The organism is Mesorhizobium sp. WSM4810 (assembly GCF_055811235.1).
Genome location: NZ_JBVVQV010000001.1, coordinates 371135 through 426147 on the forward strand (window position 1 = coordinate 371135; position 55013 = coordinate 426147).

Genomic DNA, 55013 nt, shown 5'->3' on the forward strand with positions numbered 1-55013 from the left:
CACTGCCTGCGGAGGAGAGATTGCTCGATGTGCTCCTCAGGGAAGCGAAACTCCTGTTTCCACAGTCCACCTGGACAGCGGCCGGAATAGGCCGCAACCAGACGATCGTAATGCAATGGGCGTTGGCGCGCGCAGCAGACGCAGTGCGCACCGGACTTGAGGATAACATCAGGATCACCAGGGAACGCCTGGCGCGCAGCAACGCCGAGCTTGTCGAACGCGCGGCGGCCTCAGTCGAGAAGTTTGGCCGGCGCGTGGCCACCGTCAACGAGGCGCGCCAAACGCTTGGTCTGGCGTCAGGATCGTAATTCCTGGGCCGCAACTTCCCCGCCTGGCCGCGTCTTCCCGATTTCACGGCTTTTCGGTTTGCTTGGCAATCCGTTCCAGAAGCGCTTCGCTGCCACCCGCCGCCCAGGTAGCGACATCGGCGGCGCGGCAACGCAAGTCGAGCGATGCCTTCTACACACAGCGAGAGCCGAGCACGGCAAAAAGTCCGCTGTCACCGAAATGCCCTTCACCGAAATACCCTTGCGCCGACACCACGGGATGGCGGCTGACGCTTCGCTCGTCTGCCCTGCCTGGCTCAACGCGGTCGCCGCAGCATCGGGACGAGCGTCGGCGATGAACCGATCTGGATCGCGCCGAGCGGTTCGAAGCCGTGGCGCTGGTAGAACGGAATGTTGCGCGGGTTCGAGGATTCCAGATAGGCGGGCGCGTGATCGCGATCGCACTGCGCGAGCGCGTACGCCATCAAGGCGTCGCCGTGACCTTCGCCCTGATGCGCCGGGTCGACGCCGATCGCGGGCAAGTACCAATGCGGTTCAGTCGGGTGGTACTTGGCCATTTGCTCGAATATAGCGGCGACTTCAGGGGCAAGGGAGGGCGCAACCGTGCTCTCGACAAGCGCACCAAGCCCTTCCTCGTCGGGATGCACACCGGGCGACAGCCACAGCGCCGTCCCGACATAGCCATCGGTGCAAAAGCCGCTTCCGTTTGAGAATGCCCTGGCCCCGAACGCGCGGACCAGTCGCGGCATGGCCGCAAGGTACTGGTGTGCATGCGGCCAGGTCCATCGCGCCATGGGATCGGCTGCAAACGCCAGCACGATTGTTCCGATCGCCGGATCTTCATCGGCGGCGGCCATAATCCTCACTGTCGGCGATTTCATGCTGCCCTCCAAACGAAACCGCCACATCCAGCTGCCATGTTTCGCCTCCGGCATTGAGTTTAACGCCTGACGCAACAAGTTGTTTCGAGAAACGGAAAGGAAAATCCCCGAGGAAGGGGACAGAAGCGATGACGAAACACAAGACCGGAACACGGGAGGAATGGCTCGGAGCGAGGCTCGCACTGCTCGAGGCGGAGAAACGGCTCATGCGGCAGAGCGACGAACTGGCGCGACAGCGACAGGAGCTGCCCTGGGTTCGGATCGACAAGGAGTATCTGTTAGAGACCGAGGAGGGCAGCGCCTCGCTGGCCGACCTCTTCCAGGGGCGCTCGCAGCTGTTTGTCTATCATTTCATGTTCGGCTACGGATACCGGCTCACCGAGGAGCGCCAAGGATGCACCGGATGCTCCTTGATCGCCGATCACTTCGACTGCGTCATCCCCCACTTGAACGGCCGCGACATTCCCCTGGTTTGCGAATCGATCGCCCCGTTGCCGGAGATCCAGGACTACAAGCAGCAAATGGGCTGGCGCTTCCCGTGGGTTTCCTCGCTCGGGAGCGATTTCAAATACGACTTCGGCCCCGCCTTCACCGAAGAGCAGCAGAGAGACGGCGCCGACTACAACTATCAGCATGTCGACAGGGCCGAGCCGCAGAAGGAGGGAATGAGCGTCTTCGCGCTCCAGGACGGTGCCGTCTACCACACCTACTCGACCTACGCCCGTGGCACCGAGGCGTTTATGGGGGTCTACCGTTTCCTCGACCTGGCTCCGTGGGAAAGGAACGAGAACGGCCTCGAGTTCCCCCAGGCGTGGTGGCGCCGCCATGAGGAGTACGGCAATCGCTGAGTGTCATGGGCCCAACCGCGAATTACGGTGACAATGCACTATTTTCCTTTCTGCCTGTGCGCGTCTGTCCCTGCCGCCGGCCGGTTAGCCTGGCGGCATCTTCTCGAACGTCGTCAGCCCGGTTTCCATCTTGTCCCAGGGGAGGGCCCGGATACCGTAGGTCACCACGGTCGGATTGAACCGGCCTGGATCGTCAAGGCTTGCGGCATGGACCGTGATCGGGTCCGGCATGGCGGTGTACGTCAGGTAAACCGGGGTTCCGCAGACCGGGCAGAAGGAATGGATTTTGACATTTCCGTTGTCCGCCGCGACACGCCAGTCCGTCGTCGTGCCGGTGATCGCCACGTCCGCTCGCGACGCAAACGTCAGATAGGATCCATGACCGGTGCCGCTTCTTTTCTGGCAATCGCGGCATTGGCAGTGGTTTTCGAAGATCGGGGCTGCCTTTGCCTCGTAGCGGACCGCGCCGCACGCGCATCCGCCGGTGTACAGAGTGCTCATCTGCTCGGTCCTTTGTTCTGGATCAGGCCGCCAGTTCCGACGCGCGCGGCCTGGCGAAGACATCGATCGCCTGACCCGTTTCGAGGAAGGATTTCAGGCTGGAGAGGACGATCGGCCAACCCTTTTTGATGCCGTTCGCCATGCCGCTGCCGGCTTCGAGGTCGTCATGGCTGACGGTCAGCCGGACCATGGCCTCGTATTCCTCGAGCTCGAAGGTCACCCGGCTGTAGCTCGTCGGATCGGACGCCTGCGAAGCGTTTGCCCAGGTGATGACGAGACGGGTCGGCGGCGACACCTCGACGACCTTGCCGACGAGCTCGACGGTCCGTTCGTCATCAGCGCGGATGTGCTGCCAGCTCGAGCCGGGCTTCCAGTCGGAGACGTTCTCGTGGCCCCAGTAGCGCCGTGCGAGGTCCGGTTTGGTTATGGCCTCGAACACCTTTCCCGGTGTCGAGACAATATAGGTCGTGTAAGTGAAGCTGATCGTTTCCCTGGTCATTGCTACGCTCCTTTTGTTTCGCGAGCATAGGTAGATGGGGAAACCGGGTTCGTGTGAGTGACAATCTTGTCGCGAATTGCATCTGATATGAAATGAGATGAAAAAGGTTGACGCATGACGCGCTGGCAGCTTGCTCATGGACGGTATCTCGATCTTGGCGCGCAATCGTTGCTGATGGGGATTTTGAACGTCACGCCGGACAGTTTCTCCGACGGCGGAGACTTCGACCGGCCGGAGCGGGCGCTGCAGCAGGCGCGGCGCATGATCGGCGAGGGCGCGGCGATCATCGATGTCGGCGGCGAATCCACTCGGCCCGGCGCCGGCGCCGTCTCGGCGCGCGAGGAACAAGCGCGCATCCTGCCGGTCATCGAGGCGCTGTCGTCCGACGGCGGCAGCCTGGTTTCGGTCGACACCTACAGGGCCGAGACGGCGCGGCTGGCGGTCGCCGCGGGCGCGCATATCGTCAACGACGTGCATGGCCTGCAGCGCGAACCAGACATCGCGCAGGTTGCGGCGGAAACCGGCGCCGGCCTGGTCATCATGCACACCGGGCGCGGCCGCGAAAAACTGGCGGATGTGATCGCCGACCAGTTCCTGTTCCTGAACAGATCGCTGGAGATCGCGCGCGACGCCGGCATCCCGGACGAGCGGATTGTGCTCGACCCCGGCTTCGCTTTCGCCAAGGACGGCGAGGAAAACCTCGAGCTCATGGCTCGCTTCGGTGAATTGCGCGCGCTCGGTTTTCCATTGCTCGTCGGCACGTCACGCAAGCGCCTTGCCCGTCACCTGGTCGGCGGAAGTGACGAGGGGCGAGACGTCGGCACAGCGGCAACAAGCGTCATCCTGCGGCTGAAGGGCGCTGCGATCTTTCGCGTGCACAACATTGCGGTCAATCGCGACGCACTGGCATTCGCCGACGCGGTGCGCGAGCGCGAGACCGGGGAAGAGATCAGGCGGGCTCGGTGACGACGCCGATCCGCCGATAGACGAATTGTTCGTCGTTCGAAGGAATTGCCGCAGCACGCTGGGCTTCGTCGATCAGCATGGCCATGCGCGCATGGATCGGCGATTTCGCGCAAGCCGGGTCCGTCGCGGCGGCGTCGCCGGCAATCGCCATCGCCTGGCAGCGACAACCGCCCCAGTCGATCTCACGCCGTTCGCAGCTGCGACAGGGCTGCTGCATCCAGTCGGTGCCGCGAAACGCGTTGAATGCCGGCGAATCGGTCCAGATTTCGGCCAGGCTGCGCGGGCCGAAACGCTCAAAACTGAGCGACGGGATGGTCTGTGCGGCATGGCATGGCAGCACGGTGCCGTCCGGCGCCACCATGAAGGCGTCGCGCGCCCAGCCGCCCATGCACGGCTTGGGATAGATGGCGAAATAATCCGGCGTGACGAAATCGATGTTCATGATGCCGGTGAGCCGTTCGCGCGCCGCCGCGACGATCTCCGCCTGACGGCCGACCGCAGCGCGCTCGGGCATCAGTTGATCGCGATTGGTCAGCGCCCAGCCGGCATACTGCACGTTGGCGATCTCGAGCCGCTCCGCGCCCAGAGAAAGCGCCAGGTCGATGAATTCCGGCACTTCCTCGATGTTGTGGCGATGGATCGGCGCGTTGATGGTAAGCGGCAGGCCGGCAGCGCGCGCGCGGCGTGCCGTCTCCAGCTTCTTTTCGTGGCCGCCTTTGTGATTGCCGATGCGGTCGGTGGTCGCCGGCCGTGCGCCTTGAAAGCTCAGCTGCAGATGGTCGAGCCCGGCTTCGGCAAACGCCTCGATGCGGCCTTCGGCAATGCCGACGCCGGCGGTGATCAGGTTGGTGTAGACGCCGCGCGCCGAAAGCCCGGCGATCAATTGCTCGAGGTCGCGGCGCAGCGTCGGTTCACCGCCCGACAGATGCACCTGGAGAACGCCGAGATCGGCGGCCTGCGAGAACAAGTCGAGCCAGGTCTGCGTATCGAGTTCGCGATTGGCCTTCAGCAATTCGAGCGGATTGGAGCAATACGGGCATTGCAGCGGGCAGCGATGCGTCAGTTCCGCCAGCATGCCGATCGGAGGGAGAAGGGGCTCGCTCATAGTTTTACCAGCAGCTTGTCCGACCATTCTTGCAGGAAGGCGACGACGTCGGCCGCCACGGCCTCCTGTTCGGCGTCATAATCCGCGGCAAGCTCGGCGATGATGTGGCCGACCGTGGACCGTCCATCGCAGCGGCGCAATATATCGAGGCTGATGTCGTTCGGCCAAAACACCTTTTCCGGCGAAAGCACGGCGAACGCCTGCCGCACGGGATCGTACTGTATGCGCACGTGCTTCGGCAGCGACGGCACCGATCGGGACGACACCAAAGCTCTTTCGCGCAGCGCCATCATTGGGCTGGCTCCGGACGGAAGGCGCCGGGCGGGATGTTTCCGGGCTCGCCATAGGCGTGTTGAAGCGCGTCGAGCATGGCCCACAGTATATCGCATTTGAACACCAGCGCATCGATCGCCTGCTGCTGGCGTTCCGCCGTGTCGGCATGGCCGAGCACGTAGGCGAGGGCGAAGTCGGCGTCGCGCGAGGCCTGTTCGGGCCGTCGGCTGAAATACGCCAGCGTATCCTCGGTGATGTAATCGTATTTGGCCAGCATCGCCGGGACCCGTTCGCCGATGATGAGCGGCGAGAACATCTCGGTCAGCGACGATGCGACCGCCTCGAACAGCGTCCGGTTCGTGCAAAAGGCGAGGTAGGCGCCGACCGCGAAACGTGTCGCCGGCAGCGCCAGCCTTTCGCTCTTCACGTCATCGGCATCGAGGCCGAGCGAGGTCGCCAGATGCAGCCAGCGCGCGATGCCGCCGCTCCAACCGTCCTCGCCATCATGGTCCTCGATGCGTTTGCGCCAGGCGGCGCGAAACGCCGGGTCCTGCGCATGTGCGAGGATCATGGCGTCCTTGCGCGGGATGACGGCCTGGTAGCAATAGCGGTTCAGCGCCCAGGCCTGCATCTCGGTCCTCGACAGCGCACCGCTGGTCATCCTGTGGTGGAAAGGATGGCGGTTGTGATAGCGCTCGGCGCCGACCTGCCGCAGCACGGCTTCGAGCTCGCTGGAGGACAGGCCGTTCCTGGCCGCGTCGTGGAAATCACTCAAAATTCCATCTCCATCCCATCGCGGGCGACTTCCCAGCCAGCCGCTTTGACCGCTGCGTGCTCGGCCGAATTCTCGTCCAGAACCGGATTCGTGTTGTTGATGTGGACGAAGACACGGCGGCCGATCCCCACATCGGCCAGGCCGGCGATCGACCCCTCGTCTCCCGACATGGCCAGATGCCCCATGCGCGCACCGGTCTTTTGGCCGACGCCGGCGGCAATCATCTCGTCGTCGGTGTAGACCGTGCCATCGAACAGGACGCAGGCGGCATCGGCCAGGCGCGTGCGCAGGGCTGCATCGATGCGCGTGCAGCCTGGGATGTAGAAGACGGAGCCGTGACTGCCGGCACCGCCGATACGGACGCCGATCGTGTCGCCGGCGTCGGAACTGAAATTGGCTTCCGGCCGGCTTCTTCCCTCGAGATAGAGGGCTATCTTGCCGGGCACGGGAAAACTCTCGACAGTCACGCCGGTGTCGTGGCCGTCTGCGTCGCATATCGCCAGTTCTTCGGCCGGCGGCAAGATGCGTCGCGGCACGAGCGCTGGATCGAGGACATTGAAGATCGAGTTCGCTTCCAGCGTCGCCAGCACCTGTGTCGTTGCGTAGATGGCGAAGGGCTGCCGCTCACGCAGGCTGAGCAGGCCGGCGACATGATCGACATCGGCATTGGTCAGCACCACCGCGCGGATGGGCGTCGAACGCAACGGCGCATCCTGCGCCGGCTGCAATTCAGGCGTTTGCGCAATCTGCTGGCGGATATCGGGCGAGGCGTTGAAGAGAACCCAGCCGGCCCCATCCACTGAGGCGGCGATGCTTGATTGGGTTCGCGAATGCACGCCAGCCATCCCGGTGCGAGCCGCGCGGCTCAGGCGATAGTTGCAATTCCACTGCGGGAAGCCGCCGCCTGCCGCCGAGCCGATGATCTTCAAGCGCATTGCAATGCCCGCTCTGCGGCTTGTTCAACCAACAGCAAATTTTCGACCGCGAATGGCTTCGCGCCCGCATTGAACGCATCAAAGCCTTTCACGAAGACCTCGCGCGAGATGCAGTGCGTGTCCCCGTTGCCGGGGACACGCACCTCTGCGGCCTACTTCTTGGGAGTAATTTCAGCAGGCAGATACCGCGAAATCTCGAAGCCCGCAGCAACTTGGCACATGGTCGGTTTTGTCCAGCTCTTCTTCATGGCATACCTCCTCTTCTACCAGCCCGAAGGGGCCGATCCTTTTCTCAGTCAACCATTGCTGGGCACCATTGCAATGGTTCGTCCATCAACTCTCAAAATGGACAAATGAAACGGCAGGTTCTGAAAAGTCGAAAAACAAGAAAATAACAATGCGCATGCTCAATTGCTAATCACATAAGGCTTCCTTTCCTCCAGCGGAAGGTTGGCACGTTCCCAGCCATCGGCGCCGGAGGGATACCAGATCACCGAACTGTAGCCCCATTCGATGGCCCGTTTCGCGGCGTTCCAAGACATCCAGCAATTCGTCATGCAATAGAACAGAATGGCACGCGACTTGTCGGGACCGGCTTCGGCCGCGAGGCCTTGGCGAAAATAGTTGGCGGTCTCCTCGGAGATAGCACCGTAACCGACATTGGCCAGCCAGGTGCTGCCTGGGATGTCCTTTCTGATCTTGGCTCTCCAAATCGTTCCCGCCGGCAAATTGGCCGGCTTCGGCGTGTTCGGCATGACGTCGAAGAACACGGCCTTCTTCTCCCGCCACAGCGCCTCCGCCTCCGCCGTCGTCACGACCTTCGCACCCTGCAGCGTCTGCGGCACCGGCGCCCGATAGTCGTCCATCCGGTAGCCGCCGGGCTCGGCGATATCGCCAGCCCACAACGGTTCGGTCAGACCGAGAAGGCTCGCGGCAACCAGCAAAATCGTCTCCTTTCCCTTCATGCGTTTCTCGTCATTGCGTGATCGGATTATCGTGTTCGTCGATCAGCGGCACATCGTAGTCCAGCAGGATCCTGGTGATCTCCGCCTGGTTTTCCCTGATCACCCGGTTGAGCGTCCGCTTCCATTCCTGGTCGGATGGACGCACGCCCATGGTGATGCGGTATGACATGCGCGAGCCGGTCTTTTCCTTCACCAGCGGAACGATCGTGAGATCGGCGCCGAGTTGCTTGGCATAGTAGCCTGCCATCGGTCCCCACATGACCGCCGCATCGATCTTGCCGGCGAGCATGTCCTTGATCATGACCTCCCCCATGGAGGGGGTGAGGCGGGTATCCACCGCCAGCGGATAGATTTTTGCCGTTCGCATGAGCTTGTTGGCGGCCATGTTGGCAGTCGGCGGTGTGCTTTCGACGACGCCGATCCGCTTGCCGGTGAGTTTCGGATCCTCGATGGTCTCGACGCCTTCCATGCCGTTGCCCTTCGGGTGCACCAGCACATAGGACGAGCGATAGTAGGCGTTGGTGTTCTGCACCAGTTCATCGCCCTGGGCATAGCCCATGATGATGTCGCATCGGTTGGCCGCCAGCGTGTTGCGCACGAAGCCGGCGACAAGAGGAAACCATGTATAGGCGACGGACTTTCGGCCGGTTTTCGCGGCGACCAGTTCGGCCAGCCGGTTTTCGAAGCCTTCGCCGCTCTCGTCGGTGAACGGCATGTTCGAAGGATCGGCGCAGACGCGCAGAATGTCTGGGTCGACCAGTTCGCCCGCGGCACCAAGGCCGGCGTCCTGCGCCTGGGCGTTGGCAGGCAGCAAGGCGAGTGCGCCGAGCATCGGCAGGACAAAACACAGCTTCAACGCGTCACGGCCAATCATATCATCCACCCATACAGGATGCTTCGGCATCCTTCGCTGCCTGTGGCTTGTCTGCTTTCTTCGGCGGCCTGCCGCGCGGCGCCGCACCGTCGGCGCGGGCACGCAGATAGACGTAGAGATCATCCATGTAGCAATAGACGTTCTTGTTGTCGCCAAAGGCAGGCATGACATTTTCCTTGCCGCCGCCGACATTCTTGCGGCCCTCGGCGACGATCGAGATGAAGGTGGCGTAATCCATTGTTTTCAGGCTGTTGAGCAGGGCCGGCGCATAGCTCGAACCGGTGCCGTCCGGTCCGTGACAGACATGGCAATCGGAGTGATACCGGCGGTAACCGCTGAACGTGTACCAGTCGACGGCTCCGTTTTCGATCTTGAAGGTCGGATTTCCCTCCGCGTCGAAATGCTTGCCGCCTTCTTCCGTCACCGCCTTGGCTTTTTCAGCGCTGTCCTGGGCATGCGCGAGGCTTGAACTTGCCAGAGGCAGCGCCAGGGCGAGAGCGGAAATTACAATGCGAACGGACATTCAGCTACTTCCTTGATTTCTTGATTTCGCCTGCACACGGTTTTGCTGTCGTGAAGCGGCATGGATCGATGTGGGTGCGCGGCGAAATTGAGAGCCCGGTCCTGGCTTCCCGGTGATCCGGGCTCTCGCTTTTCAAGCCTTGGTCTTCTCACAAGCCCGAGGCGTGCTCCCGTATATCAGTCCGGGAGGCCGAAGACGGTGAGCTGGCCACCCAGCGTCGTGTAGTCGGCAAGTGCTGCGTAGCCACCGACCGCGCCCAGACCAGCAGTCCCAACGACCGCAGCCTCATCGCCTTGCGCACGGCCCTGATCGACGGCGCCATGCCAGGCAGCGGCGTTGTCGGGCGAAAGCAGTCCGCCTGCCAGACCGATACCGGCCCATCCGCCGACGCCGGACAGAACGGCGATGTACTGCTTGCCGCCATGCTCGTAGGCCGTGATGTTGCCGATGATGCCGGACGGGGTCTTGAACTTGTAGAGTTCATTGCCGTCATGATCGACTGCCTTGATGTAGCCCTCGAGCGTGCCGTAGAAGACCACGTCGCCGTCGGTCGCCAGCGCGCCCGACCAGACCGAGAATTTCTCGGGCTTGGACCAGACGATCTCGCCCTTGGCAGCATCCCAGGCAATGAAGTTGCCCATGTGGTCGGCTCCAGGGGGAGGATACATCGACACGGTGGCGCCCACGTAAGGCTGACCGGCGGTGTAGCTCACCTTGTAGGGCTCATAGTCCATGCAGACATGGTTTGTCGGCACGTAGAACAGACCGGTCTTCGGCGAATAGGTCGCCGGCTGCTGGTCCTTGGTTCCAAGCGCGGCCGGGCAGATGCCCGTCGAGTTGGTGTCTTCGCCGTTCTGCTGGGTCGAATATTTGGCCACCACCTGCGGGCGGCCGTACTGGTCGCTGCTGGGGTCCATGTTGACTTCCGTCGCCCAGTTCACCGCCGGATCGTATTTCTTGGCGACGAGAAGCTCGCCATTGGCGCGATCCATGGTGTAGGCAAAGCCATTGCGGTCGAAATGCACCAGCACATCGCGCTTGGCGCCCTTGATGTCCATGCCGTCGACAAGGATCATCTCGTTGACGCCGTCATAATCCCACTCGTCATGCGGGGTCATCTGGTAAAGCCACTTGGCCATCCCGGTATCCGCATCGCGAGCCATGATCGTCATCGACCAGCGATTGTCGCCCGGCCTCTGGACCGGGTTCCAGGTCGATGGATTGCCGGTGCCGTAGTAGATCAGGTTAAGCTTGGGATCATAGGCGTACCATCCCCAAGTCGTGCCGCCACCGGTCTTCCACTGCTCGCCTTCCCAGGTGTTCGTGCCCGAGTCCGCGCCGACCGGTTTGCCGAGATGGGTGGTCTTTTCGGGATCGATCAGGGTTTCTGCATCGGGTCCCGTCGAATAGGCCCGCCAGGCAAGCTTGCCATCCGAAAGATTGTAGGCCGAGAGGTGGCCGCGAACACCATATTCGGCGCCGGAGATGCCGACGATAACCTTGTCCTTGACGACCACAGGCGCCGACGTGCCGGATTCGCCCTTTCCGCCGTCGATCTGATCGCCGTTCTTGACCGTCCAGACGACTTTGCCGGACTTGGCATCGAGCGCCACGACGGTGGTGTCGGCCTGGTTGAGGATGATCTTGCCGTCACCATAGGCAACGCCACGGTTGACCGTGTCGCAGCACATGATGCCAATAACATTCGGGTCTTGCTTGGGCTCGTATTTCCAGAGGATCTTTCCGTCATTCTTGAGATCGAGAGCATAGACGGTGTTGGGGAACGGCGCGTGGACATACATCACATCGCCGATGACCAGCGGCCCGCCTTCATGGCCGCGCAGCACGCCAGTGGAGAAGGTCCACTTGACCTGCAGGTTCTTCACATTGTCCTTGGTGATCTGGTTGAGCTTGGAAAAGCGGGTGTTGGCGTAGTCACCCGTCTGCATCACCCAGTCCTTGGGATTCTCGGCCATTTTCATCAGTTCTTCATTGGCCGACGTCATGTGGACCGCGCCGAACGACATGAGCGCCGCGGTCGTTAGTAGGTAGGCAGTTTTCGCTAATACACGCATCAAAGTCCTCCCAGGGTGCACAATGACGAATCGTCCGTTGAGCCCACCAGGGCTTGCCCAAGCGATTCATGTGGGGGAAGTATTTCCGGCAGCGTGTCACGACCTAAGCCGAATGAGCAGAGGGCACCGTTACTGCCCATCCCACCTGGCCTACGAAAGACTGTCGCCGCTCCCTAATTGACGGTGACGCCCTTGAAGCCGGAAACAGGATGAAGCTATGTCATCCCCAGAAGGAAGGCAAGAAAAATCACTTCCATCTATGTTGCACTGCAATATAGAGAAATAGATATGAAAAAATCCGGACTGAAAGCTATTGATCGACTGTGGATGAAGCGCGATTTATATAAGTGGTTCAGTTTTACGTATTTTTTGGGCGAAATGTATTGATTTTTATTTGGGAATATTCGCTGGATCGTATGATTTTAAGTATGCGTGCGTCGCTCCCTCTGGCGATAGTGGAGGAGACCTGAAATCAAGCTCAGCACCAGGATTCGGAGCCGATGTTCGTGCTGTCGGGGAGGCCTTTTGCCGGCCGGGACGGCCCTGTCCTTTGGTACTATATGGCCTGCATGAGAACTTGACGGGCGTGGCGACAGGAGGCCAACTGGTGCGGTGATCCGTCTCGATCCATTGGGCTCGATCTGTCACGTTCCGGGCCAATCGGAGGTTCCCCATGATCAGATATGTCGGCTTTTCGAGCTTGCCGCTGTTGCTCACGTCGGCCCTGGCCTTCGCCAATCCGGCCGGCGCCGCCTCAGATTATCCGACGGTGACGGTTGTCGACTATGTGCTCGGCTGCATGCAGACGAATGGCCAGACACGTCGGGCGCTGGAGAGCTGTTCCTGCTCGATCGACGTCATCGCCTCGATCCTTCCATTCGAGGATTATGAAAGGGCCGAGACCTTCAAGAGCATGTCGCTGACGACTGGGGAGCGTTCGGGACTGTTCCGCGAAAGCGCGCCGGCAAAAGCCGCAAGCACGGGACTGAAACGCGCGCAGGCGGAAGCCGACGTGCGCTGCTTTTAGACGCCGTGTAAGACCGCCGACGGCGGCTGCATGCGGATTCGAGGCTTCAAAGCCCCGTAGCCTCCAGCGGCCATTGATTGCGAAATACCTTGCCGTCCGTATCGATCGCTTCGACCTGGATTTGGCCAGTGCCGTGCGCGGTGAAATCGAACCGGAAATTGGGATCTTCCGAAATCGATATCCCCCTTCCATCGACAGGATCAGCCGGTCTGCCTGCGAGACCGACAGTTTCTGAACGAAATGCGCGGGGATGAAATACTGGGTCAAGGGGTTGCGCTGCAGGCCCGAATTGTTCGGGTGGCGGATCATCAGCTGCAATTCCTGCGCCTTTGTCATCGTCTCTTGCGGCGGGAATTGGCGCAGCTTCATCTGTCCCATCGTTGCCATCGCTTCGTCCTGGTTCTTGAGCGCCGGGGCGGAGCATCCGCCTGACGCCTTGACGAAGGTCTGGGCCATGTGAAGCTCGCCGCCCTGCGTCTCTGCTATGGCACGCAGATAGGAATAGTCGTCGACGCGCACGCGCGTCGACAGATGTGTCACACCGGCGTCCTTGCCGATCTCGAACGTCGCCGCGACCGGCGCTGGATTGACGTCGATGATCAAGGTGACGGATTTGATGCCGGCGGGCGCCTTGGTCGGGTCGATATAGATGTCGACAGGCACGATGGCGGCATCCTGCGCCCGCTTCGGCGCCTCGATCCTGACGACGCCGCTATCGACCAGAATTGCCCGATCGCCGAACACGTCGCCTTTCAGATCCTGCCAGATCCTGTCCGAAGAGGCGGTTGTCTGCTGGGCGTTGGCGGCGCCGGAGGCGCCAAAGAGCGCGCCGATGGCCAGGATGATCGCGGCGAAGACGGCTGCCAGCGGCAAGCCGAGCTGCCGGCTCCGGTAAGCGTGGTTCTGCATTTCGATGCCTCTACCAATGTCAGAGAGGTGGTGCCCAGGCCGATGTCGAGGATAGACCCTTGACGATGCGTTGGCAAATCGATCCACAGCGCTTGTCGCTGTGATCTATTCCCATTCGAGTTCGGCAAAGGCGGCTGTTGCATTGCGCTCGTTGTATTCGTCGAACAGATGCCAATTGCTCCGTTCGCTTGCGCCGGCGGTCTTGACGGCGTCGCGGAGCGGCGTCCCGTCGGCGATCGCCTTGCGAATATCGCGCGCCAGAATTTCGAAATAGCGCCGCTCTCCCGTCAGCGCCGCCGGCCAGTCGGCCGGCACCGGGCCGTGACCCGGCACGGCGCGCACCGCGCCGATCGCGGCGAGCGCGTCCATCTGGCGGAGCCAGCCGAGCAGCGATCCGTCGAGCGTCGGCAAGGAACCGATGAAAACCAGATCGCCGGCAAACAGCGTGCGGGTCGCGCTATCGAAGACGGTCAGGTCGTTGTCGGTGTGAGCCGCCTTCCATGCCTGCAATTCGAGCACGCGTCCGCCAAGGTCGAGCTGCAGGCGATCGTCGACCAGCATCGTCGGCGGTATGATCTCGATCCCTTTGATAAGCGCGCCGCCGATCTGTTCGCGAAAGCTCTGCAGGTAGAAGGCGCCGCGCGCCTCGAGGGCACGCGGCAGATTGTGGTGGCCGACGATGGTGGCGCCGATCTGCCGGAACGCCGCGTTGCCGAAGACATGGTCGGGGTGCATGTGGGTGTTGATCAGGTAGCGGACCGGCTTGGCGCTTATCTTGCCTATTTCGGCGATGAGGGCGTTCGCCTCGATCAGGCTGCCGCCGCTGTCGATGACGGCGACGGCGTCGGCGCCGACGACGACGCCGAGGTTGGAGATCGCGCCCTGGTTGGCGGCGCTCATCAATTCATCGACGCCCTGGAAAGCGAAGACGCCGTCGGCGACTTTCCTGAGCTTGAATTCAAGGCCATAGGCTGCGGCGACAGCGGCCCGCCCGAGGCAACAGGGCAGCATCGCGGCGCTGACCGCGGTGCAGGCGAAGCCGTTCACAAGCTTGCGTCGTATCCTGTCGATCGGCATGGCTTCCTCCCAATTCCGAACTGTAAGGCGATCAGGCCACGCCCGGAAATTTTTGCTGGAACGACCGTAAAAGGTCGCTCATCACCTGTGGATTGCGATAGTGCCGCGGCAGCCTTACGTCGAACATGCCGAGCACATGGGCCGGCCGCTGCGCGAGCACGATGATGCGGTCCGACAGCATCAGGGCCTCGCGCAGATTGTGGGTTACCATCAGGGCGGTCGTGGGCCGCGCCGACCACACGGTCAAAAGCAGGTGCCGAAGCCGCTCGGCGGTCCGTTCGTCGAGTGAGGCAAAGGGTTCGTCCAGGAACAGCACCGCCGGTTCGGTGGCGAAGGCCCTGGCAAGCGCTGCCCTGCGTGCAAGGCCGAGCGAAAGCTCGGCCGGATAGAGCGAGCGCATGCCGGCGAGGCCGAGCGTGTCGAACAGCCCGTCAAGGTTCTTCGTTCTCAGGCTTTTCGGCAGCGCCAGCCTGACATTCTGCTCCACCGTCCGCCACGGCAGCAAGACCGGCTCCTGGAATACGGCGGCGATCCGGTTGGAGCCGCCTTCAGGCAGTTGGAACGAGCCGGAAAAGTCCTTGTCCAACCCAAGCAGGATGCGCAGCGTCGTGGTCTTGCCGCAGCCGGACGGCCCCAGCAAGCAGGCGAATTCGCCTTGCCGGACCTCGAAAGAAAGGTCCTGGAGCGCCGTGATCGAGACGCCTTGCGCGGACCTGAAAGTCTTTTCGGCGATGTCGACCCTAAGCGGGACGACGGCGCCAACGGGTTGCATGTCGTTCAACGGGCTGCACCAGAAAGAGTTCGATGACAAGCATCACCGCCACGAAAGCCAGGGTGTAGGCAAGGATGGCGGCGACGTCGAAGAGCTGGAAATAAAGATAGATCTGGAAGCCGACGCCGTTGGAGCGGCCGAGCAGCTCGACCACCAGGACGATCTTCCAGATGAGAGCGATGCCGGATCGTGAGGCGGCGGCAAGATAGGGCTGCAGTTGCGGCAGCAGGACATGGCGGGCGCGGTCGAGGAGACCGAAGCGGTAGACGGCGGCCATTTCGGCGTAACTCGGATCAAGCGCCCTGGCGCCCTCGCGCATCGTCACCACGACATTCGGGATCTTGTTGACGGCAACCGCGCCAATCGCCGCCGCTTCGTTGAGGCCGAACCAGATGTAGGCAAGCACTATGACCACCAGCGCGGGAATGTTGAGGAACAGAACCACCCAGGGAGCGAAGAACCGGTCTGCGCGGCGGTGGCTGCCGAGGAGGACGCCGATGACCGAGCCAACAACCATCGCGACGACATATGCCGCGGCAACCCGGCCGAGCGTCGCGCCGAGATGGTAGAAAAGTTCGCCGTTCGCCGCCTCTGCGAGCAGCACCTGCCAGACCATTCCCGGCCCTGGAAAGGCACGGCTCGGCCAGGCATTTGCCGCAAGGCCCCACAGCAGGCCAAGCCCGAGCAGAGAGGCCGCCACCGTCAGCACCGGTGTCAGCGCCGCTGCCAGGCCGGCTTGGCTGGACATGCCGGCCGCAGCGCCAGGCGGGCGATCGCCGGTGTCAGGTGCGCTCATTGCGGGGGTACCTGCCAGAACGTGCCGGGCGCCATCTCGGGCGCGCGGCCGACCAGCTTTTCGCCGCCGATCTCGGCCAGCACACGATAGAGCTTGCCGGCGTCGGCCGCATCCTCGGCGACCGGGCGTCTGGGAATGCCTTCGCGATAGCGGTCACGCAGTCTTGCCAGTTCCTCGCCTTGCGCGCGGATATCAGGCGCAAGGCGCAGCCACTCATCGTCGGATCGGGCCAGCAAGTCCTTGGACTGCGCCGAAGCCTTGATGAAGCCCGCGATAGCGTCCGGATGTTCGTTCGCCCATTTGTCATGAAAGACATAGCCGAGCGCCGATACGGCGCCCGAGGCCCCGAGCGCTCTCGCCGCAGCGTCGGCGCCGATCAGCCGACGAAAGCCGTTGGCCTCGAGGCGGGCGCAAAAATGCCAGAAATTGAGCACCGCATCGAGCTCGCCCTGCATCGCCTTTTCCGAAATCAGCGGCGGCGCGCCAAAGACGATGTCGCTGGTTGCCGGCAGGTCGAGGCCGTGATCGCGTCTGGCCAGCGCCTGGATCAGCAGCCAGCTTTTATCGAGAGGTCCGCCGGCGACGCCGAGCTTTTTTTCCCTGAGATCGGAGATCGTGCGGATCGGCGCTCCCTCCTTCACCATGATCGCCCCGACGGCGGTCGAATAGGGGACCAATGTGAGGTCGACGCCTTCGGAGCGCTGGCGCGAGACCCACAGCCAGTCGGAGACGATCATGTCGATCGCGCCGGCCAGCAAGGCGACGTTGGTTGCATCCTCGCCGGCGAAATCGACGACCTCCAGATCGATACCGTTGGCTCCGTCGAATCTGTGGTGCTTCAGCGTGTCAAGAGGCCAGCTCACGGTGCCGAATTTCAGCACACCGATGCGAATCCTGTTCGTGGCGAATGAGGGCTTTGGGACAAGCGCCGCGGCCGTTCCAAGAGCCGCCAGCCGGAGCGTTCCTCGACGCGAAATCATGATGATGTCTCCTCCCGGGGCCATAACGGGCCGGGGCGCCGATCAGATCGCACGGTCTTTGTTCGGCAAAGCGCATTTCCAGCGCTTGACCTTGAGGGTCGGGTGATCCGGCGCCCATTTCGCGATTTCGGTGGGCGCCAGCATCATGCATTGGAACAGAGAACCGCGGCTCTCGAAATAGAGATGTTCGTCTCGGCAATTGCCCGGATTGGCAATCAGGCAAACCGTCAAGATGAGGTCGACCATATCCATTCAGCACCTCTTGCGCGCTTGAAGACGCCCGCTTTGGCGAAATCCGGCCCGATCCGCGAGCCTGGACAAAATCACCAGCTGCCGGAGTCCCGAGGTGCCCATGGAAAACCGGAATGGTTTGAGGCTACGCGTTCGCCAGATGGCCGTCAACAACGGCGAATGGATTGGGTCTACCGGAGCCGAGTTGAAACTACCTGCAAGACAATCGAGTCCGTTTGCGCTGCCCCTCATTGCCCTGCCGGGCATTTCTCCCCGTATAGTGACGGGGAGAAAGACGCCTTTGCAAATGATTTCGCCAATCTCCAGCGTCGCAGAAGGGCGCCGACGGTGCGGCCAGCCCCCTTCGCCCCGTCACTCTAGGAGAAGGTGCCGGCAGGCGGGTGAGGGGCAGCGCCGACGTCGACAGTCGCCAATACGACTTGGACGCGCCCTTGTCTGAATGATCTGCATGGTTGACATCGCTCATCTGCCGGGTAGCTTCCAGGGTGCAGGCGCTGCAACTCCACAAGGGAGACGTTTTCGCTCTGCATAAAACGATGCATGCCGATGATCAGACAAAGGCATGCGCTAATCGTCCAGGGCACCTTGACGATCAATGAGGAAATGCCATGCGTGCAGTCGCATTTTTCGCCGTCGTGTCCGTTGCGACGTTTATTACAAACCAATCGCAGGCACAGGATGCCGCGGCGGGTGAGAAGGTCTTCGCCAAGTGCAAGGCCTGCCACGTCGTCGACGAGGACAAGAACAAGATCGGCCCGTCATTGAGCGGCGTTATCGGCCGGACGGCCGGCACGCATCCGGGGTTCAAATATTCCAAACCGATGGCCGAGGCGGGCAAATCCGGCGTCAAATGGGACGAAGCCACGCTGACGAATTATCTTCGCGACCCGAAGGGCATGATCAAAGGTACGAAGATGGCGTTTCCCGGTCTCAAGAAGGACGAGGATCTCGCCAACGTCATCGCCTATCTGAAGCAATACTCCAAATAACCCGGTTTTTCCGCAGAAGTAACGCGACTTCGCCGGCCGTTCGCAAACTGCGTTCGGCCGGCGCCCGCACTGGTTGGCGCCGGTCAAGCGGCGTCTTGCAGCCTGCGCATGGCGGAAGGCAGGTCGAGCAGGCCGTCGCAAACCAGGTCGGCGCCAAGCGCTTCAACGGCAATTTGGGTGTAGCCGCCACGCAGCAGGATAGCCGGCATGCCGGCGGCGCGGGCGGCGGCCACGTCGGCGCCGCTGTCTCCGACCATCAGTGCGTCACGAGGCTCGACCTGAAGCTGGTCGAGCGCCAGTAGCAGAGCGTCGGGCGCCGGTTTCAGGCAAGTTACCGCGTCTCCGCCGACGATCGCGCCGAGATGCTCCGTCAGCCCGAAATGCAGCAGGATTTCGCGAGCCGCCAGCTGCGGCTTGTTGGTCACCACGCCCATCGCTATTCCGCTCAAGTGGAAGTGGGTGAGAACCTCCCTGACACCAGGCATCAGTGTCGTCAGGCCGGTCAGATGCCTGCGGTAGATCGGCGCCATGGCACGGTTGGCTTCATCGAGCGCGCAGCCGAGGAGCGGCGCGCCGGATGCCGCGAAGGCTCGCTCGATCAGTTTCCTGACGCCGCCGCCGATCATCGCCCTGACCTGTTCCAGGCGCAGCGGCGACAGATCGCGGCCGGCCAGCAGCTCGTTGACGGCGGCGGTTATATCGGGCGCCGAATCGACCAGCGTGCCGTCGAGATCGAACAGGATCGCTTTTGGCGATCGAAACCGCCTGCCTGCGCCGACGTTCATGCAGCATCCTTCCACTTGATCGAGCAGCCGATCGAAGCGATCTGGTCCAGCGGTCCGTCGCCGGTTCGGGCAATCTGCCTCATCGCCTCGAAAAGGTCGCGTCTCAGTCCGGGCGGCCCGGCGTCGCGCCGCGCCGCGTCCAGCCGGCCGCGATATTGCAGCGTCAATTCGCTGTTGAACCCGAAGAAATCCGGAGTGCAAACGGCTCCATAGGCACGCGCCACCGTCTGGCGCTCGTCGTGGAGGTAGGGGAAAGTGAAGCCGTTCGCCCTGGCGAAGAGCTTCATGTTGTCGAAGGAATCATCGGGATAGGCGTCGGCATCGTTGGAGCTGATCGCGACAAAGCCGATGCCTTCGGGCTTGAGGTCGCTGGCATCGCGGACGATGCGTGAAATCACCGCCTTCACATAAGGGCAGTGGTTGCAGATGAAGGCCACCACCAGCCCGTTCGGGCCGGCATGGCTGAAGATCGAATGCGATTTGCCGTCGACACCGGGCAAGACGGCATCGATGGCTTGCCAGCCGAAATCGCAGACAGGTGGGATTGCCCCCATGTCGTCCTCCGATGAAATGGTTTACGCGGCTTTCCGGATCGCGCCGTCGGCTGCCTGCCTGATGGCGCCGATATTGGCGCGATAGGCCGCCTCGCTGCCGCCCTTGAAGATGGCCGAGCCGGCGACCAGCACATTGGCGCCGGCCGCGGTGACCAGCGGGGCGGTCTCGGGGGTGATGCCGCCGTCGATCTCGATGTCGATCGGGCGATTGCCGATCAGCGCCTTGACCCGCCTGACCTTTTCGACGACCGCCGGAATGAAAGCCTGGCCGCCGAAACCCGGATTGACCGTCATCAGAAGCACCAGATCGAGCCGGTCGAGCACATATTCGATGACCCTTTCCGGCGTCGACGGGTTCAGCGACACGCCGGCCTTCTTGCCGAGATTCCTGATCGCCTGCAGCGAACGGTCGAGATGCGGCCCGGCCTCGGCGTGCACGGTGATGATGTCGCAGCCGGCATCGGCGAAGGCGGCGAGATAGGCGTCGGCCGGCGCGATCATCAGGTGACAGTCGAAGACCTTGTCGGTTCGGTCACGGATCGCCTTGATCACCGGCGGACCGAAGGTGATGTTGGGCACGAAATGACCGTCCATCACGTCGAGATGGATCCAGTCGGCGCCCGCCCGGACGACTGCTTCGACCTCGTCGCCGAGCCGCGAGAAATCCGCAGAAAGCACCGAGGGGGCGATGATTGTCTTGGTACCCATGGTCGGCTCCCATTCTGTCTTGCGTTCGATCGCTGCACGCCAACCGGCGTCTTGTCAGCGCGGCTTCGTCTCCGGTTCGCCTTCGAGCTTGCCTTCCGCGAACACGCGGCTGCCGCGAATATCGGATTCTTCAATGGTGATAAGGTCGGTCTTCGTCAATGCCCGGTCGCGCGACGTGAAAAGCCGGTTGGCCTGGCGAAGCCGCGCCCGGTCGAGCCCATTGCGGACCGAGCGAGCGTTGGAGAAATGCGGCAGCCGCATGCGGATCGGCAGATACTCTTCGAGCGCCTTGGCCGCCGCCTCGCTGAGACGGTAATTCTGTTCCGCCAGCATGATCTCGGCGATCGATTTGAGCTCGCCGACGCCGTAGTCGGGAAAATCGAGGTGGTGGGCGATGCGCGAGCGCATACCGGGATTGCTGTTGAAGAAGCGGTCCATCTTGTCCTTGTAACCGGCAAGAATCACAACCAGATCGTCACGGTTGTTTTCCATGCATTGCAGCAGGATCTCGATCGATTCCTGGCCGTAGTCACGTTCGTTCTCGGGCTTGTAGAGATAGTAGGCCTCGTCGATGAAAAGCACCCCGCCCATGGCGCGCTTGATCACTTCGCGGGTTTTGGGCGCGGTGTGGCCGACATACTGGCCGACGAGATCGTCTCGCGTCACTGCGACCATGTGGCCTTCGCGGACATAGCCGAGACGATGCAGGATTTCGGCCATCCTGAGCGCCACGGTGGTCTTTCCGGTGCCGGGGTTTCCGGTGAAGTTCATGTGCAGGGTCGGCGCGCCCGAGGTCAGGCCGAACTTGCGGCGAAGCCGGTCGACCAGGAGCAGCGCCGCGATCTCGCGGATGCGGGTCTTGATGGGCTTCAGGCCAACGAGTTCGCGGTCGAGCTTGCCCAGCACCTCATCGATGTTGGACGCCTCGAACTCGGCCTGCAGATCGACCGGCGCGTCCGGCGCGGCAGTGCCCTTTGCTATCGCGTCCAGCATGGTTTCGGCTAGCTCCGCTCGCCTTCGGGCCTGTCGGTCGCATAAGGCACGATCGAATAGCCCTGGCTGCGGCCGTCGCGCTCCTGGCGCAGCAGCCGGAACCCGGGTTCGTTGGGCGGCCGGTTGACGATGAACGACATGCGCGGCGCTTCCCAGCCCTTGCTCGAATCGAAGGCGGTGACCCGGACATACATGTTGGGCATGGCTTTCCGGCAATTGTTGACTTCAAGCAGGATGCCCGCCGGGTCCTTCAGGTCGAACATCGGGTTGCCGTACATTTCCCAATAGGTGTTTCGCGGATGCGGATCGTCCGTGTACTCGACGCTGACCGCCCAGTGGTTTTTCAGCGCGTATTTGATCTGCGCCGAAATCTGCTCATCGGTCAGGTCGGGCAGGAACGAAAACTGTCCCTGCGTGACCTTGTTTCCCGGATTGGTCATCATGGCGACGGTTCCTTTCGTCTAGAAGCTGGGCGTTGCGGTTGGCACGAAGTCGGCCGTGTCGGTCGATTCGTAGTTGAAGGTGACGTCCTTCCATGTCTCCAGGGCAGCTTTCAGCGGCGTGCACCATCTGGCCGCCTGTTCGAGGATTTTGGTGCCCTCGCGCAGATAGTCGCGGCCCTCGTTGCGGGCGAGGATCATCGCCTCCAACGCGACGCGATTGGCCGTCGCGCCGGCCTGGATGCCGTCCGGATGGCCGATCGTGCCGCCGCCGAACTGCAGGACGACGTCCTCGCCGAGATAATGGATCAGCTGGTGCATCTGGCCGGCATGGATGCCACCCGAGGCGACGGGCATCACCTTGTTGAGCGAGGCCCAGTCCTGGTCGAAGAACAGCCCGGTTTCGAGGTTCTGCGGCGTGCGCTCCTCGCGCAGCGTGTCATAGAAACCCTTGATCATCAGCGGGTCGCCTTCCAGCTTGCCGACAACGGTACCGGCATGGATGTGGTCGACGCCGGCCATCCGCATCCATTTGCAGATGACGCGAAAATTCATGCCGTGGTTCTTCTGGCGCGAATAGGTCGAGTTGCCGGCGCGGTGCAGGTGCAGGATCATGTCGTTGCGGCGTGCCCATTTGGCCATCGACTGGATCGCCGTGTAGCCGATGACCAGGTCGATCATGACGATGCAGGAGCCAAGCTGTTTTGCGAATTCGGCGCGCTCGTACATCTCCTCCATCGTGCCGGCGGTGACGTTGAGATAATGGCCCTTGACCTCGCCGGTGGCGGCCGACGCCTTGTTCACGGCCTCCATGCAGTAGAGGAAGCGGTCGCGCCAGTGCATGAACGGCTGTGAGTTGATGTTCTCGTCGTCCTTGACGAAGTCGAGGCCACCCTTCAGCGCCTCGTAGACGACGCGGCCATAGTTGCGGCCTGACAGGCCAAGCTTCGGCTTCGTCGTCGCGCCGAGCAGCGGCCGGCCGAACTTGTCGAGCCGCTCGCGTTCCACCACGATGCCGGTCGCCGGGCCCTGGAAGGTCTTCAGGTAAGCCACCGGGATGCGCATGTCCTCGAGCCGCAAGGCCTTGACTGCCTTGAAGCCGAACACGTTGCCGATGATCGATGCGGTCAGGTTGGCGATTGAGCCCGGCTCGAACAGGTCGAGGTCGTAGGCGATGTAGGCGAAGTACTGCTGCTCGGTCTTGGTGCCGGGACCGGTGTTCGGCACCGGCTCGGATCTGAACGCCTTGGCGCGGTAGAGCTCGCAGGCGGTCAGCCTGTCGGTCCACACCACGGTCCATGTCGCGGTGGAGGATTCACCGGCGATGGCGGCCGCCGCCTCCTCGTGGTCGACGCCTGGCTGCGGCGTGATCCGAAACATGGCGATCAGGTCGGTCTCCTTGGGCCGGTAGTCCGGCTCCCAGTAGCCCATCTTCTTGTAGGGGATGACGCCCGACTTGTAGCGTTCCTTGCCTTCCTTGAGCGTGCCAGCTGACGGCATGTCGATCTTGTTCATGACAGGTCTCCTGTTTGCCGCTCAGGCGGCTTTCGCGGTTGCGATTTGCGGGTCGAGTTTTCCCGCGGCATAACGTTTGGCCATCTCGTCCATGGCGATGACCCTGATCTTCGAGGCGTTGCCCGCGGTGCCGAAGCGCTCGAAACGATCGCGGCAAAGGTCGCGCAGGGCATCCATGGCGGGTTTCAGGAATTTGCGCGGATCGAATTCGCGCGGGTCCTCCGTCGCGACTCGGCGGAACTGCCCGGCCATGGCCATGCGGCAATCGGTGTCGATGTTGACCTTGCGCACGCCGTACCGGATGCCGCGCTCGATCTCCTCGACCGGAACGCCAAAGGTCTGGGGCATCTCGCCGCCATATCGGTTGATGACGTCCTGCAGTTCCTGCGGCACCGAGGAAGAGCCATGCATGACCAGATGCGTGTTGGGCAGCTTTTCGTGGATCGCCTCGATCACCTGCATGGCGAGGATGCCGCCGTCCGGCTTGCGGCTGAATTTGTAGGCGCCGTGCGAGGTGCCGCAGGCGATCGCCAGCGCGTCGACCTGGGTGGCGGTGACGAAGTCGACCGCCTGATCGGGATCGGTCAAAAGCTGGTCGTGCGAAAGCGCGCCTTCGGCGCCGTGGCCGTCCTCGGCCTCGCCCTGGCCGGTTTCCAGCGAGCCGAGCACGCCAAGCTCGCCTTCGACCGAAGCGCCGACCCAATGCGCCATGCGTGCGACACGTTCGGTGATGGCGACGTTGTAGTCGTAGCTCGCCGGCGTCTTGGCATCCGCCATCAACGAGCCGTCCATCATCACCGAGGTGAAGCCGTGGCGTATCGCCGAAAGGCAGGTGGCTTCGTTGTTGCCGTGGTCCTGATGGATGCAGAGCGGAATGGCCGGATGCATTTCGGTCAACGCCTCCATCATCTTGGCCAGCATGATGTCGTTGGCATAGGAGCGGGCGCCGCGCGAGGCCTGGATGATGACCGGCGCGTCGCAGGCCCTGGCCGCCTCCATGATGGCAAGGCCCTGTTCCATGTTGTTGATGTTGAATGCCGGAACGCCATAGCCGTGCTCGGCGGCATGGTCGAGAAGCTGGCGAAGGGTGATGCGGGCCATTTTGGGGTCCTTCCTAGATGAGCTTCAGCGCCGCTGCGGCGACGGCTTCGGGCGTGATGTCAAAATGCCGGTAGAGATCCGGGGCAGGGGCGCTGGCGCCGAAACCGGCCATGCCGACGAAAGCACCGGTGTCGCCGATCCAGCGGTCCCAGCCGAGCCGTGCTGCGGCTTCGACGGCGACGCGCGGCGCCGAGCCGAGGACCGCCTTGCGGGTGTCGGCATCCTGTTCCTCGAACAGCTCCCAGCACGGCATCGAGACGACGGCGGCGGCGATGCCGTGCTCGGTCTCCAGCCGTTCGGCGGCGGCAACGGCGATCTCGACCTCCGAGCCGGTGGCGATCAGCGTCACGGCGCGGTGCCCGGCCGGCTCGCGCAGGACATAGGCGCCCCGGCTGGACAGGTTCTCTTCGCTATCTGTGTGGCGCAGCATCGGCAGGTTCTGCCGCGAGAGCACCAGCACGCTCGGCCGGTTCTTGCTCTTCAGCGCCAACTCCCAGCACTCCGCCGTTTCGATGATGTCGGCCGGACGGAAGACGTTGAGGTTGGGCGTCGCCCGCAGCATCGCCAGGTGCTCGATCGGCTGATGGGTCGGGCCGTCCTCGCCGAGACCGATGGAATCATGGGTCATCACATAGATGACGCGCTGGCCCATCAGCGCCGACAGCCGCATCGCGCCGCGCGCATAGTCGGCGAAGCACAGGAAGGTGCCGCCATAAGGCACGAAGCCGCCATGCAGCGCGATGCCGTTCATGGCCGCAGCCATGCCGTGCTCGCGGATGCCGTAGTGGATGTAGCGGCCGGCATAGGCACCAGGCGCTATGCGATCCATGCCCTTGGTGATCGTCAGGTTCGAATGCGTCAGGTCTGCGGAGCCGCCGACGGTCAGCTCGGTTGCGGCGTTGATGGCGCCGAGCGCCATTTCGGAGGCTTTTCGCGTTGCGACCTTGGTCGCCTTTTCGACATGCTCCTTGCGGAAAGCGCCGAGCGCTTCGAAGACCGCGTCGGGCAGGGTGCCGGCGACCGCACTCTCGAAGGCCTGGCGCTGCGGCGAGGCGGCAAGCCGCTGCTCCCAGGCGTGCCGCGCCGCTTGCCCGCGCTCGGCAGTTTCGCGCCAGGCAAACAGGATGTCGTCCGGCACCTCGAACGGCACGCAGGCCCAGCCGATGTTCTCGCGCGTCGCGGCGATCTCGGCATCGCCCAGCGGCGCGCCATGCGTCTTTTCCGAGCCGCCCAGATTGGGCGCGCCCTTGCCGATCACCGTGCGACAGGCGATCAGCGACGGCCGATCCGACTGCTGCGCCGCTTCGATTGCCGCAGCGACGGCTTCCGTGTCGTGGCCGTCCACCGACTGCACATGCCATCCGGCGGCTTCGAACCGAGCCGGCTGGTCCATCGATGTCGACAGCGACGTCGGTCCGTCGATCGAGATCGCATTGTCGTCCCAGAAGACGATCAGCCGGGCGAGCTTCAGGTGACCGGCAAGGTCGATCGCCTCGTGGCTGATGCCTTCCTGCAGGCAGCCGTCGCCGGCGATCGCGTAGGTGAAATGATCGACGAGATCGGCGCCGTGGCGGGCAGCAAGCATGCGCTCGGCCAGCGCCATGCCGACCGCGGTCGAGATGCCTTGTCCAAGCGGACCGGTCGTCGTCTCGATGCCAAGCGCATGGCCATATTCGGGATGTCCGGCGGTGCGGCTGCCCAGCTGGCGAAACCGCTGCAATTGCTCGATCGGCATGTCTTCGTAGCCGAGCAGGTAGTGCAGCGCATATTGCAGCATCGAGCCGTGCCCGGCCGAAAGTACGAAGCGGTCGCGATCGGGCCAGTTGGGCGCCGACGGATCGATGTTGATGAAGCGGCCGAACAGCACCGTCGCAACGTCGGCCATGCCCATCGGCATGCCCGGATGACCGGAATTGGCCTTTTGGACGCTGTCCATCGCCAGTGCGCGAATGGCGTTCGCCATGTCGCGCTCCGAGACGGCGGCGACGGGCTTCAGGGCTGCTGCTTGGCTGTTCATGGCGTCCTCCTCACGACACACGGTTCTTGCGTTCGATCAATTGCAGGATGAGCGGCGTCAGGATCAGCTGCATGGCAAGATCGAGCTTGTTGCCTGGCACCACTATGGAATTCGGCCGCGACATGAACGAGTCGTGGATCATCGAAAGCAGGTAGGGGAAATCGATGCCGCGGGGATTGGCGAAGCGGATGACCAGCATCGATTCGTCGGGCGTCGGGATCCAGCGGGCGATGAACGGGTTGGACGTGTCGACGATCGGCACGCGCTGGAAGTTGATGGCGGTCTGCGAGAACTGCGGGACGATGTAGCGGACATAATCCGGCATGCGGCGCAGGATGACGTCCATCACCGCCTCGGTGGAATAGCCGCGGGTTGCCCGGTCGCGATGGATCTTCTGGATCCATTCGAGATTGATGACCGGCACCACGCCGATCCTGAGGTCGGCATGCCTGGCCAAGTCTATCTTGTCGGTGACGACGCAGCCATGCAGGCCCTCGTAGAACAGCAGGTCGCTCGGCGGGAATTCGCGCCATTCGGTGAATTGTCCCGGTGGCGTACCGTACTGCTTCTCCTCGTCCTCGTCGTGGATGTAGGTGCGGGTCTTTCCGGTTCCGCGGCGGCCGTATTCCTCAAACACCTCTTCGAGGATTGCGAGCTCGTTGGCCTCGGCATGGAAGTGGGTGAAGTTCGGATTGCCCGCCTTCTCCTCCTCGGCCACCTTGACCTTCATCGTGGCGCGGTCGTAGCGGTGAAAGGCATCGCCCTCGATGAAGGCGGCGTCGATGTTCTCGCGCCGGAAGATCAGCTCGAAGATGCGCTTGACCGAGGTGGTGCCGGCGCCCGACGACCCGGTGATGGTGATGATGGGGTGCTTTGCCGACATGATGCTCAGGCCCTGAACAGGCCGCGGCGGCTGAACAGCGGCGCACGCTCGCCGATCGCGCTGGGCTCGGTGTGGTAGCGGGTGATGCGCGCGACCTCGCGCGCCGATCCGAACACCACGGGCACGCGCTGGTGCAGGCCCTCGGGCTCGATTTCGAGGATGCGGGTGATGGTGTCGGTGGCGGCGCCGCCTGCCTGTTCGATGAGATAGGCGATCGGGTTGGCCTCATAGACGAGGCGCAGCCGTCCCTGGCGGTAACCCTTGCGCTTGTCGCCTGGATACAGGAACACGCCGCCGCGCATCAGTATGCGGTAGCAGTCGGCGACGAGGGATGCGATCCAGCGCATGTTGAAGTCCTTTCCGCGTGGGCCTTCAGTGCCTTCGAGGCAGTCGTCAATGTAGAGCCGTACCGCCTCGTCCCAATGCCGGTAGTTGGCGGCGTTGATGGCGAACTCCTGGGTACGCTGCGGGATGATCCGGCTCTCGTAAGCCTGGACGAAGGTGCCGAGCCTGGTCGAGAGAACGAAGACATGCGTGCCGCTGCCGAGCGACAGAACCAGCGCCAGCTGCGGCCCGTAGATGAAGAAACCGGCGCCCAGCTGGTTCACGCCTGGCTGCAAAAAAGAGGCGGCCGGATTTTCGTCCGGCGCGCCAGTTGCAGGGAGGAGCGAGAAGATCGTTCCGATCGACACGTTGGTGTCGATGTTGGAAGAGCCGTCGAGCGGGTCGATGGCGATGGCGAGAGGCGCCTGGCTGTCGAGCAGGACCGGCTGCTCCAGTTCCTCGGAGGCGTAGAGCGCGACCGGAGCGTGGCGCATGGCGTCGAGGAAGATGTCATCGGCGAAGATGTCGAGATCCTTCTGGATGTCGCCGTCGGCATTGGCGCTGCGGGTCCCGGCAAAGGCGGTGCCGAGCACCCCCTGATTGATGGTGTTGCGGACCTTGGTGGCGGCCTGCGTCAGCTGACGGACGGTCGCGACGACTGCCGAACGCAGTTCGTCGGGTGGGCCGAGATAGGAATTCAAAAATGCGTCGAGCGTTGCCGCTGGCATCGTAACCTCCCGATCCAGCCGCAAACTCCTCCGGCCGGATTGGGGAATGAGAACAAACTGCCATGGATAAGTAAAATTCAATAACTTTACTTTCGTGCTAAAAAAAATTTAGTATGGCGCATGAGAAACCTCACGCTCAAGCAATTCAAGACCGTCCAGGCCATCATCAGCCATGGAAAAATCGTTAGCGCGGCCAAGGCGTTAGGCTTGTCTCCTCCAGCGGTGACGATCCAGTTGCGGCAGGTCGAGGAGGAGTTCCAGCTGGCCTTGTTTGACCGGACGTCGGACGGCATGCGTCCGACTGCCGCAGGTCTGGCCTTCGTCGAGACGGCGCAGGCGATCGAGGAGCGGCTTCGCCTGCTCGAAGACAAGATGGATGCGATCAAGGGCGTGCGTATCGGCAGCTTGCGGCTCGGCGTCGTTTCCACCGCCAAATATTTCGCGCCGCGGCTGATGGCCGGCTTCATGAAGGAACATCCCGACATCGACATGCGGCTCGCCATCGGCAACCGCGCCGAAACCATCGGCAGTCTGAAGAACCACGACATCGACGTCGCGCTGATGGGACGCCCGGCGAGGGAAGTTCCGGTGCGTGCCTCGGTCTTCGGCGATCACCCGCTGGTCATCATCGCGCCGCCCGACCACCCGCTGGCGTCGGCGCGCGAGATATCCAAGGAGCGGATCGCCGAAGAGCATTTCCTGATCCGCGAGCCGGGCTCCGGCACGCGCATCTCGCTGGAAATATTCCTCAGCGACGTGCCCGGCCGCATCGACGATCTCGGCGTCGAGATGGGCTCGAACGAGACGATCAAGCAGGCGGTGATGGCCGGGCTCGGCATCGCCTTCATCTCTGCCCACACCATCGCCGCCGAAACCGAAGCCGGCCGGCTGGTCATCCTCGACGTGGTCGGCATGCCGATCCGCCGGCAATGGTTTTCGGTGATGCGCAGCGATCACGCGATCTCGCCGGCGATGGCGACGTTCCACGATTTCCTGATGCGCAAGGGCGCGATGTACCTGCCGCTGTTCGGCAAGCTCTATCCGCACGAACGACCGAACATTGGAGGTCGCGCCTGAATTGAGGGCGGAATGCGTCTCTGGCAGCCACCTGCCAGGGCGGCTAGTTCGATTTGCCGAGGGCTTTCAGGACAAAGCGAATCTGCGTGCGTAGGCCCGCTTCGGTGTCTTCGCCGTGTTGAACGCAGTGCTCGATCAGAATCGGGTGGAAGAACGGCGTGAACGCGGCGTTGACCGCACGCGCCGCTTCTGCCGGGTCCTCGACCTTGAGTTCGCCCGCCTCGGTCCCCTCGCGAATGATCGCCTCAAGGATTTCCAACATTCGCCCGACATGCGCCTTGATGACCGCCCGATTCTCGCGCAGGGCGGCGACGATCAAGTAGTGCATGCTTCTTTCCTTGATCAATTTCGTCTTGTTGTGCTGGTGAACGGCGGTCAGGAGCCGGTCGAGTTTCTCCAAGGCCGGCGCGTTGGTGCGTGCGATCGCAACGGCGATGTCCGCGACCTCGTTCACGACCTGCCTGCAGATGGATTCGTTGATTGCATCCCTGGAGGAAAAGAAACGGTAGACGTTCGCCCGGCTCATGCCGAGTTCGGAGGCGATGTCGGCTACCGACGTCTTATGGTAGCCGATGCGGCGAAAATGCGCCTCCGCCACCTCCAGGATGCGAGCGCGCCTCGTCGGGATCCGTTCGCGTTCCGACCGGATGATTCATGGATGTCTCCAGAACTGATGATGGATCTGCCGGGCTCGCCCTGGACGATCATTTTGCAAGCGGTAAGGTCGTGCGACTGGCCCTGCGTATGTTCAGGCAAAGCCAGCGGCGAAATCTTGATCCGCCTGCTCGACAACACGGCCCTATTCAGCAGCAATTGCCGTGTGCATTTCCAGTTCCTCCGCCGCGCCCTCACGGACCTCGTCAGCAGTCGGCTTGATGCCGAACCACGCGGCGTAGAGCGCGGGAAGGAAGAGCAGGATCAGCACCGTGCCAACCGCCGTGCCGCCGATCAGCGTATAGGCCATCGATCCCCAGAAGACGGAGTGCGTGAGCGGGATGAAGGCCAGCACAGCGGCGAGTGCCGTCAGGATCACGGGCCTCGTGCGTTGCACCGTCGCCTCGATCACGGCGTGGTAGTCGTCAAGGCCGGCAGCACGGTTCTCCTTGATCTGTTCGGTCAGGATCAGCGTGTTGCGCATCAGGATGCCGGCCAAGCCTATCATGCCCAGAATGGCGTTGAATCCGAAGGGCTGGTTGAAGGTGAGCAGCATCGGCACCACGCCGACAAGACCAAGCGGCGCCGTCAGCATCACCATGGACATCGTTGAGAAGGATCGTACCTGCAGCATGATAACAATCAGCATGGCGGCTATCATTGCCGGAAAGACTTTAGCCAGCGCGGTGTTGGCCTTTTCAGCCTCCTCGATCGATCCGCCCAGTTCGATGCGATAGCCGGCCGGAAGGGATGCAATCAGCGGCTGAAGGGCCTTCACGATCTCCTTGGAAACCTCTGGAGGCTGAGTCGCTTCGTTGATATCCGAGCGGATCGTGATGACAGGCGTGCGATCACGGCGCTTCATGATCGCCTCTTCCAGACGGATTTCCGAATGGCCGATCTGGTCGAGCGGAATCGGGCGACCGTCCCGGCTCATCAGTGAGAAATCCGCCAAACGTGTCGGATCCAGCCGCTCGCCGCCGGCGCTGCGTGCGACGATGGGGACGTTGCGGATGTCCTCGCGAACCTGCGTAACGGGGATGCCGGTGAGCAAGAACTGGAGTTGCTGGCCCACCTCTGCCGGCGACAGGCCGATGAGGTTCAGTCGATCCTGATCCGGGACGAAGCGGAGCACGGGTGTGCGATTGCCCCAATCGCGGTTGGCCTGACGCACGTCCGGGACGCCCCGCATGATGTCGAGGGCCTTCTCGGATATGCTGTAGAGTTGCGCGGGCTCAGGTCCGATAATCCGGAACTCGACCGGGAATGGCGTGTAGGGGCCGAACACGAGTTGCGTGACGCGGACATTGGCCTCGGGTGCAAGCCCCTCTGCCACCGCCTCGCGGAGGCGGTGCTTCAACACCTCACGCGCCTCGGCGTCCTGGGTCAGCACGACGATCTTGGCGAAGGCAGGATCAGGCAGTTCCGGCGCCATTGCGAAAAAGAAGCGGGGTGCGCCCTGACCGACATAGCTCGTGACGATCTTGGCCTCGGCTTGGTCGTCCAGCCAGCCTTCGAGCTTCTCGACCGTAGCGGTCGTCGTCTCGATGCTGGTGCCTTCAGGCAGGCGAACCTCCACCAGCACTTCGGGGCGGTCGGATGTCGGGAAGAACTGCTGTTTGAGAGAGCCCATGCCGACAACGGAAAGCACGAAGGCGATGCCAACGATACCGCTGATCATGAACTTGTGGCGCACGGCGAAGGTGATGAGCCGCCGCAAGCGCCGATAATTGGGTGTGTCATAGATCGCGTGGTGACCGCCTTCGACCGGTTTGATCGCGGGCAGCATCTTGACGCCGAGGTAAGGTGTGAAGACCACCGCGACGATCCAGGAGACGATGAGGGCGAACCCTACGACCCAAAAGATGTTGCCGGCGTATTCGCCGGCCGTCGAGCGCGCGAAGCCCACCGGCAGGAAGCCGGCGATCGTCACGAGCGTTCCGGACAGCATCGGCGCCGCAGTGTGGCTCCACGCATAGGCCGCCGCCTTGATGCGGTCCATGCCTTCTTCCATTTTCACCACCATCACCTCGATGGCAATGATGGCGTCGTCCACGAGAAGACCGAGCGCCAGGATGAGGGCGCCGAGCGTGATGCGGTCGAAGAACCGGCCGGTCTCCAGCATGATGAGGAACACGACGGCAAGCGTCAGAGGGACGGCAGCCGCCACCACGATGCCGACGCGCCAGCCGAGGCTCAACAGGCTCACCAAGAGCACCACACCGAGCGCCATCGCAAACTTCATCATGAATTCGTCGACCGCAGAGGTGATGTTGACGGCCTGGTCGGTCACCTTGTCGAGCGTCATCCCGAGTGGCAGTGTCTGTGCGATGGCTGCTGTCCTGTCCTCCAGCGCCTTGCCGAGCGCGAGACCATCCCAGCCCTCCTGCATGACAGCCGCGAGCATGATGGTGGGCTCACCCTGACGTCGAATGAGGTAGGTGGGGGGATCTTCATAGCCGCGCCGGACTTCGGCGATATCTGAGAGCTTCAGCGTCCGCCCCGCAGCGGCAATCGGCGTGTCGGCGATCGCCTGAACGCTGTCATAAGCGCCGTCCACCCGGATGAAGACCCGCGGCCCCTGGGTGTCGATCGAGCCTGCCGGCGTGAGGGTGTTCTGCCGCTGCAAGGCGGCGACGATGTCCTGTGCCGACACGCCGAGGGTGGCCAGCTTGGCGTAGGAAAATTCGACGAATATCTGTTCGGGACGTTCACCAAGGATGTTGATCTTCTTGACGCCGGGCACGTGCAGGAGGTCTTGGCGGATCGCCTCGGCCTGTCTCGCCAACTCACGCATCGGCATGCCCTTGGCCTTCAGCGCGTAAAGGGCGAAGCTTACATCCGAATATTCGTCGTTGACGAAGGGCCCGAAGACGCCGGACGGCAGGTTGCGGGCTTCATCCCCGAGCTTCTTGCGAGCCTGGTAGAACTCCTCCTGCACGACAGATGGCGGTGTGCTGTCCTTCAGCGTGACCGTCATATACGCGTAACCCGGCCGTGTGGTCGTCTCGACCCGGTCGTACCAGGTCATCTCCTGAAGCCGCTTCTCCAACGGTTCGGCGACGAGGTCCTGCATCTCGCGCGCCGTTGCGCCCGGCCATACCGTCGTGACCGTCAGGGTCTTGATGGTGAAGTTGGGGTCCTCCGCCCGCCCGAGCATGACGAAAGCGTAGGCGCCGGCGGCCACCAGCAGGAGGATGAAGAACAGTGTAACGGCGCGTTCGCGAACGGCGATCGCGGAGAGATTTAGGTTCATCATCAGTTGCCCCTGCTTTCGGACGCAGTCCTGACGCGAGCGCCCTCCTGCAGGAGATGGGCGCCGAGCGAAACAATCGGATTGCTGGAGTTCAGTCCGGAGACCACAGCGGTTTCGCTGGTCACACGAACAAGCTTGACAGGCTGAAACTGTACGGTCGAGGTGGCGTTGTCCAGGACCCAAACGCCTGTCTTCTTGCCGTTATCGAGCACGGCTCCCAGCGGCACCTGGACTTCCCGCTGGCGTGCCTGGCCCGCAAGCCGAATGGTCACCGTCGCGCCAAGCGGTGCTGCCGCGGCCTCACCGTCGAGCACCATAACGGGCCTCATAGGTACGGGTCTGGGCATCGGCGGAGTTCGATAATTGCCGGAGATGTGCCGTGTAACGACGCCCATCGCCGCCATACACGCTGGCCTCGGCCGCCGACCCAATCGCCGGCCGGATCGTTTCGGGAAGCGCGACCACCGCTTCGCGGGAGCCGGCCTTGGCGATCCGGGCCACTGTCTGGCCGGCGGAGATGACCTGCCCCGGCTCGCCAAGCGTTTCGACCACCGTTCCATCCGCGTCGGCCAGCAGGACCGCGTAGATCGCTTCGTTCTCGGCAACCCGTGCTTCGGCTTCGGCGGCGGCGAGTTGCGCCTCGGCCGTATCGACCGCGGCCTTCGCCTGCTCGTAGCGCTGTCGGGGGACCCATCCATCCCTAAGCAAACTGGCGTATCGCCGTTCATCCGGTTCCGTCTGAACGACTGTTGCGCGCGCTGCGGCAACGGCGTTGCGCTTCGCCGTGAGCGCGAGGCGAAGGTCGGTGTCGTCGATGCGCATCAGTGGCTGACCAGCTTTGACCTCCTGACCCACATCCACGAGCCGCTCCACGATTTTGCCGGGGACACGAAAGCCGAGATCGCTCTGCACCCTCGCCCCGACAATGCCGGTAAAGCCGCGTTCGGATCCGGTCACCGGCGCTGCCGTCACCACTCTGACGATCGGCGGTTCCTGCCTCGGGTCGCCTACGGCGGAGGCTCCCTGCGTAGGAATGGCAAGTGTGGCGAATGCCGCCGCTCCTGACATCGCGATCAGCACGCCCCCCAGCACAACAGCGGGTCTCTTTTTCACGTTCGTCGCCTCTCAAGAAAGATTGCGTTTGACCTTTACATCGGCCCGACGGACGCGAACCCAGCAGCACGCAGGCTGCCGTCTGCAAGGCGGGTCGGTGCATTGGCATCGGCGCGCATGCCGGTCTCGGACGACACTGTCACCTCCTCGCCGGACCGCGAGAACGCGTAGAGCGGGCCGCGGTGGCCGGGCATCGAAAATGCCACGGAGTCGCCGTCGGCGAGGCCCATGACGACGCGCTGCGGATCGCCGCCGGTCTTCGGCGCGAAGGTGGCGGTGACCTCCAGGAGGCCGCCTTCGGCCGGGACGTAATAGACGACCATGTCGAGGTGTCCCTCGTGCAGGCTGCCGGCTTCGATCGGGCGTCCTATGGTGGCTTCCTCGGCAAACGCCGGGGCGGCAACAAACAGCGCGGCCAGAACGGAGGCGCTCAGGGTTTTGCGGATCATCTCGTATCTCCTTCGTTTTAGATTGCGTTCGAACTCTATAACTGAGTTAGATTACGAATGCAATCTAAGAAATGAAAATTTATGATGCATGTGAGTCGCATGGCGCATCGCGCAGACAGAATGGAGGGCTGCCCGATTGACGCGCTCGGTTCGGATGCCGCCGGGCAGGGCGCCGACGTGAGGCATCATTCGAGGCCGGGGATCAGGGAATATTCTGGGACGCTCGGTAGCTGGGTTGGCGAGGGCAGGGGCAAGGAGCCCAGCTGCAAGGCCATTCTCTCGACAATATTCGGCGCGGTGCTCCTCTCGCGACCGTCAACGACGAGCGGCTGTCGAAGCGGTTCCCGCAAGCGGCCGCCGAGAGCGCGCGGTGCTCGAAACAGAACCAGTGCGGCGTCTGCCTTGGCTTGGCAAAGCCCCATCCTGCATTCTTGTCGCAACCTGGATGCTCGCACCTATGGTGCTGAATGCTTGGGCGCGTGACGCTGGGCAAGGCTACCCGGCACAACATGCTCCTCAATGGCCGCCAAGACAGGTTGGTTTTATAGAGATAGATAGGAAATAGATGGCGCGAGCCTCTGAATTAAATTTTGCGATACCGCCAAATTGATAACCGCATCCGTCTTCTTCTACGTAATGTTTGCCGACGTCGTAAAAATTGAAATACAGTTTACAAGTATCGTGACTTACACATGGCGTCCCAGAAAATTCCCCGTCATTTAGGTTTGCTGTGAAGGTCGTTTCAATCGAACTTCTTACGCATTTCGCAATAGAGCCATACGCACAAGGCTCAGAGGATTCGAAAATTTTGTCGGGATATATTGTGCAAAACCTGTCGTTTTTTAACATCTCACTGCCATCTGCAGCCACGGACCGAGGCTCTCCGCCTTTTGATGAGCAATACTCTGTGATCCTTCGAATGTAACCGCCAGAGTCGCTCAAAGTGGAATGAGAGACAGTCGCGGGAAAACTCGTCCCGCTAGCCAGATGAGAGAGTGCGACAAGGATGACCCGGAACATTTGAGATATCCCTCTTCAGGCAGATAGTGCCACACATCTGGATAACAGAGCAAAATGTATAGAAGATCACGTTGCTCGAGGTTCACCCCGAGAATCCTCCTAAGCGGTTGATGATCCACAAGCCGATGAAGATCGACGGCAAGATCCATTGGCACACCAAGCGATTCCGGGCTGACACGCAGACCCGAACCTGACCATCACATCTAAGCCCAAGAGCACGGGAGCAGTTAGGATATTTGGAATAGGTGTTTCGGTCGGGTAGGCTGCCGCCCTTGACGATCAGGTCAAAAACTCATCTTTCGACCATAGACGTTCCAATCAAGTTGCCGTTGCGCCGAGCGCCTATGTCCAATGCGGATTGCACTTCCTGATCGATCTGCTCCCGCCGCGCCATGAACCAATTCTTAGCGCCTGGATAGTCAGCCGCCGATACGCTGGAGTCCGAAAAACCTAGCGTATTTTGGGACAAGGCAAGGATATCTTGCTGCCCCAATACCACGAAAAGAGCGACACGTGTTTCGGCGGAATTGGTCTCAAGCCATCTGGCGACCCCGATACCGACCATATTGTTCTGTAGGTCTTTCATGATTTCCAAGGTCGTGTCAGGCTTTCCGCGTTTCACGTAGAGTTCAGCAAATTCATTGACCAGTCCACACCGGACGACCATCTCTTCGGCTATTGCCTCCGAAAGCCCGAGAAGCCTCAGTCCGGAATAGAGATAGGAAGACGCTGAAGCATGCTTGAGGGCGTTGCGATAGGTCCCGTCAAGACCTTGCTCAGTCACGATCCGGCGGACGCTCACTTCGAACCAGCTGTAAAAAGCGAGCGGCGGCAAAGCGATCAGGAGCGCCAGCGCTAAGAGCTTCCTCATCTTACGATGCCGTCAAAACTCATCTTTCGCCTTTCTGGTAAGGGATCATCAGCGCTTTCGGATAAACGCGTGGCGCGCCAGGCTTAACGACCTCAACCCAGAGGCCTGGCTCACCTACGTGCTTGCCCGCATTCCCGACGGTCATCCAATCAACCGGATCGACGAACTGCTGCCGTGGAACCGGTCCCAGAGGCTCCCAGCTTGACGAGCTCATTCATCATTGGCTCGGCGCGAATGAATCAAGCGCGACACGCATCTGTTCCATCGACTGCGGTCCGCCATGCCCTTCGGATTCCACGATGTTCAAGCGGCTTGCCGGCCATATCCGATGGAGACGCCAGGCCGTTATTGCTGGCCCGCTAATGTCGCGGCGACCATGAACCAGAACGGCGGGAATATGTCCAATTGCGGAGACGCCGCGGAGTATCTCCTTTCCATTCTGAAGAAATCCGTCGTTCGACCAGTAGTGCGTGACAAGGGTCGCGAAAGCCAAGCCCTGTTCTTCGTCAAAGCGACGGTCAATCGGCACCCAGTTCGGATCAAGCGAGATGTGCGTCGACTCCCAATCGTTCCAGGCACGTGCTGCCCTTAGCCGATCCTCAATGTCCCCAGTGGCAAGCCGTCGCGCATAGGCCTCCACGATGCGCTCCCCATCGCGCCTAGCGGAGGCCTGCTCAAACCGTTGCCAGGCTTCGGGAAAGATGCGGCCAACCCTTTCGGTGATCCAATTGACCTCCTCCCGGCTTGTCGTCGTTACTGCGACGAGCACCAGTTCCGAGACTCTATCTGGATGCGCTTGGGCATAAGCGAGCGCAAGGGTCGTCCCCCAGGACACGCCCGACACTAGCCACGTGTCGATGCCGAGGTGTCTTCTGACCGCTTCGATGTCCCCGATGAGCGACTGTGTCGTGTTGCGGTGCAGTTCGCCGAGAGCGTCGGTGATACGGGGGCGGCTTCGGCCGCATCCGCGCTGATTGATCCCCACAATGCGATATTTTTGCGGGTCGAAGCGACGGCGATAGCTGCCCGAGCCAGGAGCGCTGCCGGGGCCGCCATGCAGATAGAGAGCGGGCTTCCCGTCGGGATTGCCCGATACTTCCCAATAAATTTCATTTCCGTCGGCGACGCTGAGAAGCCCAGTATCGAACGGATCGATCGGAGGGTTCATATTTTCGGTCATGGCGTGGTTCGATATACCAACACGAGAGATCTTCAACGGGGGCTAACTTTGCAACGGGTCCGAACCGGGCTTTTCACGATCGGTTCCTTTCGCGTCCGACGCCGAACGAAAAGAGAACATTTAGTCAAGCAGCCTGTCAGCACAGAACCTTGCACGCTATCTTGAATTGATCATCCGATTCGACGGGCGGGGAGATCCATGTGCAACGATTACGAGCAGCATATCGCCTGGGCGGAATATTGCCGGATGATGCAATCGCTGGCACTCAACATCCCCAGCCATCAGACCGAGCTTGATCTGCCGCAGGCGGATGACATCCGGATCAACGATCCCGCCCCCTGTAATGCGCTCCGCCGGCGACACTATTGAACTGGTTTCGATGACGTTCGGATTTCCGCAAACGGGACCAAAGGGCGGACCCCTATTCAACTTCCGTTCTGAGGGCCGTCAATTCGGCGGCAGCAAGCGTTGCGTTGCTCCGGCGTCTGCGTTCTTCGAATTCACGGGAACGAAGTATCCCAAAGCGAAACACAGGTTCGCGCTTAATGGCTCCCCGTTTATGGCGATCGCTGCGTTGTGGAAAGAAGGCGCCGGCAACAAGCCGCCCACGTTCACCATGACGACTGAGCCGGGGCCGGACGTGGCTCCTTACCACAACCGACAAGTCGTTGTGCTCCAGCCGGAGGACTGGGCAGCCTGGATCCACCTAACAAAGCCCGAAGCTGAACTTTTGCGACCGTTGCCGAGAGGTCGCCTGACAGGCCCGCTGACTGCGCTTCTGCTAGCCTACAATTGGTTCGGCGACAGCCTCTTCGAGGCCAGTTGCCGCCTGGGCGGCAAGACCGCGGGCCGCTGCTTGTGAATCGTAGAATTCCTCAAGCGCATAGACCTTGCCCCACCGCAGCGTGAATACGTGGAGACCACTGTTGACGTAGGAGGCGTCGCCGTTGAGCAGCGTCGCGGTGCCGTCCCACTGGGCAAATACGGTGGTATGCCACGGCCAGCCCGTCACCCAGACATGGTTGACCGTGAGATGGAGATTGGGCAGGACGCGGCCGAGGCGCTCAAACCAGCGGCGCACGGCCTGCTTGTCGTGGCGCTCACCACCAAGCGCGTGGTCACCGGAAACGCGGTGATGGACATGCGGCACGAGTGCTTTCACCGCCTCATCCCAGCGATGGTTGTTGACGTGGTCGAAGCTCTGCCGGATCGATTTCTCGACGATTTGACTGTATAGCATTTGACCTCTCCTCCAAATTGGATTGCGTTCGTACTCTATATCTGTTATAGATGTCGAACGCAAGCTAATTTAAGGAGGTCTACATGCGTGTGAGTCGCATTCAGGCGGCGGAAAACCGCGAAACCGTGATCAATGTGGCAAGCCGGCTTTTTCGGGAGCGCGGCTTTGACGGCATCGGCCTCAAAGACCTGATGCAGGCTGCCGGGCTGACCCAGGGCGCGTTCTACAAGCAGTTCGCCTCCAAGGACGATTTGGCGGTGCAGGCGTCGAGGCGGGCGATGGAGAGCGCCACGCTGCGCTGGTCGGCCGCGACTGCGGCAAAATCCGAGGATCCGCTTGGCGCGGTGATCGCATTCTACCTCAGCATGGGCCATCGCGGAGAAAAGATGGACGGCTGCCCGATTGTCGCGCTCGGCTCGGATGCCGCCAGACAGGGCAGCGAGGTGAAAGCGTCGTTCGAAGCCGGGATCAAGGAGCATCTCGAAATCCTCGGCCGTTTCATTGCCGACGCCAAAGCTGAGGAGCCCGACAGAAAGGCCATGGCCATTCTCTCGACGATGGTCGGCGCGCTGATGCTGTCGCGCGTCGTCAACGATCCGGATCTCGCCCAAGCCTTCCTGGACGCGGCGACCGGCCAGGTTCGCGAAGCAGCCGGCGCTTGAACGGCGTGCGTAGGGCTGGCGACGCAGCCAACTCGATAGGAAAGCAGATGCGACGGATTGTTGTTACGGGCATGGGAGCGGTCACGCCCCTTGCTGCCGATGTCGAAGCGTCGTGGTCGCGGCTGCTGGCCGGTCGCTCGGGCATCCGCAGGCTTCCGGACGATGTGGTGGCAGACCTCCCGGCCAAGATCGGCGGGGTGGTTCCCTCGCTGGAAGACGATCCGGAGGCTGGTTTCGATCCGGATGCCGTGCTGGCGCCAAAAGACCAGCGCAAGGTAGATCGGTTCATCATCTTCGGGCTCGCCGCTGCACAAGAGGCCCTGGCGCAAGCAGGGTGGGCGCCTGTCTCGGAAGCCGATCGCCTGCGCACGGCCACCATCATCGCGTCCGGCATCGGCGGCTTCCCCGCCATCACCGAGGCGGTGCGCACGGTCGACCAGCGCGGCGTCCGCCGCCTGTCGCCGTTTACGGTGCCGTCCTTCCTGGTGAACCTCGCGGCGGGCCACATCTCGATCCGCCATGGCTTCAAGGGGCCGCTCGGCGCGCCGGTGACGGCGTGCGCGGCCGGCATCCAGGCGATCGGCGATGCGGCTCGCCTCATCCGCGCCAACGAGGCCGATATCGCCGTGTGCGGCGGAACGGAAGCCTGCATGAACATCGTCAGTCTCGGTGGTTTTGCTGCCGCACGCTCTCTTTCAACCGGCTTCAACTGGGCGCCGGCTCAGGCGTCACGGCCGTTCGACGTGTCGCGGGACGGCTTCGTCATGGGCGAAGGAGCCGGCGTGCTGGTCATCGAGGAACTGAGCCACGCGCTGGCGCGCGGCGCGAAACCGCTCGCCGAGCTCGTCGGCTACGGCACGACGGCGGATGCTCATCACGTCACCTCCGGTCCCGAGGATGGCGACGGGGCGCGCCGAGCCATGCAGGTCGCGCTGGCCCAGGCCGGCATTTCGCCGCGTGAGGTTCGCCACCTCAATGCGCACGCGACCTCGACGCCGGTCGGTGATCTCGGGGAAATGGCGGCGATCAAAACACTCTTCGGCGCAGATTCCACCATCGCCGTCAGCGCAACCAAATCGGCGACCGGACATTTGCTTGGAGCCGCCGGCGGGCTTGGAGCCATCTTCGCAATCCTGGCGCTCAGGGATCAGGTGGCGCCGCCAACCCTCAATCTGGGCGCGCCGGATCCAGCCGGCGACGGCATCGACTTCGTCGCAAACCAGGCCCGGCCGATGACAATGGACTACGCGATCTCAAACGGCTTCGGCTTTGGCGGCGTCAACGCCAGCGCGCTGTTCCGGCGCTGGACGGACGAACTCGCCGGTGCGAACGCCAGAGGCGTTCATAACTGATGCCTCCGACCTTTCGTGCTTCTCCCACGCCAATCCAAAATCAATCCAACCCAAAGAAAGAAATGATTTCCATGAACAAGACCAATCCTGGCGTCGCCCTGGTGACGGGGGCGTCCTCCGGCATCGGGCGCGCGACGGCCATAGCGTTGCAAAGCGCCGGTTTCCGCGTGTTCGGCACCAGCCGTCGCGCAGCCGCCAAAAACTCTGACGGCCTGACCATGCTGGTCTGTGACGTGACCGATGACGCGTCGGTGGCGAAACTGGTCGATGACGTGCTGGCCGAGACCGGGCGCATCGACCTGCTCGTCAACAATGCCGGCATGGGTCTGTTTGGTGGCGCGGAAGAGTCGTCAATGGTCCAGGCTCAGGCACTGTTCGATGTGAACGTCTTCGGCGTGCTCCGCGTGACCAACGCGATCCTGCCGATAATGCGCCGTCAAGGCAAGGGTAGAATCGTCAATCTGAGTTCGGTGCAGGGGTTCATCCCAGCTCCCTATTTCGCGCTTTATGCGTCGACCAAACATGCCATCGAAGGCTATTCCGAATCGCTCGACCATGAACTGCGCCCGTTCGGGATTCGCGTTGCATTGGTCGAACCCGCTTATACCCGCACGTCCTTTGAAGATAATCTCGCCAGGCCGGACCAGTTGCTGGATATCTATGACGCTGCGCGCGCTGGCATGAACGCAGTCGTGCGGAAAGCAATGGAAAAAGGCGATTCGCCCGAATTGGTCGCCAAGACCGTTTTGGCGGCTGCGACCGATCCCGTTCCGAAGAGGCGCTATGCTGCGGGAAAAATGGCGCGCCAGGTCAGTCTCCTGCGCCGTTTCGTCCCCGCATCCGCATTTGACAAGAGCCTGCGCAAGCAGAACGGGCTGCCGGTCTGACGACATCGAAGACACTCCGTGAAAATCGGAATCATCGGCCCTGGAAACGTCGGCGCCGCATTGGCGCAGCGCAACCTGAAGCAATTGCCTAGAACGCCCGGCGGTTGTTGGTGTTAGATAAGCGATATGTTATATTGCAGTGCGAAAGATTGGGGGCCACGTCCTTTCACACCCGTAAGCGATCTGTATGTGCGACCCCTGCAGTCTTGTCGGTATCTCGGAAACCTCCCGGGCATGGGGTTCGGGAATTCGATGGGGGTAATGGGGCAATGCTTTACACGCTGGTTATGATGGTCTGCCTGACGGATGTGCCGCAGACCTGTGAACAACGCGAGCAGATGGTGGACGGCCTGGCGATGAACCCAGGGACCGCCTTCATGCAGGCGCAGCCGCTGGTAGCCCAGTGGATCGAGACGCATCCCGGTTATTTCGTGCAGCGCTGGCGCGTGCTGCCCGGCCGGGGAACGTGAGATCCGCTGCGGAGATAGAGGTTCTACTTCTTTGCGGCGAGAGTTTCCGAGACGGCCTTGGACAATTGATAAAGCCGCTGCTCGATGACCGTCGGCACTTCACAGACGTAAGTCAGTGATTGGACGCGTTCATTGAAAATTCGCGTTGCGAATTTCAGCTGTTCGGTGCGCCGTTCGATGTCGTCGGGATTCGCATCCGGCTTTGCCCGCAACGCATCGACGTCGGACGCTGCCTTGCGCAAGGCGGCGGCCATTTCGAGCTGCTTGTGGGCGTACCGGGAAATGCCTGAGATCACCTGCGAACGCTCGGCGTCCATGTGATCGAACATGCCTTGCACCAGCATTGCCATCTTCGGCGCAAGCTGCTCGGCCGGCAGCGAGGCGGCGAAATCCTTGATTTTCTTCTGGGCTTCGGCAAGCGGCATCCGCCGGGCCGCCACCTCCTCGACCAGGGTGGAGACGGCAGGGTCCTTCGAAAAATCCTTCGCCGCTGGCGGAAGCTCCGGCCCGTTCCAGATCTGGCCGAGCGAGAGTTGCGGCACCTTGCGCTGTATGCAGGGCCAGTCCGGATCGGTATTCGCTGCCCTGGCGTTCATGCTCGGCGTCAGCATGGCAACCACAGCCAGGCTGCGAACAAGGCTCATTCGTGCCATCAGCCATTTCCTCCGGTGTCATGTTTGCGGGTCACCAGGCCGCGCGAAGGGTCATAGGCGATGATGGCGGCGGCAAGGAACAGAACAGTGCAGGCGGCAACGACGCCCAGCGACAGCCACTCGATCTGGCCGTAGAAGGCGAAGCGGATCAGTTCGACCGCATAGGTGAACGGATTGGCGAGGCAGATCTTGTGGAGCAGCGGGCTCGCCTCCTGGATGCGCCACAACGGATAGAGCGCCGGCGAGGCGAAATAGCCGGGAAAGATGACGAAGTTCATGATGCCGGCGAAATTTTCGAGCTGCTTGATCATCGACGACAAAAGCATGCCGAGCGCGCAAAGCATCATGCCCGACAGGAACAGCGCCGGCAGCACCATGAGATAGCCGATCGGCGGCGCCTTGACGCCCCAGAACCAGGCAACGATCAGGAACGCATAGACCTGCGCGATCGATACGGAGACGCCGGCGAGCATCTTCGACACCAGCAGGAACCAGCGCGGGAAGGGGCTGACCAAAAGGGTGCGCATGTTGCCCATCTCGCGGTCATAAACCATCGACAGCGAAGACTGCATGCCTGAGAACAGCAGGATCATGCCGCACAGCCCCGGCGTGATGTAGACCTCGTAGAGCACGTAGGTCTTGTAGGGCGGGATGATCGACACGCCGAGCACCTGCCGGAATCCGGCGGCAAAGATGAACAGCCAGATGAGCGGCCGAACCAGCGAGGATATGAAGCGCTCGCGCTGGTGCAGGAAGCGCAGGCACTCCCGCAGGACGACGCCCTTGAGGCAAATGAGATAGTGGCGCAGGCCGAATTTTTCGAACTTCGCCGGGATGATGCCGGCGACTTTTTCAGGCATTGAAGGAGCGCTCATGGCGATTTCTCCGCGGTGCCGGCCGTCTCGATGCGGCTGAGCCTGGAAAAGGCGTCGCGGATCGAGCCGGCGCCGCTCGTCCTGACGACATCGGCCACCTTGCCCTTTGCGACCAGTTCGCCCTGCCGCAGCACGACGACATGGTCGCCGTCGTCAACCTCGTCGATCAGATGCGTTGCCCACAGCACGCCGATCCCCTCGGTTTCGACGAGCTTGCGGATAGTGGCGAGAATGCCGGCGCGCGACTGGATGTCGAGACCGACCGTCGCCTCATCGAGCAGCAGCAGCGACGGGCGGTGGAGCAGCGCCCTGGCGATCTCGATGCGCCGCATCTGGCCGCCGGAAAGGCTGCGTGCCTTGTCATGCTGCCGACCCGGCATGTCGACGATATCGAGCAGCGCGGCAATGCGCTCCCGGGACTCGCGTCCGCCGATGCCATGCAGCGCGGCGTGGTAGGAGAGGTTCTGGTGAACGCTGAGATCGAGGTCGAGCGTGCGCGCCTGGAACACGATGCCGACACGCCTGAGCGCCTCGCCGGAGGCGCGGCTGACGTCATGGCCGAAGATGCGGATCGACCCGCGGCGCGTGTCGTAAAGGTGGCTGATCAGCGAGAACAGCGTTGTCTTTCCTGCGCCGTTGAGACCGAGAAGCACGGTGAACGTCGCCGGCGCGATCGAGAACGAGACGTCGCTGAGCGCCCGCTTCGAACCATAGGAATGGCTGACAGCGGCGACGTCGAGCGCCGCCACCTGATCTCCCGGTCCGTTTGTCCTCACATGCTGCACGCCGGTCGGCTCCCTTGTCGTCGACAATAGTCTGGCCCAAGTCTAGCCCACGGGGCGCGATCGCGCAGGTCCTGCTTTTCAAACCTTACTTGATCGTGATCGTGCCCTTCATGCCCTTGTCGGCGAGGTCGGGCACCGACCATGTGTAGATGCCGGGCCTCACGGTGGTGAACTGTACCTGGATGGTGCCGTCGGCGTCGAATTCGAGCCATGCGGGTGCGCCGTTCATGTGCACCTCGAGGTCGTTGATGACGATCTGGTTGTTCCACACATTGCGGAACAGGTCGGTGTGGAATTTGTACTCCAGCCCGCCGGCCGCGGTGATCTTCCAGCGATAGCCCTGGCCGGCGATCAGCTCAAAATCCTTCTGGTTGGCGGTGAACTGGTCTTCCTTGCTGCCGAGGATAAGTTCCGGCACGTCCTTGCTGGCCCGGGTCGCCTTCTCGGCTTTCGGACTGGCCTCCGTGCTGGCCGCTCCGGCGGCGGCGTCATCGTCATCGCCGTCCTGCGCCGAGACCTGGCCCTGGGTGAGCGCCATGCCCACCAGCGCGGCGAAAGCGACTGCCCGAAATTTCCGCATGATTTCCTGCCCTTCTGCTGTTTTTCTGTCGGCTTGATTCACTTGGTTTATTCAACGGTTCATTTGGCGGAATTCAATTGGGCGAGACGACGACGCCCCACGGCAGCGCGCCGACGGTCACCGACTGCACCGGCTCGTCGGTCGCCACGTCAATGAAGGTGATGTCGTTCGACACGCCGTTGGTCGAGATGATGGTCTTCTGGTCCGGGGTGAAAGCAAGCTGCCAGACGCGTTGGCCGACCAGCACATATTTCTCGACCTCGTATGTCTGCGTGTTGACCACCGCGACGCGGTTGGCCGGTCCGAGCGCCACATAGGCTTTCTTGCCGTCGGCGGTGATGCGCACACCGACCGGCTGGATGGATTCGGGCCTCAGGCCGGCAACCTCGAAGGTGATCTTCTGGACGACTTCGCGCGTTTGATTGTCGATCACCGAAACCGTGCCACCGATCTCGGCGCTCACCCAGGCCTGCTTGCCGTCGGGCGTGAACTCGACGAAGCGCGGACGCGTGTCAACCAGCACGTTGTCGGTGATCTCGTGCGTCGACGTGTCGATGAAATGCGCCATGTTCGTCGTTTCCGACGTGTTGACCATGGTCTTTCCGTCCGGGCTGACACCCATCCCCTCCGGTTCGACGCCGACCGGGATTTCCGCCAGCACCTTCTTGCCCTCGATGTCGATGACGGTGACGAGATTGTCGTCCTCATTGGCGACATAGAGCGTCTTGCCGTCAGGCGACAGCACGAACAGCTCCGGGTCGGGCCCGGAAGGCAAGGTGTCGACGATCTCCAGCGACGCCGTGTCGATGACCTCGATCGAATCATCGTCGCTGGCGCAGAGATAAATGTGCTTGCCGTCGTGCGAGATGGTGATGCCGCGCGGACGCTGCCCGACATTGACGGTCTTCACCACCTGCATCGTCGCGGTGTCGACCACGGTCATCGTGTTGTCTTTCTCGTTGGAGACATAGGCCATGTAGGCCGACGCCGGACCGGCCATGAAGCAGGTCGCAACTATGGCGAGTGCGCAAGCTCGTCTCTGCACTGAAATTCCTCCCGAACTTTTCTACTTAAGCACGCATTTTGTTTCCGGCTCATCGACCCCGAGCGTATCGAGCTCCGACAGCTGGTGCAAAAATCCCTCCTGCGGCGATGTCGAGACGACCGACCTGGTGTCGCCGAGGAAGATCGGCTGCCGCAACTGCTGGTTCCATTTGCGGAAGGTCAGTTTCTGCCCTTTGAAGGCGGCGATCGAAAAATCGTCGGAGCGGATGAAATCGGCCATCTTGCGCGGGTCGGCGCCCTGCGTGCGGGTCGCCGCCTCGCCGAGGATGCGCACCGCGGTCCACGCCGCCATGTCCTTCGACACCATGCGGCGGCCGTTTGCCTTGGCGAAGCGGTTCTGGATCTGGGTGCCGCCCCATTGCTCGCTGGCCGGATGCCAGGCCAAGGGGGTGAGGCCGGCGGTGCCGGCGACCGGCCGCGGAATCCAGGTGCGGAACGGAACGTAGGTGCCGAACACCTCGCTTTCGTCGGCGACCAGCAGCACATCGTGCTCCGGCAGGTCCTGGGTGAAGACAGGCATCTGCCGCTGGATCTGGACGACGCCGGAATCGGTCCGCCGCGCCGTGCCGGTATCCTCGAACAGTTTTTCGCCGACGATCTCGCCGCCGAAGCGCGTCGCCGCCCGGCGCAGCGCCTCGGCAAAAAGCTGGTCGCGCTCGTGCGAGCCGTAGATCAGCACCCAGCGCCGCCATTGCTTCCAGATGAGATACTGCGCCAGCCCGTCGGCCAGCATGCTGCGCGTCGGGATGGTGTGGAAGATGCTGGCGCGGCATTCCTCCTCGCGAAGACTGTCGTCGGTGGCGCCAGCGTTGAAGATCAAAACGCCGTTGTCGCGGGCAAGATCGGCGATCGACAGCAACTGCCTGGCCGAGAGGTCTGCGACCACATAGCGGTTGCCTTTGGCGATCATCTCCTGGAAGGCCGGGACGACATCGGAATCCGGCTTCACCTCGGTCACGTCGAGGCTGAATTTCTGGCCGAGGAAGCTGCCGGTCGTGTTGTTGTCGGCAATCGCCACATTGCCGCCGGCGACACCTTCATCGCGCGGCGGGACGTCGAGCACCGACAAGGCCAGCTGCGGCGCATAGGCGCGCAAATAGCCTATCTTGATCTCGATTACTTTTTTTTCCGGCTTGGCCGTTGCGGTCGGCTGCTTGCCCGTCGCTTCCTGGGCGAGCGCGCCCGGAACGTTGACGGTCAGGGAAAAAAAGCACAAAAAGGCCGCCAGAGTGCCCGGCACCGCGCTCGTCATCGATAAAATTACCCGTTCTTGCGCTAAAGTCCGATTGTTGTCGGAGCGGCGCGAAGTCAAGGTGCCCGTGATGAGCTTAGCTGACCCGCAAATTTTATCAAACCCTGAAAGTGGACTTCTCACGTCTGCTTTAGTGCCATGCCTGCTCGCCCGAACGGCGACCGAGCGGATTTCGGTATTCGGGCCCAAAAGCGTCCTTTTCCTCATGCCGGAGAAAGTCCGTCAATGACCAGAATGCTGGCCAGCGTCACCGGCGTCGACGAGGCGGAGATCGCGCTTTCAGGCGGTGCCGACATCGTCGATCTGAAGGATCCGAAGGCGGGAGCGCTGGGCGCGGTGTCCACGCAGATCATCCGCCGGACGATTTCGCTGATCGCCGGCCGGGCGCCGTTCAGTGCGGTCTGCGGCGACCTGCCGATGGAACCCGAGACCATCCGCGCCAGGGCTGAAGAGATCGCCGCAACCGGCGTCGATTACGTCAAGGTAGGTTTTTTTCCGTCGGCAAATGTCGCGGCTTGTGCGGCAGCGCTCGCGCCGCTCGCCGCGCGAACGAAACTGATCGCGGTGCTTTTCGCCGACCTGGCGCCGGATTTCGAGCTTCTGCCGATGCTTGCCAAACATCGCTTCCATGGCGCCATGGTCGACACTGCCAACAAGGCCAACGGGCGGCTGCTCGACCATCTGCCGCCCGAGCGTATCCCGGGATTCATCGATCGAGCGAAATCGCTCGGCCTCATGGTTGGGCTGAGCGGATCGCTGGAAGCCCCTGATATTCCACGCCTGCTGCCCTTCGCTCCCGATTTTCTCGGCTTTCGCGGGGCGCTGTGCGGCGATTCCGGCCGCGTGGGTTCGATCAGCGCCGAGGCAATTGCGCAGATCCGCGAACTGATCCCGGAAACATCCCGGGCCGGCGGCGCGTCGAGCATCGACTACCGCCTCCTGGCGGCGAGGGGCTATTCGCCGGGCACCGACCCGGCACTGGGCACCGACAAGATCTTCGTGCGGGACTTTGTCCTGCCGGTCCAGATCGGCGCCTACAGTTTTGAGCACGGCCATACTCAAAAAGTGCGTTTCGACGTGACCGCCGACGTACTGCAGGTCACCGACCATCCCGAAGACATGCGCCATGTGTTCTCCTACGACATCATCATGGACGGCATTCGCACCATTGTTGCGCGGGGCCACGTCCAGCTTAGCGAGGCCCTGGCCGAGCAGGTGGCGACCTACATCCTGGAGAACCCGCGTGTCGTGCGGGTCACGGTAAGGGTGGAAAAACTCGAACTCGGCCCAGGCGGCGTCGGCGTCGAGATCGAACGCAAGCGCCAATCGGCAGGCCGCGGCGTTGCCTCCGGCCCTGCCGGCCGAAAAGACCCAGGCGCTGTTTCCCGGCCGCGACAGGAAAGGCCCGACGCCGTCAGGCGAGCCGTCGTCAAGCCGTCCGTCGTCAAGCTTGGCGGCAGCACCGTCCATGCGGCGGAACTGGAAAGCTGGATCGCGGCGCTGGCGGGTTCCAAGCTGCCGATCGTCATCGTGCCCGGCGGCGGCCTGTTCGCCGACCAGGTGCGCGAGACGCAGATTTACATGGATTTTTCCGACACCGCCGCCCACGCCATGGCGATCCTCGCCATGGAGCAGTTCGCCCAGGTCATCCTCGACCGTGACGAAAGGCTGGCGCCGGCACGGTCGCTGGAAGAAATGGGGCGGGCGCTGGACGCGGGGAAGATCCCGGTGTGGCTGCCGTCGTCATTGGCGCTGCCGGCGCCGGACATTCCGGCGTCCTGGGATGTTACCTCCGATTCCCTTGCCGCCTGGCTTGCCGGCAAGCTCGGCGCGAACGCGCTGCTCTTGATCAAGCAGACCGGCGCCTTCTCCGGCAGCGACACGATCGACAGCCTGGCGGTCAGAGGCATCGTCGACGCCGGCTTCGCCGCCATGCTGCCCGACGGTGTCGATGTCCACCTCGCCGGCCCGAAAGATGCCGCCGAGGCCGGGGCGCTGCTCGCGGCGGGTAATCTGCCCGGCATTGCGATCGCGGCTTCGATCCGGTCGGCAAGCAAAGCAGGGTAGGCGATGGCGACGCTGCATACGCCGCGCTGGGCATGGGTTTTGACCGGTTCCGGTCATTTTTTTACGGAGAGTTTTGCACTCATCCACCAGATCGAGCATTGCGATGTCTTTGTGTCGAAAGCCGCCAACGAAGTGCTGCGCATGTACAAGCTCAAGCTCGATTTCCCGGAGACGACGCGCGTGCTGCACGACAAGACGGCGAGCGCGATCCCGGTCGGCGAATTCTATCACGGCGTCTATCATACGGTGGTGGTGGCGCCGGCCAGCTCCAACACGGTCGCCAAATGCGTGCACGGCATTTCTGACACGCTCGCCACCAACGTCTTTGCCCAGGCCGGAAAATGCCGGGTGCCGGCCATCGTCTTTGCCTGCGACACCGCGCCGGAACTCGAAACCAAGGCGCCGCATGGGCTGGTCAAGGTCTATCCGCGCAGCATCGACCTGGAGAATACCAACCAGCTGAAGAGTTTTGAGCGAACCCAGGTGGTCGAGTCGCTTGCCGATCTCGAAGCCTCGGTCAGGCGGCGCCACGCCGAACTCGCAAGCCATGGCTGAGCGGCTGGTCTTTCTTACCGGCCATCTGGCCAAGGTCCGGCTGGAAAGGCTGCTGGCCGGACTGGGCGAAACCGAATTTGCCTGGGAGATCATCGACATCGGCGTCAAGGTCGCGGCGCTGATGAGCGAAGACATCATCAAGCGGCGACTCAGCCTGGCAGGCGGCACCGACCGCGTCATCCTGCCCGGCCGCTATCGCGGCGACATCGAGCATCTGTCGAACCATTTCGGCGTGCCCTTCGTCCGCGGGCCCGACGAGATCGCCGATCTGCCGGCCTTTCTCGGCCGGGCGGGCGAGCCGCCTGACCTTTCGCGTCACGACATGCGCATCTTCGCCGAAATCGTCGATGCGCCGATGCTGTCGGTCGAGGCGCTGGTGGCGAGAGCACGGACGCTGGCCGCGGCCGGCGCCGATATCATCGATCTCGGCTGCCTGCCGGAAACACCGTTTCCGTTGCTGGACGAGGCGGTGCGCGAGCTGAAGGCACAGGGATTTCTGGTCAGCGTCGATTCCGCCAGCACCGACGAACTGTCGATCGGCGCAGGCGCCGGTGCGGACTACCTTCTCAGCCTCGATGAGAACACGCTGCCGCTGGCCTTCGACCACAAGGCCGTGCCAGTGCTGATCCCGGCCACGCCCGGTGACCTGGATTCGCTTGGCCGGGCCATCGAAGCGGCAAAGAAGGCCGGCGTCGGCTTCCTCGCCGATCCGGTGCTTGATCCGATCCATTTCGGCTTTGCCGCCTCGCTTGGGCGTTTCATCGAGGCGCGACGCCGCTGGCCTGAGGTCGAGCTGCTGATGGGGACAGGCAATCTCACCGAATTGACCGACGCCGACAGTTCCGGCGTCACCGCGGTTCTGGCCGGGCTCTGCTCGGAACTTCAGATCCGAAACGTGCTTGCCGTGCATGTCAGCCCGCATACGCTGCGAACGATCGAGGAGCACGACATTGCCCGCCGCATCCTGTTTGCCGCCAAGAGTGACGGTGCGCTGCCGCGGAGTTATCATCCAGGGCTGCTGCAGGTTCACGATCGCAAGCCGTTCACCGCCTCGACCGAGGATATCGCAGCCCTCGCGGCCGAGGTGCGTGACACCAACTTCCGCATCATGACCGCGGAGGACGGCATCCATGTTTTCAACGGCAAGGGGCACGCGGTTGCCACGGATGCGTTCGAACTCTTTGCCGGGCTTGGCGTTGAGGCGGATGGAGCACACGCGTTCTATCTCGGCGCCGAACTGATGAAGGCCGAGATCGCGTGGCGCCTCGGCAAGCGCTATGTGCAGGACGAGCCGCTCGCATGGGGCGTTGCCGCGCCGGCTCCCGAAACCGACCGCAGCCGCCTTGCCGAAGCGGGCCACACGCTTCGCGCGAAGAAAGATCGCTGAACCATGCCATTCATTCGCGAATCGATCATCACCACCGTCAGCAAAGCCGGGGGCGTCCACATCGCGCCGATCGGCATTATCGCCGAGAAGGACGGCTGGGTCATCGCCCCGTTCCGGCCGTCGATCACGCTCGACAATCTCGCCGAAGTGCCGTTCGCCATCGCCAATTACACCGATGACGTCCGCATCTTTGCCGGCTGCCTGACTGGCCGCAAGCATTGGCCGACCGTTGCCGTCGACGGGTGTCCGGTGCCGCGTCTCGCAGCGGCGCTCGCGCATTCGGTCCTCGAAGTCGAAACTGTCGACGACGATGCCATGCGGCCTCGCCATTTCTGCCGCGTGGTGCGGGAGGAAACGCATGCGCCGTTCACCGGCTTCAACCGCGCCAAGGCGGCGGTGCTGGAACTGGCCATCCTGGTCAGCCGGCTCGGCATGCTGCCGGGCGACAAGATCGAGGCGGAAATCGCCTACCTTTCGATTGCCATCGAAAAGACCGCGGGCGAGGGCGAAAAAGAAGCCTGGGGCTGGCTGATACAGCGGGTCGGCGATCACCTTGCGGCCGAGGATGCCAGCGGCGAGGATGCGCGGGGCTGAACCGGATATGCTGAACCTGGGTAAGCGTCCGGGCCGACGTGGTTTAGCGTGGTACACGGTGGCGCTGATCTCAAACGGCGGTGTTCGACCCTTTGCGGTCATTGAGCCCGGTATGGACGATGACCGGAATGGGGCCCGGATTATAAGAAGCGGCCCTTCAGCCCCCCGCGGGTACCGACGCGATCTGACCCCAATCCGACCATTCCCGCCGCACGATGCCGCCCGAAAGCCGACATTCAAAGGATCCAGCGGCCAAGCGCAGGTTGCCGGAACCGACTCATGAGTGCGCGCGCCGTTTATCCAATCATGTGAGCCACTGGCATGCCCCCAACGCCGGGCTTGGCCATCAATTCGCAATGAGGTCAGAGATCGAGGCAAACGGTGCCTAGCGGCCGGCTGCAGCAAGCCAGCACATAACCAGCCGCCTTCTCTTCAAGGCTGAGTCCTCCAAGGTCGTCGATCACGACGTCACCTGAGAGCTTGACCGTCCGACAGGTTCCGCAAATGCCCTGCTGGCATGCGGTAGGGATGTAGAGGCCGCTATTGCGCGCCGCATCGAGCAGAGTCTCTCCAGGCGCACACAGGTGCTCCACGCCAGACCGGGCGAAACGGACACAAGTCGGGCCAGCGGCAGCCGATTGAGGAGCCATCGAATTGCCCACGGCGCCGCCGAAACTTTCCTCGTGATACTGGGAGGGTGCGATGCCGATCTCCGCGACACAGGCCCGAACCGTCTGCATAAACGGCTCGGGGCCGCAAACGTAAGACGTGCGCTGGTGAAGGTCCGGAGCCAGCCGCAAGAGCATGGGGCCGTCGATGCGACCGAAAAGGCCCTGCCACGCCGAACCTTCCTGGCTGCAGATGAAGCTTACATCGACATTGGAGAATCGCGCGGCGAGCGCCTCCAACTCGGAGCGGAAGGCGATGTCGTCCGCCGTCCGAGCGCAGTGAATGAAACGGATGTCATGGCCAGATGCCCGGTCGGTTAGCGCCCGCAGCATCGACATAACGGGAGTGATGCCGCTGCCGCCCGAAAGGAAAAGCGGCTTCTCGGATGGTAGATCGTCGAAGTTGAAACGTCCGACCGGCCCTTCGATTTCAATGTTGTGGCCCGGCCGGAGATTGTCGTGAAGCCAGTTGGAAACAAGCCCGCCCTTCACCCGCTTCACCGTGATCTGCAGGTCGAGCGGTCGAGTCGGCGGCGACGACACCGAGTACGGTCTCGTTACCCGGGTGCCGTCGATTGTCAGGTTCAGGACTAAATACTGGCCTGCACTAAAGCTGAACATGTGGCCAGAAGCAGCTGAAAAGACGAATGTCTTAACGTCGTGTATCTCATCGATGACGCGCCGGCAGCGCACGAACTGTCTTGAGCTCTCCGCCCATTGCCGTTGACGCAGCGCTGGAGCGAAATCGGTGGCCGAAAAGGGAGCGTGCGCGTTCATGATTGGACTCTGCTTGACCCGACCAGAATGGCAGCCGGGATACTTTCAAAAAAGCGGCAGATGTCGGCTTTACAATCGGATATTTCGATCTAGCTTTCCATGGACATAACGGCCAGATGGAGCGCGCGAATCCCTCTACGGATGATCGGCTCGTGCTTGCGGCGCGCCAAAATAGCGGTGTGAACCGGCTGCTGAAGCGCGGGCGCGCCCTCGACCACAAAAGACGGCCGCTCGGCGGTATACCGCCGAGCATCGTCACTGCGCATATAGCAAGTGCCACCCATGCGCCGCAGCATCGCTTCGGCGAGGGTTTCCGAGCCCATCGAAAGACGGCCTATCGCCAATTGCGGCAGCGCCTCGGCGTGGGTTTTTTCAAGCGCGACCGTGTAGCCCGGCCGGATGTACATATCCGCGTTGACCTCCGACAGGATCCTGGCCGTCGTAGACACCATCACATATTCTTCAACCATGAGAGGATCGTAGGAGATTTCAGGGAGGTATCGGGGCGCGTAAACCACAGCAATATCGAGGTTTCCCAAGCTCAAGTCGGAAATCATCTGCGGCGAGTAGTCGGACTCTACGTGAATTGACGATTTCGGCAGCACCTGGAACAGAGTTTCCACCCAACCCGGCAATATCGATCGCGTCATCCCGACCTGCGCAGCGACGCGCAAGGTGCCCTCGAACCGGTTGAATGCCCGAACGTCATGGCGGGCCTGAGACCATGTCGACAGCATCGCGCGCGCATAGGCTTCGAAACGTCGCCCCGCCGCGGTCGGTTCGGCGCCGGCGCGTCCCCTCAGGAAGAGCTCCGAACCGATGGCCTGCTCTAGGTTCCTGATGCGGGTACTGACCGTCGACTGCGTAACCCCAAGACGATCGGCCGTACGGTTGAAATTTCGCGACTCCATAATGTCGAGAAAGGTCTCAATGTGATCCAGCTGCATGTGGCCTCGCGATCGAAAAATCCGATCGTATTACCTCAGATCACAAGCTTGATCAAATAATTCCCAAGGCGGAAGCTGCGGTTGAAGAAGCCGGCTGGGTTAGCCGGCCTGCCGCGCCAGGGGAGTTGGTTAGGGTGTTCATAGTCGATTGCGATTGTCACAATTACTGGTCGAGCGCTACGGTGCTCGAGCCATATCTTTCCGGCGTCTGGAAAGACAT

Annotated in this window: 57 protein-coding genes and 4 pseudogenes (2 of these 61 running past the window's edge); 18 read left to right on the top strand and 43 right to left on the bottom strand. The window is 62.4% G+C overall.

Going from position 1 to position 55013, the window contains the following annotated elements; translation table 11 throughout:
* On the top strand, positions 1-308 hold the 3' portion of the coding sequence (locus AC0L3O_RS01750; RefSeq protein WP_473614624.1) for a 3-oxoadipate:acetyl-CoA acetyltransferase. Its footprint begins 529 nt before the window's first position; 308 of the gene's 837 nt are visible here — the last part of the coding sequence; its start codon lies beyond the left edge, outside the window; it ends in the stop codon at positions 306-308.
* A gap of 275 nt (positions 309-583) precedes the next feature.
* On the opposite strand, the gene AC0L3O_RS01755 is transcribed toward AC0L3O_RS01750, so the two are convergent.
* Positions 584-1168, bottom strand: coding sequence for a GNAT family N-acetyltransferase (locus AC0L3O_RS01755; protein ID WP_128166377.1), 585 nt, complete (start codon positions 1166-1168; stop codon positions 584-586).
* Between the two features lie 128 nt (positions 1169-1296).
* Between AC0L3O_RS01755 and AC0L3O_RS01760 the strand changes: the two genes are divergently transcribed.
* The gene (locus tag AC0L3O_RS01760) at positions 1297-2016 is read left to right on the top strand and encodes a DUF899 domain-containing protein (RefSeq protein WP_473614625.1); all 720 of its coding nucleotides are present in this window, start codon (positions 1297-1299) and stop codon (positions 2014-2016) included.
* Between the two features lie 84 nt (positions 2017-2100).
* Here AC0L3O_RS01760 and AC0L3O_RS01765 read toward each other — a convergent pair whose 3' ends face one another.
* The gene (locus AC0L3O_RS01765) at positions 2101-2517 is read right to left on the bottom strand and encodes a GFA family protein (RefSeq protein WP_287259086.1); all 417 of its coding nucleotides are present in this window, start codon (positions 2515-2517) and stop codon (positions 2101-2103) included.
* A 22-nt stretch (positions 2518-2539) separates the two neighbouring features.
* A complete protein-coding gene (locus AC0L3O_RS01770; protein WP_473534458.1) occupies positions 2540-3016 on the bottom strand; it encodes an SRPBCC family protein in 477 nt (158 codons plus the stop codon).
* 114 nt (positions 3017-3130) lie between these two features.
* Between AC0L3O_RS01770 and folP the strand changes: the two genes are divergently transcribed.
* Positions 3131-3982 carry a dihydropteroate synthase gene (folP, locus tag AC0L3O_RS01775; RefSeq protein ID WP_473534459.1) on the top strand — a complete coding sequence of 284 codons (852 nt, stop codon included), beginning with the start codon at positions 3131-3133 and terminating at the stop codon, positions 3980-3982.
* Here the strand turns inward: folP and pqqE are convergent.
* The 4 genes from pqqE to pqqB are packed head-to-tail and all read right to left on the bottom strand — an operon-like array spanning position 3966 to position 7070.
* The gene (gene pqqE, locus AC0L3O_RS01780; protein WP_473614627.1) at positions 3966-5087 is read right to left on the bottom strand and encodes a pyrroloquinoline quinone biosynthesis protein PqqE; all 1122 of its coding nucleotides are present in this window, start codon (positions 5085-5087) and stop codon (positions 3966-3968) included. The genes folP and pqqE overlap by 17 nt on opposite strands.
* A complete protein-coding gene (gene pqqD / locus AC0L3O_RS01785; RefSeq protein ID WP_023797669.1) occupies positions 5084-5380 on the bottom strand; it encodes a pyrroloquinoline quinone biosynthesis peptide chaperone PqqD in 297 nt (98 codons plus the stop codon). The genes pqqE and pqqD overlap by 4 nt, the downstream gene beginning before the upstream one ends.
* On the bottom strand, positions 5377-6135 hold the full coding sequence (gene pqqC, locus AC0L3O_RS01790; RefSeq protein WP_023797670.1) for a pyrroloquinoline-quinone synthase PqqC: 759 nt from the start codon (positions 6133-6135) through the stop codon (positions 5377-5379). The genes pqqD and pqqC overlap by 4 nt, the downstream gene beginning before the upstream one ends.
* Positions 6132-7070: a pyrroloquinoline quinone biosynthesis protein PqqB gene (gene pqqB, locus AC0L3O_RS01795; protein ID WP_473614628.1), complete on the bottom strand. Its 939-nt coding sequence runs from the start codon at positions 7068-7070 to the stop codon at positions 6132-6134. Before pqqB ends, pqqC begins: the two co-directional genes overlap by 4 nt.
* On the opposite strand from pqqB, the gene AC0L3O_RS01800 reads away from it, so the two are divergent.
* Positions 6966-7427 carry a hypothetical protein gene (locus AC0L3O_RS01800; RefSeq protein WP_473614742.1) on the top strand — a complete coding sequence of 154 codons (462 nt, stop codon included), beginning with the start codon at positions 6966-6968 and terminating at the stop codon, positions 7425-7427. The genes pqqB and AC0L3O_RS01800 overlap by 105 nt on opposite strands.
* 50 nt (positions 7428-7477) lie before the next feature.
* Here AC0L3O_RS01800 and AC0L3O_RS01805 read toward each other — a convergent pair whose 3' ends face one another.
* From AC0L3O_RS01805 to AC0L3O_RS01820, 4 genes are all read right to left on the bottom strand, one after another.
* A complete protein-coding gene (locus AC0L3O_RS01805; protein WP_473534462.1) occupies positions 7478-8035 on the bottom strand; it encodes a PQQ-dependent catabolism-associated CXXCW motif protein in 558 nt (185 codons plus the stop codon).
* Positions 8036-8045: 10 nt separating this feature from the next.
* Entirely contained in the window at positions 8046-8909 is an 864-nt protein-coding gene (locus AC0L3O_RS01810; RefSeq protein ID WP_473534463.1) for a quinoprotein dehydrogenase-associated putative ABC transporter substrate-binding protein, read from the bottom strand.
* Between the two features lies 1 nt (position 8910).
* Positions 8911-9432: a c-type cytochrome, methanol metabolism-related gene (locus AC0L3O_RS01815; RefSeq protein WP_023797676.1), complete on the bottom strand. Its 522-nt coding sequence runs from the start codon at positions 9430-9432 to the stop codon at positions 8911-8913.
* A gap of 176 nt (positions 9433-9608) precedes the next feature.
* Positions 9609-11507 carry a methanol/ethanol family PQQ-dependent dehydrogenase gene (locus AC0L3O_RS01820; protein WP_353685229.1) on the bottom strand — a complete coding sequence of 633 codons (1899 nt, stop codon included), beginning with the start codon at positions 11505-11507 and terminating at the stop codon, positions 9609-9611.
* 673 nt (positions 11508-12180) lie between these two features.
* On the opposite strand from AC0L3O_RS01820, the gene AC0L3O_RS01825 reads away from it, so the two are divergent.
* The gene (locus AC0L3O_RS01825; RefSeq protein ID WP_023797678.1) at positions 12181-12534 is read left to right on the top strand and encodes a hypothetical protein; all 354 of its coding nucleotides are present in this window, start codon (positions 12181-12183) and stop codon (positions 12532-12534) included.
* Between the two features lie 46 nt (positions 12535-12580).
* Here AC0L3O_RS01825 and AC0L3O_RS01830 read toward each other — a convergent pair.
* The 6 genes and pseudogenes from AC0L3O_RS01830 to AC0L3O_RS01855 form a co-directional block, all read right to left on the bottom strand.
* Positions 12581-13443 (bottom strand): annotated as a pseudogene (locus AC0L3O_RS01830) (quinoprotein dehydrogenase-associated SoxYZ-like carrier).
* Between the two features lie 105 nt (positions 13444-13548).
* Entirely contained in the window at positions 13549-14520 is a 972-nt protein-coding gene (locus tag AC0L3O_RS01835) for a quinoprotein relay system zinc metallohydrolase 2 (protein WP_473534464.1), read from the bottom strand.
* 31 nt (positions 14521-14551) lie between these two features.
* Positions 14552-15292 carry an ABC transporter ATP-binding protein gene (locus tag AC0L3O_RS01840; protein ID WP_036261082.1) on the bottom strand — a complete coding sequence of 247 codons (741 nt, stop codon included), beginning with the start codon at positions 15290-15292 and terminating at the stop codon, positions 14552-14554.
* Positions 15261-16040 carry an ABC transporter permease gene (locus AC0L3O_RS01845; RefSeq protein WP_473534498.1) on the bottom strand — a complete coding sequence of 260 codons (780 nt, stop codon included), beginning with the start codon at positions 16038-16040 and terminating at the stop codon, positions 15261-15263. The genes AC0L3O_RS01840 and AC0L3O_RS01845 overlap by 32 nt, the downstream gene beginning before the upstream one ends.
* A 44-nt stretch (positions 16041-16084) precedes the next feature.
* Positions 16085-17071 carry an ABC transporter substrate-binding protein gene (locus AC0L3O_RS01850; RefSeq protein WP_473614733.1) on the bottom strand — a complete coding sequence of 329 codons (987 nt, stop codon included), beginning with the start codon at positions 17069-17071 and terminating at the stop codon, positions 16085-16087.
* Positions 17072-17110: 39 nt separating this feature from the next.
* On the bottom strand, positions 17111-17320 hold the full coding sequence (locus AC0L3O_RS01855) for a hypothetical protein (protein ID WP_473534465.1): 210 nt from the start codon (positions 17318-17320) through the stop codon (positions 17111-17113).
* A gap of 608 nt (positions 17321-17928) precedes the next feature.
* Here AC0L3O_RS01855 and AC0L3O_RS01860 point away from each other — a divergent pair.
* Positions 17929-18309 (top strand): c-type cytochrome, encoded by a 381-nt coding sequence (locus tag AC0L3O_RS01860; protein WP_027151302.1) that lies wholly within the window; start codon positions 17929-17931, stop codon positions 18307-18309.
* Positions 18310-18392: 83 nt separating this feature from the next.
* Here the strand turns inward: AC0L3O_RS01860 and gph are convergent, their stop codons facing one another.
* From gph to AC0L3O_RS01910, 10 genes are read right to left on the bottom strand one after another with little or no spacing between them, the layout of a single operon-like run.
* Positions 18393-19094 (bottom strand): phosphoglycolate phosphatase, encoded by a 702-nt coding sequence (gene gph / locus AC0L3O_RS01865; protein ID WP_473534466.1) that lies wholly within the window; start codon positions 19092-19094, stop codon positions 18393-18395.
* Positions 19091-19648, bottom strand: a complete 558-nt coding sequence (locus tag AC0L3O_RS01870) for a thioredoxin family protein (protein WP_473534467.1) — start codon at positions 19646-19648, stop codon at positions 19091-19093. Before AC0L3O_RS01870 ends, gph begins: the two co-directional genes overlap by 4 nt.
* Before the next feature lie 21 nt (positions 19649-19669).
* Positions 19670-20356: a ribulose-phosphate 3-epimerase gene (gene rpe, locus AC0L3O_RS01875; RefSeq protein ID WP_473614630.1), complete on the bottom strand. Its 687-nt coding sequence runs from the start codon at positions 20354-20356 to the stop codon at positions 19670-19672.
* A 54-nt stretch (positions 20357-20410) separates the two neighbouring features.
* Positions 20411-21349, bottom strand: coding sequence for a CbbX protein (gene cbbX, locus AC0L3O_RS01880; RefSeq protein ID WP_023797689.1), 939 nt, complete (start codon positions 21347-21349; stop codon positions 20411-20413).
* An 8-nt stretch (positions 21350-21357) separates the two neighbouring features.
* Positions 21358-21792 (bottom strand): ribulose bisphosphate carboxylase small subunit, encoded by a 435-nt coding sequence (locus AC0L3O_RS01885; protein WP_023797690.1) that lies wholly within the window; start codon positions 21790-21792, stop codon positions 21358-21360.
* Between the two features lie 18 nt (positions 21793-21810).
* Entirely contained in the window at positions 21811-23304 is a 1494-nt protein-coding gene (locus tag AC0L3O_RS01890; RefSeq protein ID WP_023797691.1) for a ribulose-bisphosphate carboxylase large subunit, read from the bottom strand.
* Positions 23305-23325: 21 nt separating this feature from the next.
* Positions 23326-24405, bottom strand: a complete 1080-nt coding sequence (gene fba, locus AC0L3O_RS01895; protein WP_287076246.1) for a class II fructose-bisphosphate aldolase — start codon at positions 24403-24405, stop codon at positions 23326-23328.
* A gap of 13 nt (positions 24406-24418) precedes the next feature.
* Positions 24419-26422, bottom strand: coding sequence for a transketolase (tkt, locus tag AC0L3O_RS01900; RefSeq protein ID WP_473534468.1), 2004 nt, complete (start codon positions 26420-26422; stop codon positions 24419-24421).
* Between the two features lie 10 nt (positions 26423-26432).
* Positions 26433-27305, bottom strand: coding sequence for a phosphoribulokinase (locus tag AC0L3O_RS01905; RefSeq protein WP_023797694.1), 873 nt, complete (start codon positions 27303-27305; stop codon positions 26433-26435).
* A gap of 5 nt (positions 27306-27310) precedes the next feature.
* Positions 27311-28357, bottom strand: coding sequence for a class 1 fructose-bisphosphatase (locus AC0L3O_RS01910; protein ID WP_287375813.1), 1047 nt, complete (start codon positions 28355-28357; stop codon positions 27311-27313).
* 120 nt (positions 28358-28477) lie between these two features.
* Here AC0L3O_RS01910 and AC0L3O_RS01915 point away from each other — a divergent pair, with 120 nt between their 5' ends.
* Positions 28478-29434 carry a LysR family transcriptional regulator gene (locus AC0L3O_RS01915; RefSeq protein ID WP_473614631.1) on the top strand — a complete coding sequence of 319 codons (957 nt, stop codon included), beginning with the start codon at positions 28478-28480 and terminating at the stop codon, positions 29432-29434.
* 43 nt (positions 29435-29477) lie between these two features.
* On the opposite strand, the gene AC0L3O_RS01920 is transcribed toward AC0L3O_RS01915, so the two are convergent.
* The 6 genes and pseudogenes from AC0L3O_RS01920 to AC0L3O_RS01945 all read right to left on the bottom strand — a co-directional run bounded on the left by AC0L3O_RS01920 (position 29478) and on the right by AC0L3O_RS01945 (position 36797).
* Positions 29478-30032, bottom strand: coding sequence for a TetR/AcrR family transcriptional regulator (locus AC0L3O_RS01920; protein ID WP_473534470.1), 555 nt, complete (start codon positions 30030-30032; stop codon positions 29478-29480).
* A gap of 201 nt (positions 30033-30233) precedes the next feature.
* Positions 30234-33344: an efflux RND transporter permease subunit gene (locus AC0L3O_RS01925; RefSeq protein WP_473614734.1), complete on the bottom strand. Its 3111-nt coding sequence runs from the start codon at positions 33342-33344 to the stop codon at positions 30234-30236.
* A gap of 2 nt (positions 33345-33346) precedes the next feature.
* Positions 33347-34412, bottom strand: a pseudogene (locus AC0L3O_RS01930) (efflux RND transporter periplasmic adaptor subunit).
* 80 nt (positions 34413-34492) lie between these two features.
* The gene (locus tag AC0L3O_RS01935; protein WP_473534471.1) at positions 34493-34906 is read right to left on the bottom strand and encodes a hypothetical protein; all 414 of its coding nucleotides are present in this window, start codon (positions 34904-34906) and stop codon (positions 34493-34495) included.
* A gap of 516 nt (positions 34907-35422) precedes the next feature.
* Positions 35423-35776 carry a hypothetical protein gene (locus tag AC0L3O_RS01940; RefSeq protein WP_156942559.1) on the bottom strand — a complete coding sequence of 118 codons (354 nt, stop codon included), beginning with the start codon at positions 35774-35776 and terminating at the stop codon, positions 35423-35425.
* Positions 35777-36218: 442 nt separating this feature from the next.
* Entirely contained in the window at positions 36219-36797 is a 579-nt protein-coding gene (locus AC0L3O_RS01945) for a hypothetical protein (RefSeq protein ID WP_473534472.1), read from the bottom strand.
* Positions 36798-36873: 76 nt separating this feature from the next.
* Between AC0L3O_RS01945 and AC0L3O_RS01950 the strand changes: the two are divergent.
* Positions 36874-37002 (top strand): annotated as a pseudogene (locus AC0L3O_RS01950) (transposase domain-containing protein); the annotation flags it as partial.
* Positions 37003-37014: 12 nt separating this feature from the next.
* On the opposite strand, the gene pip reads toward AC0L3O_RS01950, so the two are convergent.
* Complete coding sequence (gene pip, locus AC0L3O_RS01955; RefSeq protein ID WP_473614633.1) at positions 37015-37977, bottom strand: prolyl aminopeptidase; 963 nt, start codon at positions 37975-37977, stop codon at positions 37015-37017.
* Between the two features lie 198 nt (positions 37978-38175).
* On the opposite strand from pip, the pseudogene AC0L3O_RS01960 reads away from it, so the two are divergent.
* Positions 38176-38839 (top strand): annotated as a pseudogene (locus AC0L3O_RS01960) (SOS response-associated peptidase family protein).
* On the opposite strand, the gene AC0L3O_RS01965 reads toward AC0L3O_RS01960, so the two are convergent.
* On the bottom strand, positions 38759-39217 hold the full coding sequence (locus AC0L3O_RS01965) for a nuclear transport factor 2 family protein (RefSeq protein ID WP_023797705.1): 459 nt from the start codon (positions 39215-39217) through the stop codon (positions 38759-38761). The pseudogene AC0L3O_RS01960 and the gene AC0L3O_RS01965 overlap by 81 nt on opposite strands.
* An 83-nt stretch (positions 39218-39300) precedes the next feature.
* On the opposite strand from AC0L3O_RS01965, the gene AC0L3O_RS01970 reads away from it, so the two are divergent.
* The 4 genes from AC0L3O_RS01970 (at position 39301) to AC0L3O_RS01985 (ending at position 42588) form a co-directional block, all read left to right on the top strand.
* Positions 39301-39879, top strand: coding sequence for a TetR/AcrR family transcriptional regulator (locus tag AC0L3O_RS01970; RefSeq protein ID WP_023797706.1), 579 nt, complete (start codon positions 39301-39303; stop codon positions 39877-39879).
* A gap of 47 nt (positions 39880-39926) precedes the next feature.
* Complete coding sequence (gene fabF, locus AC0L3O_RS01975; protein WP_473534475.1) at positions 39927-41231, top strand: beta-ketoacyl-ACP synthase II; 1305 nt, start codon at positions 39927-39929, stop codon at positions 41229-41231.
* A gap of 71 nt (positions 41232-41302) precedes the next feature.
* Complete coding sequence (locus tag AC0L3O_RS01980; RefSeq protein ID WP_128166436.1) at positions 41303-42118, top strand: oxidoreductase; 816 nt, start codon at positions 41303-41305, stop codon at positions 42116-42118.
* Between the two features lie 269 nt (positions 42119-42387).
* Positions 42388-42588: a hypothetical protein gene (locus AC0L3O_RS01985; protein WP_023797709.1), complete on the top strand. Its 201-nt coding sequence runs from the start codon at positions 42388-42390 to the stop codon at positions 42586-42588.
* Between the two features lie 23 nt (positions 42589-42611).
* Here the strand turns inward: AC0L3O_RS01985 and AC0L3O_RS01990 are convergent, their stop codons facing one another.
* The 6 genes from AC0L3O_RS01990 to AC0L3O_RS02015 form a co-directional block, all read right to left on the bottom strand.
* A complete protein-coding gene (locus AC0L3O_RS01990) occupies positions 42612-43241 on the bottom strand; it encodes a hypothetical protein (RefSeq protein WP_473614634.1) in 630 nt (209 codons plus the stop codon).
* Positions 43241-44116 (bottom strand): ABC transporter permease, encoded by an 876-nt coding sequence (locus AC0L3O_RS01995; RefSeq protein ID WP_473534477.1) that lies wholly within the window; start codon positions 44114-44116, stop codon positions 43241-43243. Before AC0L3O_RS01995 ends, AC0L3O_RS01990 begins: the two co-directional genes overlap by 1 nt.
* A complete protein-coding gene (locus AC0L3O_RS02000) occupies positions 44113-44901 on the bottom strand; it encodes an ATP-binding cassette domain-containing protein (RefSeq protein WP_473534478.1) in 789 nt (262 codons plus the stop codon). The genes AC0L3O_RS01995 and AC0L3O_RS02000 overlap by 4 nt, the downstream gene beginning before the upstream one ends.
* 85 nt (positions 44902-44986) lie before the next feature.
* Positions 44987-45481: a cupredoxin domain-containing protein gene (locus tag AC0L3O_RS02005; protein WP_091596883.1), complete on the bottom strand. Its 495-nt coding sequence runs from the start codon at positions 45479-45481 to the stop codon at positions 44987-44989.
* A 73-nt stretch (positions 45482-45554) separates the two neighbouring features.
* Positions 45555-46481, bottom strand: coding sequence for a YVTN family beta-propeller repeat protein (locus tag AC0L3O_RS02010; RefSeq protein ID WP_051407716.1), 927 nt, complete (start codon positions 46479-46481; stop codon positions 45555-45557).
* Positions 46482-46547: 66 nt separating this feature from the next.
* Positions 46548-47798, bottom strand: coding sequence for an ABC transporter substrate-binding protein (locus AC0L3O_RS02015; RefSeq protein WP_473614636.1), 1251 nt, complete (start codon positions 47796-47798; stop codon positions 46548-46550).
* Between the two features lie 225 nt (positions 47799-48023).
* On the opposite strand from AC0L3O_RS02015, the gene AC0L3O_RS02020 reads away from it, so the two are divergent.
* Genes AC0L3O_RS02020 through AC0L3O_RS02035 form a run of 4 tightly spaced genes read left to right on the top strand, consistent with a single transcriptional unit; the run spans position 48024 to position 52401 of the window.
* Complete coding sequence (locus AC0L3O_RS02020; protein ID WP_473534480.1) at positions 48024-49865, top strand: (5-formylfuran-3-yl)methyl phosphate synthase; 1842 nt, start codon at positions 48024-48026, stop codon at positions 49863-49865.
* 3 nt (positions 49866-49868) lie between these two features.
* Positions 49869-50420, top strand: a complete 552-nt coding sequence (locus AC0L3O_RS02025) for a flavoprotein (RefSeq protein WP_473477642.1) — start codon at positions 49869-49871, stop codon at positions 50418-50420.
* Positions 50413-51807, top strand: a complete 1395-nt coding sequence (locus AC0L3O_RS02030) for a DUF6513 domain-containing protein (RefSeq protein WP_473534481.1) — start codon at positions 50413-50415, stop codon at positions 51805-51807. The genes AC0L3O_RS02025 and AC0L3O_RS02030 overlap by 8 nt, the downstream gene beginning before the upstream one ends.
* 3 nt (positions 51808-51810) lie before the next feature.
* The gene (locus AC0L3O_RS02035; protein ID WP_287225701.1) at positions 51811-52401 is read left to right on the top strand and encodes a DUF447 domain-containing protein; all 591 of its coding nucleotides are present in this window, start codon (positions 51811-51813) and stop codon (positions 52399-52401) included.
* Between the two features lie 362 nt (positions 52402-52763).
* On the opposite strand, the gene AC0L3O_RS02040 is transcribed toward AC0L3O_RS02035, so the two are convergent.
* Together AC0L3O_RS02040 and AC0L3O_RS02045 are read right to left on the bottom strand one after the other, a co-directional pair.
* Entirely contained in the window at positions 52764-53846 is a 1083-nt protein-coding gene (locus AC0L3O_RS02040; RefSeq protein WP_473534482.1) for an FAD-binding oxidoreductase, read from the bottom strand.
* 89 nt (positions 53847-53935) lie between these two features.
* Positions 53936-54793, bottom strand: coding sequence for a LysR family transcriptional regulator (locus AC0L3O_RS02045; RefSeq protein WP_473534483.1), 858 nt, complete (start codon positions 54791-54793; stop codon positions 53936-53938).
* A 134-nt stretch (positions 54794-54927) separates the two neighbouring features.
* Here AC0L3O_RS02045 and AC0L3O_RS02050 point away from each other — a divergent pair, with 134 nt between their 5' ends.
* A protein-coding gene (locus AC0L3O_RS02050; protein ID WP_031254382.1) for an amidohydrolase family protein crosses the window boundary here: on the top strand, positions 54928-55013 show its beginning. Its footprint extends 997 nt past the window's final position; the window shows 86 of its 1083 coding nt (coding positions 1-86); its start codon is at positions 54928-54930; its stop codon lies beyond the right edge, outside the window.

Bases quoted from the DNA above. Each gene is read 5' to 3' on its own strand.
- AC0L3O_RS01755 (WP_128166377.1), bottom strand. From the start codon at position 1,168: ATGAAATCGCCGACAGTGAGGATTATGGCCGCCGCCGATGAAGATCCG.
- AC0L3O_RS01760 (WP_473614625.1), top strand. From the start codon at position 1,297: ATGACGAAACACAAGACCGGAACACGGGAGGAATGGCTCGGAGCGAGG.
- AC0L3O_RS01765 (WP_287259086.1), bottom strand. From the start codon at position 2,517: ATGAGCACTCTGTACACCGGCGGATGCGCGTGCGGCGCGGTCCGCTAC.
- AC0L3O_RS01770 (WP_473534458.1), bottom strand. From the start codon at position 3,016: ATGACCAGGGAAACGATCAGCTTCACTTACACGACCTATATTGTCTCG.
- folP (WP_473534459.1), top strand. From the start codon at position 3,131: ATGACGCGCTGGCAGCTTGCTCATGGACGGTATCTCGATCTTGGCGCG.
- pqqE (WP_473614627.1), bottom strand. From the start codon at position 5,087: ATGAGCGAGCCCCTTCTCCCTCCGATCGGCATGCTGGCGGAACTGACG.
- pqqD (WP_023797669.1), bottom strand. From the start codon at position 5,380: ATGATGGCGCTGCGCGAAAGAGCTTTGGTGTCGTCCCGATCGGTGCCG.
- AC0L3O_RS01800 (WP_473614742.1), top strand. From the start codon at position 6,966: ATGCACGCCAGCCATCCCGGTGCGAGCCGCGCGGCTCAGGCGATAGTT.
- pqqB (WP_473614628.1), bottom strand. From the start codon at position 7,070: ATGCGCTTGAAGATCATCGGCTCGGCGGCAGGCGGCGGCTTCCCGCAG.
- AC0L3O_RS01805 (WP_473534462.1), bottom strand. From the start codon at position 8,035: ATGAAGGGAAAGGAGACGATTTTGCTGGTTGCCGCGAGCCTTCTCGGT.
- AC0L3O_RS01810 (WP_473534463.1), bottom strand. From the start codon at position 8,909: ATGATTGGCCGTGACGCGTTGAAGCTGTGTTTTGTCCTGCCGATGCTC.
- AC0L3O_RS01815 (WP_023797676.1), bottom strand. From the start codon at position 9,432: ATGTCCGTTCGCATTGTAATTTCCGCTCTCGCCCTGGCGCTGCCTCTG.
- AC0L3O_RS01820 (WP_353685229.1), bottom strand. From the start codon at position 11,507: ATGCGTGTATTAGCGAAAACTGCCTACCTACTAACGACCGCGGCGCTC.
- AC0L3O_RS01825 (WP_023797678.1), top strand. From the start codon at position 12,181: ATGATCAGATATGTCGGCTTTTCGAGCTTGCCGCTGTTGCTCACGTCG.
- AC0L3O_RS01835 (WP_473534464.1), bottom strand. From the start codon at position 14,520: ATGCCGATCGACAGGATACGACGCAAGCTTGTGAACGGCTTCGCCTGC.
- AC0L3O_RS01840 (WP_036261082.1), bottom strand. From the start codon at position 15,292: ATGCAACCCGTTGGCGCCGTCGTCCCGCTTAGGGTCGACATCGCCGAA.
- AC0L3O_RS01845 (WP_473534498.1), bottom strand. From the start codon at position 16,040: ATGTCCAGCCAAGCCGGCCTGGCAGCGGCGCTGACACCGGTGCTGACG.
- AC0L3O_RS01855 (WP_473534465.1), bottom strand. From the start codon at position 17,320: ATGGATATGGTCGACCTCATCTTGACGGTTTGCCTGATTGCCAATCCG.
- AC0L3O_RS01860 (WP_027151302.1), top strand. From the start codon at position 17,929: ATGCGTGCAGTCGCATTTTTCGCCGTCGTGTCCGTTGCGACGTTTATT.
- gph (WP_473534466.1), bottom strand. From the start codon at position 19,094: ATGAACGTCGGCGCAGGCAGGCGGTTTCGATCGCCAAAAGCGATCCTG.
- AC0L3O_RS01870 (WP_473534467.1), bottom strand. From the start codon at position 19,648: ATGGGGGCAATCCCACCTGTCTGCGATTTCGGCTGGCAAGCCATCGAT.
- rpe (WP_473614630.1), bottom strand. From the start codon at position 20,356: ATGGGTACCAAGACAATCATCGCCCCCTCGGTGCTTTCTGCGGATTTC.
- cbbX (WP_023797689.1), bottom strand. From the start codon at position 21,349: ATGCTGGACGCGATAGCAAAGGGCACTGCCGCGCCGGACGCGCCGGTC.
- AC0L3O_RS01885 (WP_023797690.1), bottom strand. From the start codon at position 21,792: ATGATGACCAATCCGGGAAACAAGGTCACGCAGGGACAGTTTTCGTTC.
- AC0L3O_RS01890 (WP_023797691.1), bottom strand. From the start codon at position 23,304: ATGAACAAGATCGACATGCCGTCAGCTGGCACGCTCAAGGAAGGCAAG.
- fba (WP_287076246.1), bottom strand. From the start codon at position 24,405: ATGGCCCGCATCACCCTTCGCCAGCTTCTCGACCATGCCGCCGAGCAC.
- tkt (WP_473534468.1), bottom strand. From the start codon at position 26,422: ATGAACAGCCAAGCAGCAGCCCTGAAGCCCGTCGCCGCCGTCTCGGAG.
- AC0L3O_RS01905 (WP_023797694.1), bottom strand. From the start codon at position 27,305: ATGTCGGCAAAGCACCCCATCATCACCATCACCGGGTCGTCGGGCGCC.
- AC0L3O_RS01910 (WP_287375813.1), bottom strand. From the start codon at position 28,357: ATGCCAGCGGCAACGCTCGACGCATTTTTGAATTCCTATCTCGGCCCA.
- AC0L3O_RS01915 (WP_473614631.1), top strand. From the start codon at position 28,478: ATGAGAAACCTCACGCTCAAGCAATTCAAGACCGTCCAGGCCATCATC.
- AC0L3O_RS01925 (WP_473614734.1), bottom strand. From the start codon at position 33,344: ATGAACCTAAATCTCTCCGCGATCGCCGTTCGCGAACGCGCCGTTACA.
- AC0L3O_RS01935 (WP_473534471.1), bottom strand. From the start codon at position 34,906: ATGATCCGCAAAACCCTGAGCGCCTCCGTTCTGGCCGCGCTGTTTGTT.
- AC0L3O_RS01945 (WP_473534472.1), bottom strand. From the start codon at position 36,797: ATGAGGAAGCTCTTAGCGCTGGCGCTCCTGATCGCTTTGCCGCCGCTC.
- pip (WP_473614633.1), bottom strand. From the start codon at position 37,977: ATGACCGAAAATATGAACCCTCCGATCGATCCGTTCGATACTGGGCTT.
- AC0L3O_RS01965 (WP_023797705.1), bottom strand. From the start codon at position 39,217: ATGCTATACAGTCAAATCGTCGAGAAATCGATCCGGCAGAGCTTCGAC.
- AC0L3O_RS01970 (WP_023797706.1), top strand. From the start codon at position 39,301: ATGCGTGTGAGTCGCATTCAGGCGGCGGAAAACCGCGAAACCGTGATC.
- fabF (WP_473534475.1), top strand. From the start codon at position 39,927: ATGCGACGGATTGTTGTTACGGGCATGGGAGCGGTCACGCCCCTTGCT.
- AC0L3O_RS01980 (WP_128166436.1), top strand. From the start codon at position 41,303: ATGAACAAGACCAATCCTGGCGTCGCCCTGGTGACGGGGGCGTCCTCC.
- AC0L3O_RS01985 (WP_023797709.1), top strand. From the start codon at position 42,388: ATGCTTTACACGCTGGTTATGATGGTCTGCCTGACGGATGTGCCGCAG.
- AC0L3O_RS01990 (WP_473614634.1), bottom strand. From the start codon at position 43,241: ATGGCACGAATGAGCCTTGTTCGCAGCCTGGCTGTGGTTGCCATGCTG.
- AC0L3O_RS01995 (WP_473534477.1), bottom strand. From the start codon at position 44,116: ATGAGCGCTCCTTCAATGCCTGAAAAAGTCGCCGGCATCATCCCGGCG.
- AC0L3O_RS02005 (WP_091596883.1), bottom strand. From the start codon at position 45,481: ATGCGGAAATTTCGGGCAGTCGCTTTCGCCGCGCTGGTGGGCATGGCG.
- AC0L3O_RS02010 (WP_051407716.1), bottom strand. From the start codon at position 46,481: ATGGCCGGTCCGGCGTCGGCCTACATGGCCTATGTCTCCAACGAGAAA.
- AC0L3O_RS02015 (WP_473614636.1), bottom strand. From the start codon at position 47,798: ATGACGAGCGCGGTGCCGGGCACTCTGGCGGCCTTTTTGTGCTTTTTT.
- AC0L3O_RS02020 (WP_473534480.1), top strand. From the start codon at position 48,024: ATGACCAGAATGCTGGCCAGCGTCACCGGCGTCGACGAGGCGGAGATC.
- AC0L3O_RS02025 (WP_473477642.1), top strand. From the start codon at position 49,869: ATGGCGACGCTGCATACGCCGCGCTGGGCATGGGTTTTGACCGGTTCC.
- AC0L3O_RS02030 (WP_473534481.1), top strand. From the start codon at position 50,413: ATGGCTGAGCGGCTGGTCTTTCTTACCGGCCATCTGGCCAAGGTCCGG.
- AC0L3O_RS02035 (WP_287225701.1), top strand. From the start codon at position 51,811: ATGCCATTCATTCGCGAATCGATCATCACCACCGTCAGCAAAGCCGGG.
- AC0L3O_RS02040 (WP_473534482.1), bottom strand. From the start codon at position 53,846: ATGAACGCGCACGCTCCCTTTTCGGCCACCGATTTCGCTCCAGCGCTG.
- AC0L3O_RS02045 (WP_473534483.1), bottom strand. From the start codon at position 54,793: ATGCAGCTGGATCACATTGAGACCTTTCTCGACATTATGGAGTCGCGA.